Annotated in this window: 57 protein-coding genes and 2 tRNA genes (2 of these 59 only partly in view); 49 read left to right on the forward strand and 10 right to left on the reverse strand. The window is 40.0% G+C overall.

Going from position 1 to position 57,671, the window contains the following annotated elements; all coding sequences use genetic code 11:
* The 3 genes in view from FAY33_RS00760 to FAY33_RS00770 are tightly spaced (at most 59 nt apart) and all read left to right on the forward strand, a layout consistent with a single transcriptional unit that may run on beyond the window.
* Positions 1–691, forward strand: partial view of a glycoside hydrolase family 1 protein gene (locus FAY33_RS00760; RefSeq protein WP_347562652.1) — the 3' portion only. The gene continues 725 nt to the left of window position 1, outside the view; the window shows 691 of its 1,416 coding nt (coding positions 726–1,416); its start codon lies beyond the left edge, outside the window; its stop codon occupies positions 689–691.
* Positions 692–713: 22 nt separating this feature from the next.
* The gene (locus tag FAY33_RS00765) at positions 714–1,571 is read left to right on the forward strand and encodes a PRD domain-containing protein (protein WP_143318857.1); all 858 of its coding nucleotides are present in this window, start codon (positions 714–716) and stop codon (positions 1,569–1,571) included.
* Positions 1,572–1,630: 59 nt separating this feature from the next.
* The gene (locus FAY33_RS00770) at positions 1,631–2,761 is read left to right on the forward strand and encodes an MFS transporter (RefSeq protein ID WP_243126511.1); all 1,131 of its coding nucleotides are present in this window, start codon (positions 1,631–1,633) and stop codon (positions 2,759–2,761) included.
* 170 nt (positions 2,762–2,931) lie between these two features.
* Here the strand turns inward: FAY33_RS00770 and FAY33_RS00775 are convergent, their stop codons facing one another.
* The 3 genes from FAY33_RS00775 to FAY33_RS00785 all read right to left on the reverse strand — a co-directional run bounded on the left by FAY33_RS00775 (position 2,932) and on the right by FAY33_RS00785 (position 7,828).
* Positions 2,932–4,602 carry a S8 family peptidase gene (locus tag FAY33_RS00775; RefSeq protein WP_143318859.1) on the reverse strand — a complete coding sequence of 557 codons (1,671 nt, stop codon included), beginning with the start codon at positions 4,600–4,602 and terminating at the stop codon, positions 2,932–2,934.
* Positions 4,603–4,750: 148 nt separating this feature from the next.
* Complete coding sequence (locus tag FAY33_RS00780; protein ID WP_143318860.1) at positions 4,751–5,305, reverse strand: nitroreductase family protein; 555 nt, start codon at positions 5,303–5,305, stop codon at positions 4,751–4,753.
* Positions 5,306–5,395: 90 nt separating this feature from the next.
* Positions 5,396–7,828 (reverse strand): glycosyl transferase, encoded by a 2,433-nt coding sequence (locus FAY33_RS00785; RefSeq protein WP_143318861.1) that lies wholly within the window; start codon positions 7,826–7,828, stop codon positions 5,396–5,398.
* Between the two features lie 299 nt (positions 7,829–8,127).
* Here FAY33_RS00785 and FAY33_RS00790 point away from each other — a divergent pair, with 299 nt between their 5' ends.
* The 29 genes from FAY33_RS00790 to FAY33_RS00930 all read left to right on the forward strand — a co-directional run bounded on the left by FAY33_RS00790 (position 8,128) and on the right by FAY33_RS00930 (position 41,852).
* Positions 8,128–9,147, forward strand: a complete 1,020-nt coding sequence (locus tag FAY33_RS00790) for a LacI family DNA-binding transcriptional regulator (protein WP_143318862.1) — start codon at positions 8,128–8,130, stop codon at positions 9,145–9,147.
* A gap of 23 nt (positions 9,148–9,170) precedes the next feature.
* Positions 9,171–10,568, forward strand: a complete 1,398-nt coding sequence (locus FAY33_RS00795) for an ABC transporter substrate-binding protein (protein WP_143318863.1) — start codon at positions 9,171–9,173, stop codon at positions 10,566–10,568.
* Between the two features lie 54 nt (positions 10,569–10,622).
* Entirely contained in the window at positions 10,623–11,555 is a 933-nt protein-coding gene (locus FAY33_RS00800; RefSeq protein ID WP_143318864.1) for a sugar ABC transporter permease, read from the forward strand.
* A 2-nt stretch (positions 11,556–11,557) separates the two neighbouring features.
* A complete protein-coding gene (locus FAY33_RS00805; protein WP_143318865.1) occupies positions 11,558–12,397 on the forward strand; it encodes a carbohydrate ABC transporter permease in 840 nt (279 codons plus the stop codon).
* Positions 12,398–12,498: 101 nt separating this feature from the next.
* Positions 12,499–13,518 (forward strand): UDP-glucose 4-epimerase GalE, encoded by a 1,020-nt coding sequence (gene galE, locus FAY33_RS00810; protein WP_143318866.1) that lies wholly within the window; start codon positions 12,499–12,501, stop codon positions 13,516–13,518.
* A gap of 263 nt (positions 13,519–13,781) precedes the next feature.
* A complete protein-coding gene (locus tag FAY33_RS00815) occupies positions 13,782–15,104 on the forward strand; it encodes a putative DNA modification/repair radical SAM protein (protein WP_143318867.1) in 1,323 nt (440 codons plus the stop codon).
* Positions 15,104–15,886, forward strand: a complete 783-nt coding sequence (locus FAY33_RS00820) for a TIGR03915 family putative DNA repair protein (RefSeq protein WP_347562637.1) — start codon at positions 15,104–15,106, stop codon at positions 15,884–15,886. The genes FAY33_RS00815 and FAY33_RS00820 overlap by 1 nt, the downstream gene beginning before the upstream one ends.
* A 131-nt stretch (positions 15,887–16,017) precedes the next feature.
* Entirely contained in the window at positions 16,018–17,571 is a 1,554-nt protein-coding gene (locus tag FAY33_RS00825; protein ID WP_347562638.1) for a YifB family Mg chelatase-like AAA ATPase, read from the forward strand.
* Entirely contained in the window at positions 17,558–18,658 is a 1,101-nt protein-coding gene (gene dprA / locus FAY33_RS00830) for a DNA-processing protein DprA (RefSeq protein WP_143318868.1), read from the forward strand. Before FAY33_RS00825 ends, dprA begins: the two co-directional genes overlap by 14 nt.
* Positions 18,659–18,672: 14 nt before the next feature.
* The gene (topA, locus tag FAY33_RS00835) at positions 18,673–20,742 is read left to right on the forward strand and encodes a type I DNA topoisomerase (protein ID WP_143318869.1); all 2,070 of its coding nucleotides are present in this window, start codon (positions 18,673–18,675) and stop codon (positions 20,740–20,742) included.
* A gap of 133 nt (positions 20,743–20,875) precedes the next feature.
* Positions 20,876–21,691 (forward strand): GTP-sensing pleiotropic transcriptional regulator CodY, encoded by an 816-nt coding sequence (codY, locus tag FAY33_RS00840; protein ID WP_143318870.1) that lies wholly within the window; start codon positions 20,876–20,878, stop codon positions 21,689–21,691.
* A 231-nt stretch (positions 21,692–21,922) separates the two neighbouring features.
* Complete coding sequence (rpsB, locus tag FAY33_RS00845; protein WP_143318871.1) at positions 21,923–22,663, forward strand: 30S ribosomal protein S2; 741 nt, start codon at positions 21,923–21,925, stop codon at positions 22,661–22,663.
* Between the two features lie 121 nt (positions 22,664–22,784).
* Entirely contained in the window at positions 22,785–23,708 is a 924-nt protein-coding gene (gene tsf / locus FAY33_RS00850) for a translation elongation factor Ts (RefSeq protein ID WP_143318872.1), read from the forward strand.
* A gap of 127 nt (positions 23,709–23,835) precedes the next feature.
* Positions 23,836–24,753, forward strand: coding sequence for an ABC transporter permease (locus FAY33_RS00855; protein WP_143318873.1), 918 nt, complete (start codon positions 23,836–23,838; stop codon positions 24,751–24,753).
* A 17-nt stretch (positions 24,754–24,770) separates the two neighbouring features.
* Complete coding sequence (locus FAY33_RS00860) at positions 24,771–25,811, forward strand: ABC transporter permease (protein ID WP_143318874.1); 1,041 nt, start codon at positions 24,771–24,773, stop codon at positions 25,809–25,811.
* A 15-nt stretch (positions 25,812–25,826) separates the two neighbouring features.
* Positions 25,827–26,837 carry an ABC transporter ATP-binding protein gene (locus FAY33_RS00865; protein ID WP_143318875.1) on the forward strand — a complete coding sequence of 337 codons (1,011 nt, stop codon included), beginning with the start codon at positions 25,827–25,829 and terminating at the stop codon, positions 26,835–26,837.
* On the forward strand, positions 26,834–27,814 hold the full coding sequence (locus FAY33_RS00870; RefSeq protein WP_143318876.1) for an ABC transporter ATP-binding protein: 981 nt from the start codon (positions 26,834–26,836) through the stop codon (positions 27,812–27,814). Before FAY33_RS00865 ends, FAY33_RS00870 begins: the two co-directional genes overlap by 4 nt.
* 110 nt (positions 27,815–27,924) lie before the next feature.
* Complete coding sequence (locus FAY33_RS00875) at positions 27,925–29,610, forward strand: peptide ABC transporter substrate-binding protein (RefSeq protein ID WP_185967448.1); 1,686 nt, start codon at positions 27,925–27,927, stop codon at positions 29,608–29,610.
* Between the two features lie 155 nt (positions 29,611–29,765).
* On the forward strand, positions 29,766–30,467 hold the full coding sequence (gene pyrH / locus FAY33_RS00880) for a UMP kinase (RefSeq protein WP_143318878.1): 702 nt from the start codon (positions 29,766–29,768) through the stop codon (positions 30,465–30,467).
* A 15-nt stretch (positions 30,468–30,482) separates the two neighbouring features.
* Complete coding sequence (gene frr / locus FAY33_RS00885; RefSeq protein WP_143318879.1) at positions 30,483–31,037, forward strand: ribosome recycling factor; 555 nt, start codon at positions 30,483–30,485, stop codon at positions 31,035–31,037.
* 66 nt (positions 31,038–31,103) lie between these two features.
* Positions 31,104–31,826, forward strand: a complete 723-nt coding sequence (locus tag FAY33_RS00890) for an isoprenyl transferase (protein ID WP_143318880.1) — start codon at positions 31,104–31,106, stop codon at positions 31,824–31,826.
* A gap of 19 nt (positions 31,827–31,845) precedes the next feature.
* Positions 31,846–32,646, forward strand: a complete 801-nt coding sequence (locus FAY33_RS00895) for a phosphatidate cytidylyltransferase (RefSeq protein WP_143318881.1) — start codon at positions 31,846–31,848, stop codon at positions 32,644–32,646.
* A gap of 51 nt (positions 32,647–32,697) precedes the next feature.
* Positions 32,698–33,840 carry a 1-deoxy-D-xylulose-5-phosphate reductoisomerase gene (locus tag FAY33_RS00900; RefSeq protein WP_143318882.1) on the forward strand — a complete coding sequence of 381 codons (1,143 nt, stop codon included), beginning with the start codon at positions 32,698–32,700 and terminating at the stop codon, positions 33,838–33,840.
* A gap of 1 nt (position 33,841) precedes the next feature.
* Positions 33,842–34,900 (forward strand): RIP metalloprotease RseP, encoded by a 1,059-nt coding sequence (rseP, locus tag FAY33_RS00905; protein WP_143318883.1) that lies wholly within the window; start codon positions 33,842–33,844, stop codon positions 34,898–34,900.
* Between the two features lie 28 nt (positions 34,901–34,928).
* The gene (ispG, locus tag FAY33_RS00910) at positions 34,929–35,981 is read left to right on the forward strand and encodes a flavodoxin-dependent (E)-4-hydroxy-3-methylbut-2-enyl-diphosphate synthase (protein ID WP_143318884.1); all 1,053 of its coding nucleotides are present in this window, start codon (positions 34,929–34,931) and stop codon (positions 35,979–35,981) included.
* Between the two features lie 11 nt (positions 35,982–35,992).
* On the forward strand, positions 35,993–40,537 hold the full coding sequence (locus tag FAY33_RS00915; RefSeq protein ID WP_143318885.1) for a PolC-type DNA polymerase III: 4,545 nt from the start codon (positions 35,993–35,995) through the stop codon (positions 40,535–40,537).
* A gap of 106 nt (positions 40,538–40,643) precedes the next feature.
* Positions 40,644–40,717, forward strand: a tRNA-Pro gene (locus tag FAY33_RS00920).
* Positions 40,718–40,742: 25 nt separating this feature from the next.
* Positions 40,743–40,814: transfer RNA gene (locus tag FAY33_RS00925), tRNA-Glu, on the forward strand.
* A gap of 153 nt (positions 40,815–40,967) precedes the next feature.
* On the forward strand, positions 40,968–41,852 hold the full coding sequence (locus tag FAY33_RS00930) for a GGDEF domain-containing protein (RefSeq protein WP_143318886.1): 885 nt from the start codon (positions 40,968–40,970) through the stop codon (positions 41,850–41,852).
* Positions 41,853–41,964: 112 nt separating this feature from the next.
* Here the strand turns inward: FAY33_RS00930 and FAY33_RS00935 are convergent, their stop codons facing one another.
* From FAY33_RS00935 to FAY33_RS00950, 4 genes are all read right to left on the reverse strand, one after another.
* Entirely contained in the window at positions 41,965–42,837 is an 873-nt protein-coding gene (locus tag FAY33_RS00935) for a hypothetical protein (RefSeq protein ID WP_143318887.1), read from the reverse strand.
* A 17-nt stretch (positions 42,838–42,854) separates the two neighbouring features.
* Entirely contained in the window at positions 42,855–43,562 is a 708-nt protein-coding gene (locus FAY33_RS00940) for an ABC transporter ATP-binding protein (protein WP_143318888.1), read from the reverse strand.
* The gene (locus FAY33_RS00945) at positions 43,559–43,936 is read right to left on the reverse strand and encodes a GntR family transcriptional regulator (RefSeq protein ID WP_143318889.1); all 378 of its coding nucleotides are present in this window, start codon (positions 43,934–43,936) and stop codon (positions 43,559–43,561) included. Before FAY33_RS00945 ends, FAY33_RS00940 begins: the two co-directional genes overlap by 4 nt.
* A gap of 344 nt (positions 43,937–44,280) precedes the next feature.
* The gene (locus FAY33_RS00950) at positions 44,281–45,027 is read right to left on the reverse strand and encodes an SDR family NAD(P)-dependent oxidoreductase (RefSeq protein ID WP_143318890.1); all 747 of its coding nucleotides are present in this window, start codon (positions 45,025–45,027) and stop codon (positions 44,281–44,283) included.
* 171 nt (positions 45,028–45,198) lie between these two features.
* Here FAY33_RS00950 and FAY33_RS00955 point away from each other — a divergent pair, with 171 nt between their 5' ends.
* From FAY33_RS00955 to FAY33_RS00965, 3 genes are all read left to right on the forward strand, one after another.
* A complete protein-coding gene (locus FAY33_RS00955; protein ID WP_143318891.1) occupies positions 45,199–45,750 on the forward strand; it encodes a GNAT family N-acetyltransferase in 552 nt (183 codons plus the stop codon).
* Positions 45,751–45,884: 134 nt separating this feature from the next.
* Positions 45,885–46,541 (forward strand): helix-turn-helix transcriptional regulator, encoded by a 657-nt coding sequence (locus FAY33_RS00960; RefSeq protein ID WP_143318892.1) that lies wholly within the window; start codon positions 45,885–45,887, stop codon positions 46,539–46,541.
* 546 nt (positions 46,542–47,087) lie between these two features.
* Entirely contained in the window at positions 47,088–47,306 is a 219-nt protein-coding gene (locus FAY33_RS00965) for a hypothetical protein (protein WP_143318893.1), read from the forward strand.
* Between the two features lie 316 nt (positions 47,307–47,622).
* On the opposite strand, the gene FAY33_RS00970 is transcribed toward FAY33_RS00965, so the two are convergent.
* The 3 genes from FAY33_RS00970 to FAY33_RS00980 all read right to left on the reverse strand — a co-directional run bounded on the left by FAY33_RS00970 (position 47,623) and on the right by FAY33_RS00980 (position 50,894).
* Entirely contained in the window at positions 47,623–48,972 is a 1,350-nt protein-coding gene (locus FAY33_RS00970) for a site-specific integrase (RefSeq protein ID WP_143318894.1), read from the reverse strand.
* A gap of 171 nt (positions 48,973–49,143) precedes the next feature.
* Positions 49,144–50,118, reverse strand: coding sequence for a DUF4352 domain-containing protein (locus tag FAY33_RS00975; RefSeq protein ID WP_143318895.1), 975 nt, complete (start codon positions 50,116–50,118; stop codon positions 49,144–49,146).
* A gap of 314 nt (positions 50,119–50,432) precedes the next feature.
* Positions 50,433–50,894: a helix-turn-helix transcriptional regulator gene (locus FAY33_RS00980; protein WP_143318896.1), complete on the reverse strand. Its 462-nt coding sequence runs from the start codon at positions 50,892–50,894 to the stop codon at positions 50,433–50,435.
* A 139-nt stretch (positions 50,895–51,033) separates the two neighbouring features.
* Here FAY33_RS00980 and FAY33_RS19215 point away from each other — a divergent pair, with 139 nt between their 5' ends.
* The 14 genes from FAY33_RS19215 to FAY33_RS01040 all read left to right on the forward strand — a co-directional run.
* Positions 51,034–51,207, forward strand: a complete 174-nt coding sequence (locus tag FAY33_RS19215) for a hypothetical protein (RefSeq protein WP_185967449.1) — start codon at positions 51,034–51,036, stop codon at positions 51,205–51,207.
* Positions 51,208–51,221: 14 nt separating this feature from the next.
* Positions 51,222–51,488: a hypothetical protein gene (locus tag FAY33_RS00985; RefSeq protein WP_185967450.1), complete on the forward strand. Its 267-nt coding sequence runs from the start codon at positions 51,222–51,224 to the stop codon at positions 51,486–51,488.
* Between the two features lie 28 nt (positions 51,489–51,516).
* A complete protein-coding gene (locus FAY33_RS19220; protein WP_185967451.1) occupies positions 51,517–51,678 on the forward strand; it encodes a hypothetical protein in 162 nt (53 codons plus the stop codon).
* Positions 51,679–51,953: 275 nt separating this feature from the next.
* Entirely contained in the window at positions 51,954–52,736 is a 783-nt protein-coding gene (locus FAY33_RS00990; protein ID WP_143318897.1) for a hypothetical protein, read from the forward strand.
* Between the two features lie 9 nt (positions 52,737–52,745).
* Positions 52,746–52,985: a hypothetical protein gene (locus FAY33_RS00995; protein ID WP_143318898.1), complete on the forward strand. Its 240-nt coding sequence runs from the start codon at positions 52,746–52,748 to the stop codon at positions 52,983–52,985.
* A complete protein-coding gene (locus FAY33_RS01000) occupies positions 52,954–53,274 on the forward strand; it encodes a hypothetical protein (RefSeq protein ID WP_143318899.1) in 321 nt (106 codons plus the stop codon). Before FAY33_RS00995 ends, FAY33_RS01000 begins: the two co-directional genes overlap by 32 nt.
* Complete coding sequence (locus tag FAY33_RS01005; RefSeq protein WP_143318900.1) at positions 53,267–53,638, forward strand: RNase H family protein; 372 nt, start codon at positions 53,267–53,269, stop codon at positions 53,636–53,638. Before FAY33_RS01000 ends, FAY33_RS01005 begins: the two co-directional genes overlap by 8 nt.
* Positions 53,639–54,004 (forward strand): hypothetical protein, encoded by a 366-nt coding sequence (locus tag FAY33_RS01010; protein ID WP_243126512.1) that lies wholly within the window; start codon positions 53,639–53,641, stop codon positions 54,002–54,004.
* Positions 54,001–54,777 (forward strand): ParA family protein, encoded by a 777-nt coding sequence (locus FAY33_RS01015; protein ID WP_143318901.1) that lies wholly within the window; start codon positions 54,001–54,003, stop codon positions 54,775–54,777. Before FAY33_RS01010 ends, FAY33_RS01015 begins: the two co-directional genes overlap by 4 nt.
* A complete protein-coding gene (locus FAY33_RS01020) occupies positions 54,777–55,829 on the forward strand; it encodes a ParB N-terminal domain-containing protein (protein WP_143318902.1) in 1,053 nt (350 codons plus the stop codon). Before FAY33_RS01015 ends, FAY33_RS01020 begins: the two co-directional genes overlap by 1 nt.
* A 124-nt stretch (positions 55,830–55,953) precedes the next feature.
* Entirely contained in the window at positions 55,954–56,961 is a 1,008-nt protein-coding gene (locus tag FAY33_RS01025; RefSeq protein ID WP_143318903.1) for a tyrosine-type recombinase/integrase, read from the forward strand.
* A 42-nt stretch (positions 56,962–57,003) separates the two neighbouring features.
* Positions 57,004–57,186 carry a hypothetical protein gene (locus FAY33_RS01030; RefSeq protein WP_143318904.1) on the forward strand — a complete coding sequence of 61 codons (183 nt, stop codon included), beginning with the start codon at positions 57,004–57,006 and terminating at the stop codon, positions 57,184–57,186.
* Positions 57,149–57,589 carry a single-stranded DNA-binding protein gene (locus FAY33_RS01035; RefSeq protein WP_143318905.1) on the forward strand — a complete coding sequence of 147 codons (441 nt, stop codon included), beginning with the start codon at positions 57,149–57,151 and terminating at the stop codon, positions 57,587–57,589. Before FAY33_RS01030 ends, FAY33_RS01035 begins: the two co-directional genes overlap by 38 nt.
* 51 nt (positions 57,590–57,640) lie before the next feature.
* Positions 57,641–57,671, forward strand: partial view of a hypothetical protein gene (locus FAY33_RS01040; protein WP_143318906.1) — the 5' portion only. Its footprint extends 221 nt past the window's final position; the window shows 31 of its 252 coding nt (coding positions 1–31); it begins with the start codon at positions 57,641–57,643; the stop codon falls past the right edge of the window.

The raw sequence follows: 57,671 nt of genomic DNA on the forward strand, positions 1-57,671 counted from the left end.
CTGGTTTAAAACAGACTACTGTCTGGATATGCACTATTATGGACGGTATCCGGGATATTACATGCGATATCTGGAGGAAAGAAAGATTGTCCCCATTATGTTCGATGGAGATGAGGAGATCTTAAAAGATGCAAAAATGGATTTTATTGCATTAAACTATTATCGGACTCTTTGTGTCAGCTATTTACCGGCAGATGAATCTCATCCAAGAGGGGAGAGAACATTTCCCACGAATGAGGTGGATTTCGACCAGTATGGCTATTTCCATCATATAAAAAATGAACATCTGGCTTCCAGTGAGTATGGAGCACAGATTGATCCATTAGGGCTTCGAACGGTACTGAATAATTACTATCAGAAGTACCACCTTCCTCTTATTGTTACGGAAAATGGTCTTGGTACGGCTGACACCTTAACAGAAGATGAACAGGTTCATGACGATTACAGGATTGAATACTTAAAAGCACATATTCTTGCATGCAGCCAGGCAATAGAAGATGGAGTTGAAATGCTTGGGTATGCCCCATGGTCTTTCATGGACTTACTCAGTTCCCATGAAGGATTTAAAAAACGTTATGGGTTTGTTTATATCAATCGGGATGATCATGATTTGAAAGATATGCGCCGAATTAAAAAAGACAGCTACCATTGGTATCGGCGCGTCATTGAAACCAATGGAGAGGATCTCTAAACAACAGAAATGGGGTTGGATTATGAGAGTTATTAAAGTAATGAATAATTCACTGCTGCTGGCACTTGATGACAGTGGCAGGGAAGTGATCCTGATGGGAAAAGGCATTGGCTTTCATAAATCCATTGGTCATCATTTAAAAAGTGAAGACATTGAAAAAGTGTTCGTGTTAAAAGACCGGTCTATTTCAAAGAACATTATACGGCTTGCTTCTGAAATAGACAGTACTTATTTTGAACTGGCAAAACAGGTGATTGACTATGCCATTGAGGCTTTTTCGATGGAACTGATGGAACATATCTATCTGGGACTTACCGATCACCTTTCTTTTGCTGTAAAAAGATATCACCAGGGGATTTTTATACAGAATTTTTATACGCAGACATTAAAGCGTTTTAATCCGGAGGAATATGAAGTAGGGCTATACGCATTACGGCTTATAAAGGAGCGGCTTGATGTAGATTTACCAATTGGTGAGGCGGGTAATATTGCATTTCATTTTATCAATGCCCAGACAAATAATTCGAATGAAACGGACAACCAGATTATATTTGAGACGGTCAAAGGGATTCTTGATATTGTCAAATACAATTTCTCTATCATTTATAATGAAGAAGGAATGGGCTATAACCGATTCCTCACTCATTTAAGGCTTTTTGCCCAAAGACTGGTTAAGGGAAGCCAGGATTTGTATGATTATGAGGATGCTTTTTACGACCATGTGATTGAGAGCTGTCCAAGTGAATATGAATGTGTGAAGAAGATTGGAATCTATATCCAGGAAAAGTTTACCACCCGGTTGTCCAGGCAGGAAGAAATATATCTGACTGTTCATATTCATCGTATACGAGAAGAATATTCTCAACAGAAAAAGAAATGAAGGAACATAAATTGAAGAAACAAACATTTACGCGCAGGCAAGAGATAAGCTACCTCATTATGGTTTCTTTGTTTTGGTTTGCGCAGTATATTTATATCCCCTTTCAAACCACTTATTTGACTTTTTTAGGAGTAAGCAGTACTTTTATAGGAATTGTGGTTGGTGGATATGGAATTACTCAGTTGATTTTCCGTTTTCCCCTTGGAATCTGTGCTGATTCCCTGGGCAGACATAAATGTTTCATCATGGCAGGAGCTCTTTTTTCCGGGCTGGCATCACTTTTCCGGATATTTTGGGATTGTGGACTGGGATTTCTGGTTGCAAATCTTTTCTCTGGACTTGCATCTGCCATGTGGATTTCATTTATGGTGTTTTATACCAATCACTTTTCAGCAAAAAGCCAGCAGTGTGCCACCAGTAAAATTGTGATGTTTAATAACTTTGGTATGCTTTTGGGGTTCCTTTTCAGTACGGTCAGTTATAGAATCATAGGCATGAAAGGCATTTGCATATTAAGCGTGATGGCGGGAATTGCAGCTTTTTTCGTGTCTTTTCAGATTAAGGAATCCTGCAGCAGAAACAATACTGTTAATTTAAAAGTTTTATTTTCTGTTTGTAAACGAAAGAGATTATGGCTGTTCTCCATCCTTGCCTTAATACAGCAAGGAATTCAGCTTACAACCGCCATGTCATTTACTAATCAGATATTAAAAGATCTTGGTGCATCCAATGAACTTATTGGAATATCTTCTATTATATATATGATTTCTGCTGTATGTTTTGCCGCATTTGCTTCTACATTTTTATGCTGCCGCAAAGGACCCAGGTTCTGGATTCCCTTTGTATTTGGAATCGTAGCGGTATACTGCATTCTGGTACCATCAGCAGATACGGTTCAGGAACTTTTGCTGCTTCAGATTCTTCCTGGCATGTCTACCGGGATTTTGTTTTCTTATCTGACATCGGAAGCGATGTGTGGTATTCCCTCTGACAGACGTTCCACAGCTATGGGGCTTTTTCAGGCAGTTTATGCAATTGGTATGACCACATTTCCTGTTTTTACAGGTTTTCTGGCTTCGTCTTTCAGTATGAGGACCGGATATCTGACTCTTGCCGGAATTGCTTTGTCGGGCATGGTAATATCATCTCTGTATTATGTAAAAAAACACAGAAGTAACATGAAAATTTAAACAAGAATAAAATATTGTTACGATAGCAGCTTTAATGGAACACAATGCACAAAATACGCCTTGGTATGGGTTTAATCCAGACCAAAGCGTATTTTTATGTGATTAAGATGTTTTTTATACAAAATGTCATTACAGATTCATGTTTCAACTTCCCGTTGTTTGGAATTATTCTAAAAGGCTGAAATACGTTCAAATAAGTGAAATGCGTCAATTTTTCCATATCCCCATATGTTGTTTGGATAAGAATTGGAATCGCTTCGCCTTGCGCCGCGAACAATCATACGATTGATCGTATGACCTGTGATTGAGGTCTGGTTTCCCTGGCAGACCCCCCAGTCCATGACAAGAGATGCTATTCCGGCAGCGTGGGCAGCAGCGGCACCTGTGCCTGTAAGAGTCCCATAACTGTTTCCGGGAATGGCACAGGGGATTTTGTAACCTGGTGCGGCAACATCAGGAGTGATTGCTCCAAAACGGCTGTATCCTCTGCCTGATTCTTCCAGAATGTGGTTGGTAAACTGGTTATAAGCGGTGACAGTAAGCGGATTTCTTGCATTGGCAGGAGATGTAATTGTAGTTGAAGATGTGTAATCATAAAAATAAGTTTCTGAAGAGATTAAATTGCTGGAAGGAAGCCAGGCGTGTAAATTAAAAGGCTCATTTTCCATGTTACAGACTTTTAAGATCCAGGATCCCGGCAGAGGATCTTTAAAACGTACCAGAATAAGCTGATCTCCCGATTCCCCCTCCATAGTAATGTTGTTAACCCATATTTTACTGTCACCATGGAGCATCTCATAGTTTTTACAGCCACTGTGGATAGGAGGCTGGCTGGTAAGATATGCTCCATCAGGAGAGACAATTTCCAGTGAGATTCTTCCAGGTGGAAACGGCCATATTTCCAGAGATAGGGATTCTTTATTCCCAACGTTCAGACAAAAACTATTTTCATATGGGGGTGAGGTTACATCATAATAATAGTGCCTTTTTTTATTTCCTTCATTGCCAACTGCAATGGTAACGTCAGTTTTTGGCAGATTGACAATTTGGTCTAAGTAGGAGCTGAGAGCACCTCTGCCGCTGTGTCCGCCCTGGCTGCTCCCCAGAGCAATACATAGAATCAGTGGCCGGTTCAGCCGTTGGGATAAAGATAACAAAAAGCGGATTCCAAGAAGAATGTCAGATTCCTGATAGCAAAGTGAATCATCAGACACAAGAAAAATATTTTTCAGGCTGCTTTTTGCTTCCTTTAGTTTGACAACAGCCAGTTTTGTTTGTGGTGCAATGCCTGTAAAAGATTCCTCTTCGTCAGGAGTGCCGGAGATAATACTGGCAATTGCGGTTCCATGCCCATTCATATCGGTTGTGGGAACTATATGTAAAGGATTATTTGATTTTAATGCAGTATTAATATGTTTGTTGCTGTATTCTGAACCGTAATGAAATCCTTCCGGAGGCTTTCCGCTTTGATCTGTCTGATCCCATATACTCAGAATCCTGGTGGAACCATCATGGTTACGAAAGGCAGGGTGTTGGTAATCAATTCCAGTATCAATGACCCCTACAATGACTCCTAACCCATTGAGATTTAGCTGGGCTCGCTTTTTTATATCTTCAACCCCGGATTTTTCCATACTCACTTTTGAGCAAAGGGTAAAAAGTGAGGGAAAACTATCGTAAGAATAAAATCCCAGATCGCAGAGATCCATATTGTTTTTATGCAGGTGAAGCAAGGAATACTTTTCGTTAAGTCTGGTTGCGGTTTGTTCAAAATGCGAACTGGGAATCAGAGAGTTGCTTATAATTAGGTCATAATATTCGTTGTCCAGAATTTTTTCCATGAAAAGCCTCCTAGCATTAATGTGCATAGTATATATAGAGTATATGCAGATGAATGCGTTGGCTTGCATGAAAGAATTCAATAAAACAGCCTCATCCTGCCTTTACTCCTGTTTGGGAGATCGGACCAGGGTGAGGCTTATTGCCCTTTTATGATTCTGGATCAGATTTGCCTTTTTCAATTCCATCAAAGGAATCAAAGAAAACCTCATGTTCTATATCAAACCGTTTCCCATGGAGTGGGTGAGGGCGGCAGTCTTCTCTTGGATATCCAAGGGGGAGAAGTGCGACAGGAGTCAGAAAATCAGGAATCTGAAATGCAGTGCGGATAGCTTCCGGGTCGAAGTGTCCAACCCAGGTAGTGCCAAGACCTAAGTCAGCTGCCTGAAGCATCATATGTGTGGTTACAATGCTGGCATCAACCATTCCCATATCTTTCTGGTCGTAAGATCTTTTCCAACTGGCGGTGGAGTCATAGCATACCAGCAGTGCCATGGGAGCATGGAAATGATAGACGGTACAGGATTTTAGTTTTTCCAGATTCTCCGGACTTTCAATTACCAGAATTCTTTGCGGCTGGTAGTTGACTGCAGTAGGGGAAACTCTGCCCGCCTCTAAAATCATGTCAAGTTTATCCCGCTCTACTTTGCGGTCACTGAATTTACGAACGGAGTATCGTTCTTTTGCTAATTGCAAGAAATTCATATAGTAATCTCCTTATCCATTTTTGTTTTGTATTATAACATAGAAGGAGAAAAAAGGCAAAGCCATACTATGGGCTCTGCCTTTTCGTTCTTAGATCATAAGGGTAATGTGATATTCTTTTTTTCCATCAATGAAAGGAATTTCATTTCCTTCTATAGGACTTCCGTCAACGTAAATCAAGGAGGATGTTTTAGTATCGGATTGATTCCGTCTTACATTAATATAGTAGTCCGCTCCCCGGAATTTTCGTACTGCTGAAAATTCTTTTATAAAATCAGGAAGACAGGGATCTAGAATCAGTCCGTGAAAGCCGGGACGAATTCCGAGAATGTACTGGGATATATTGACAAAGGACCATGCGGCAGTTCCCGTAAGCCAACTGTTTTTTGCTTCACCAAAATTTTTCGCATCTTTACCTGCAATCATCTGGGAATAGACGTATGGTTCTGTTTTATGAATCTCACTGATTTCTTCCAGGTAAGCAGGACAGGTTCTTTGATATACTTCAAAAGCCCGGTTTCCTCTGCCCACCATGGTTTCTGCAATGGAAATCCAGGGATTATTATGACAGAAGATTCCTGCGTTTTCTTTATATCCGGGTGGATAGGAGGTGATTTCACCCAGATGTTTCTGATAACCGGAGTAAGCTGGCTGGAGAATCACAATGCCATAAGGAGTGTCTAAATATTCCTTTACGCTGTCCAGAGCCTGTATGGCAAGCCCGTCTTTTATACCAATGCCTCCCATAACACAAAAGCCCTGGGGTTCAATAAAGATCTTCCCTTCCTCGCAGTCTTTGGAGCCCACTTTTTCTCCAAACGCGTCATATGCTCTGAGAAACCAGTTTCCATCCCAACCTGATTGATTAACAGCATCAATCATATCTTTGACCGATTGTTCTGCCAAAAGGGCCTCCTCGGTCAATCCTTTTATCTGGCAGATTTTTGCATACTCCATTCCGTATTTTGCATACATGCCTGCAATCATCACCGATTCAGCGACAGGACCTTCCGAAGGACCGGAAGTCTGAAAAGATTCTCCAGGTTCGGTTGAAAAGCAGTTGAGATTCAGACAGTCATTCCAATCGGCACGGCCAATCAAAGGGAGACCATGGGGACCTAAATGAGACTTGGTGAACAAAAAGGACCGTCTTAAATGTTCCATAAGAGGCTGGCTTTTTGATTCATCATTATCAAAAGGAACGGACTCTTCCAGGATATCCCAATCCCCGGTTTCACGGATGTAAGCAGATACGCCTGCGATTAGCCATAGTGGATCATCATTAAATCCGCTTCCGATATCAGAGTTTCCCTTTTTGGTAAGGGGCTGATACTGATGGTAGGCACTTCCATCTTCAAATTGAGTGGCGGCAATGTCAAGGATTCGTTCCCTTGCTCTTTTGGGAACCATATGTACGAATCCTAAAAGATCCTGGCAGGAATCCCTAAATCCCATTCCTCTGCCTGCTCCGGATTCATAGTAAGAAGCGGAACGGGACATGTTAAAGGTAACCATACACTGATACTGGTTCCAGATATTTACCATTCTGGCTGTTTTTTTATCCTCCATGGAAACCGAGTAAGAGGAAAGAAGCTGATTCCAGTATTCCTTTAAAGACAAAAGTGCTTCATCAACCTGGAGGGCGGTATGGTATCTGGCAAGAAGAGAAGCAGCAGATTGTTTGTTGATAATATTTTGACCTTCCCACTTCTGGTCGGCAGGATTTTCACCATAGCCTAAAATAAAGATAAGTTCTTTTTTCTCTCCAGCTTCAAGATGAATGTTGAGACAGTGGGAACCAATGGGAGACCAGCCGCTTGCCATGGAATTGGTGGAGTGGCATTTTTGTACCATATCGGGTTCTTTATTGGAGCCGTATGTACCAAGAAAAGCATTCCGGTCTGTTTCGAATCCGTCAATCTCTGAATTGACAGAATAATAAGCGTAATGGTTTCGGCGTTCTCTGTATTCTGTTTTGTGATAGATGACGGATCCTTCCACCTCCACTTCCCCTATGCTTAGGTTTCTCTGATAATTTGTCATGTCATCCACCGCATTCCACAGGCAGAATTCCACATAGGAAAACAGGGTAAAATCTTTTGGCAGATCTGTTTTATTCATCACGGTTATTTTGTTGATTTCACATGGATCTTTTAATGGTACAAAGGCTGTAACCTCCGCCGTCAATCCCTGCTTGCTCCCTGTATATTTCGTATAACCCAGCCCATGACGGCATTCATAGAAATCGAGAGGGGTCTGTGAGGGCTGCCAGCCTGGATTCCAGATGGTCCCGCTTTCGTTAATATAGTAGTAATGACCATTGCTGTCTAAGGGAACGTTATTATAGCGATACCGGGTCAGCCTCAAGAGCTTTGCATCTTTATAGAAGCTGTAGCCTCCGCCAGTGTTGGAGATCAGGGAAAAGAAATCTTCGCTGCCCAGATAATTAATCCAGGGAAGCGGAGTGTCCGGAGCAGTAATGATATATTCTTTTTCCTGATCATCGAAATAACCATATTTCATAATTGGAAACTCCTTTCGGCTGAAGTTATAAACACAAAAAACGACATTTTACGAAAACGTTTAAGTAAGATAAAAGAAAGATATAAAGCAATAATAGACTATTTATCAAAAAAAAACAAGAGAAAAATATTCTTTTTAATAGAAATACTGTGGCCTATCGTTGTTTACATGTAATAATGCCTAAATTATAAACGTATAATCTATATAAGTTGGATAAAATAATAAAAAAGTATTGATTTTTTTCTGTAAAGGGGGTATAGTGAAGATACGAAAACGATTAAGTGAAAAAGGTGAGACATATGATTTCTATGAAAGAACTGGCGCAGTACTGCGGAGTATCCGTTGCCACAGTAAGTAAGGCACTCAATGATCAGAGTGATATTGGTGAGACAACAAAACAGAGAATTAAAAAGGCAGCAGAAACATTAGGATATTATCCAAATGCTGCCGCAAGATCTCTAAAAACAAACAAAAGTTATAATATTGGAGTTTTGTTTGTAGATGAAGCCAACAGCGGTCTTACTCATGAATATTTCGCAGCCGTACTGGAAGGATTCAAGGTGGAAGCGGAGAAGCAGGGATATGATATCACCTTTATAAACAGTCAGATTGGCAGGAAAAAGGTGTCCTACTACGATCATTGCAGATATCGCAATGTAGATGGAGTTGTGATCGCATGTGTGAATTTTGACAATCCAGAGGTGAACGAACTGCTTTCCAGTGACATTCCCGTAGTTACAGTGGATCATATTCATGAAAATTGTTCCTCTGTTTTATCTGATAATGCAAAAGGCATTGAAGTTCTTCTGAATTATATTTATGAAAAAGGGCATAGAAAGATTGCTTATATACACGGACAGAATACGGCTGTTACCAAATCAAGGCTTACTAGCTTTTACCGGTTTGTTGAAAATCATAACATTGAGATACCGGACAGTTATACCGTGGAAGCAGATTACTTAAATGTTAGTCAGGCAGCTCTTTGCACCAGTAAGTTGCTGGAGCAAAAAGACCCGCCTACCTGTATTTTATATCCGGATGATACGGCGCTGATTGGCGGTCTTAACGAAATAAGGGCAAGAAACTTAAAGGTACCGGAAGACATTTCTGTTGCAGGATACGATGGAAGCAGGATTTCCCAGCTTTTAAATCCCAGGCTTACAACGATTCGGCAGAATACAGCAGCCATAGGCAGTCAGGCTGCTAAAAAATTAATAAGTACGATCGAAACCCCCAAAACTACATTTACAGAGCAGATTATTGTGGAAGGAGAACTGCTTATGGGGGAATCGGTTGGGACTGTAGATGTATCACAATAGTTTTTTAGAAAAGGAGAGGTAATATGAAGAAGAAGGTATTAAGTGGATTCTTATGCGCAGCAATGGTAGTGTCTCTGGCTGCCGGCTGTGGAGCGAAGGATGTAGAAAGCCAGAGTACTGGCAGCAAAGATCCAGCGCAGACGACGGAAAAGGAAGCAAAAAAAGGGGAAGAGTCAGAAGGAAAAGTTATTAATATATATGTTTGGAATGACGAGTTCAAAGAGCGTTTTGATGCTTACTACGCATCAAAGCTGCCTAAGGATTATACGGTGAATTTCGTAACCACACCCAGCGAGAACAATGCGTACCAGAATGCTCTTGATGAAGCCTTGCTAAACCAGGAAAATGCAAAAGCGGATGATAAGGTGGATATGTTTCTTGTAGAGGCAGATTATATTTTAAAATATGTGAATTCTGACAGTACCATGGATTTAAAAGAACTTGGTATTACGGATGAAGATATGTCAAAACAGTATGATTATACCAAAGTAATTGCACAGGATTCCAATGGAGCACAGAAGGGGATATCCTGGCAGGGGTGTCCAGGACTTTACATTTACCGTCGTTCCATTGCAAAAGAAGTGCTTGGTACAGATGATCCTGCAGAAGTTCAAAAGGCAATCAACGACTGGGATTCCTTTGACAAGACAGCAGGAATGATGAAAGACAAAGGATACTATATGGTATCTGGTTTTGATGATACATACCGTACGTTCTCCAATAACGTATCAGCACCATGGGTTGATGGGGATAAAGTAGTCATTGATCCCAATATGGAGAAATGGATTGAACAGACAAAGAATTATACAGATCAGGGATATAATGAGAAAACTGTTTTATGGGCAGCAGAATGGGCATCCGGACAGGGTCCGGAAGGAAAAGTATTCGGCTATTTTATGCCCGCATGGGGAGTTGATTTTGTTATGGCGAAAAACTCTCTTGCGGTTGCAGAAGCAGAGGGCGGCAAACAGGAAGCTGGAAATGGCTCTTATGGAGACTGGGCAGCAACCATTGGTCCTGAATCCTACAACTGGGGAGGAACCTGGCTTTGTGCAGCGGCAGGAAGTGACAATAAAGAGATTGTAGCAGACATTATGAAGACCATCTGCACGGATGACGCAACCATGAAAAAGATTGTTGAAGAAAAGAATGACTTTGTAAATAACAAGACCGTTATGGAAGCTCTTGCAAAGAGCGATTATAAATCGGAATTTCTCGGCGGACAGAATCCTTTGCAGATGTATTGTGATGCAGCAGAAAAGATTGATATGAGCATGATTTCTCCATATGATCAGGGAATTAATGAGAGCTTACAGATTTCCATGCACGATTATTTTAATGGAACTGTTGATAAAGAAACAGCACTGAAGAATTTTTATACTTCAATTAAGGAAAAGTACCCGGATTTAAAGACCGAGTAGCTGAACACTGCAGGGCGGCTGATCCCGCCCTGCATAAAAGCAGGAGGTTTTGCTATGGTAAAAGTAAAAAAGGAAAAGGTCACCAAAAAAGTCAGTTACGCCAAGTGGGGCTATATCTTCCTCATACCGTTTTTTACAATTTATTTGGTGTTTTCTTTTATTCCTTTAATTAATACATTTTATAACAGTCTGTTTGAGAATTACCGTTCCGGTCTTACCCAGATCGGTCCGACTTTTGTGGGATTTGAAAATTACAGTTCTATATTTGAAAGTGATTTGCTTAAATATCTTGGCAATACAATGATATTATGGATTATTGGTTTTGTACCTCAGATCATTATATCCCTCCTTTTGGCAGTCTGGTTTGCGGATATGCGTTTGAGACTGAGAGGCAGTTCATTCTTTAAAACGGTCATTTATCTTCCAAATGTGATTATGGCAGCGTCTTTTGCCATGCTGATATTTGCACTTTTTTCTGATGATGGTCCAATGAATCATTTACTAATTAATATAGGAATATCAAAAGAGCCGGTTCGTTTTTTGACTACCGTATGGGGAACCAGAGGACTGATTGGCCTTATGAATTTTATGATGTGGTTTGGCAACACCACAATTTTACTTATGGCTGCCATTATGGGAGTAGACGGAACTTTGTTTGAAGCAGCGTCAATTGATGGAGCAAAGTCTTTCCAGATCTTTACGAAGATTACCATGCCTGTTATTAAGCCTATTTTTATTTATGTTTTAATTACTTCTTTGATTGGCGGACTTCAGATGTTTGATGTTCCCCAGGTTCTGACCAACGGAAAAGGAAGTCCTGACCGAACCAGCATGACCTTAATTATGTTTTTAAATAATCATCTCTACAGCAAGAATTATGGAATGGCAGGAGCTCTGTCCGTGATCTTGTTTATCATCACAGCACTGCTGAGTCTTGTGGTATTTTTTGTATTAACAGGTTCTGATAAAAAGAAAGGGGGCCGTTAGGAATGAGCAGTTTAAAGAAGATAAAGAAAGTATTTGTTTATGCTGTTTTGTTGATTTTGGTTTTTTTGTGCCTCTTCTTTTTTTACTGTCTTGTAATCAATGCTTCCAGATCCCATCCTGAGATTTCAAAGGGATTCTCCTTTATTCCCGGCAAATCTTTTGGAACGAATCTGTCTCATGTATTAAAGAATAATAATCTTCCTGTTTTACGGGGAGTTTTAAACAGTCTGATTATTGCAGGAAGCTGTTCCGTTCTGTCAGTGTATGTTTCTGCAATGACCGCATATGCAATTCATGCTTATGAATTTCGGTTTCGGAGAGCAGTATATTTATTCATCATTCTAATTATGATGATTCCAACCCAGGTAACGACTCTTGGTTTTTTAAGATTAATTGGTGCAATGGGGTTAATGGATAGCTTTATTCCATTGATTTTGCCATCAATGGCAGCCCCGGTGGTATTTTATTTCATGGTTTCTTATTATGAAAGCAATCTTCCGCTTGAGATTATTGAGTCTGCAAGAATTGATGGTTCTAATGAATTTAATACCTTTCATGTTATTGTCCTTCCGATTGTAAAACCAGCGTTGGCTGTGCAGGGCATCTTTGCGTTTGTTGCTTCCTGGAATAACTATTTTGTTCCTTCACTTGTCTTGAAATCCAACGGAAAGAAAACACTTCCTATTTTGATTGCTCAACTCCGAAGTGCTGATTTTCTGAAATTTGATATGGGGCAGGTGTATATGCTCATAACAATTGCGATCATTCCTGTTGCAATTATTTATCTATGTCTGTCAAAATTCATCATTGGCGGAGTGACGGCTGGAAGCGTGAAGGGATAATACTAAGAAAACTGTAGGTTTTTCTTAGAATTCTGCATTGTCATTTTCTTGAATTCTGCTTATAATGTTCTTAGACATACATATTTAAAGGAGGAAATAAGATGGCAATTTTGGTTACTGGAGGAGCTGGCTACATAGGAAGCCATACCTGTATTGAATTATTACATGCAGGTTATGAAGTGGTAGTAGTGGATAATCTGTGTAATTCCAGCAAAGAGTCTGTAGAGCGTGTCATGGAGATAACAGGAAAAAAGCTGGCATTTTATGAGGCGGATTTACTGAACCGGGAAGCACTTGACCACATATTTGAAAAAGAAAACATAGACGGCGTCATTCACTTTGCCGGCTTAAAAGCAGTAGGTGAGTCCGTAGGAAAACCTCTTGAATATTATCACAATAATATTACTGGAACCCTTATTCTCTGTGATGTGATGAGGAATCATGGGGTGAAGAATATTGTATTCAGTTCTTCTGCAACCGTATATGGCGATCCTGCTTTTGTTCCGATTACTGAGGAGTGTCCAAAAGGAGATATTACCAATCCTTATGGTCAGACAAAAGGGATGCTGGAGCAGATATTAAGTGATTTGAATACGGCAGATCCCGAGTGGAATGTTATGCTTTTACGGTATTTTAACCCTATTGGAGCCCACGAATCCGGACGTATCGGTGAGAATCCAAAAGGAATTCCCAATAACCTTCTTCCCTATATCACCCAGGTAGCGGTTGGTAAATTAGAATGTCTTGGTGTATTTGGAGGGGATTATGATACACCTGACGGAACTTGCGTAAGAGACTACATTCACGTTGTTGATCTGGCAGATGGTCATGTAAAGGCTTTAAAGAAGTTTGAAGGCGCAAAAGGCGGTGTGTGGATCTATAATCTGGGAACTGGTATTGGCTATAGTGTTCTTGATGTGATTCATGCTTTTGAAGAAGCCAACAATTTAAAGATTCCTTATGTTATGAAGGACCGAAGACCTGGAGATGTTCCAAGATGCTATGCAGATCCATCAAAAGCGGAGAGGGAATTAGGCTGGAAGGCAAAACACAGTTTAAAGGATATGTGCTGTGATTCATGGAATTGGCAGAAGAATAATCCGGAAGGATATGCCAGATAACGGTTAGACACTGCAAAATAAATTCCTGTAACAGACACGCGGTTCCAAAAGGGACCGCGCTCTTTTTGTGTGCTTTTTTCTGCGTTTATTGATTTTTGGGGCCTGTTTCTTCTATATATAATACTTTTTCTGTTCTTTGGTTTCATAGTGTGGATTTTAAGTGGTAATTTAACCCAATTGCGAACATACATTCGAAAATGCTTGTAATTTATTATTTGCTATGGTATTATAAAAGAAAATGAACGTGTGTTCGAGGTGGAGATATGTTAATACAGGAAGAGTTGAGCGTACAGGAAAAGTTGGAGATTTTATCAGATGCGGCAAAATATGATGTGGCATGTACTTCCAGTGGAACCGACCGAAAAGGTAAAGCTGGAGCATTGGGGAATACAACAAAGGCAGGAATCTGCCACAGTTTTTCAGCGGATGGCAGATGTATTTCTTTGCTGAAAATATTATTTACCAATCAATGTGTTTATGATTGCAAGTATTGTATCAACAGATGTTCCAATGATGTGCCCCGCACTGCATTTACACCGGAAGAGGTATGCCAGTTAACCATACAGTTTTATCGCAGAAATTATATTGAAGGGCTTTTTTTAAGCTCTGGAATTCTGCACAGCCCCGATTATACCATGGATCTCATTTATCAGACACTTAAAAAGCTGAGAGAGGAATATCACTTTCATGGTTATATTCATGTAAAAGCCATACCAGGAGCTGATCCGGTTCTCATTGAGAAGACAGGTTTTCTTGCAGATCGGATGAGTATTAATCTGGAATTGCCTACTGCAGACGGACTGAAGAAGCTGGCCCCTGGAAAAAGCAGGAGCAAGATCCTGACTCCCATGAAGCAGATTCAGACAGGGATTACAGCCAATCGTTATGAGTTGATGGAATATAAGAAAGCTCCGACTTTTGTACCGGCAGGTCAGAGCACACAGATGATTGTAGGAGCGACTCCGGAGAACGATTTTCAGATGATGATGGTTGCTGAGGCTCTTTATCAGAAGTATGATTTGAAAAGAGTGTTTTATTCTGCATTTGTTCCGGTCAATCAAGACAGCAGTCTGCCTTCCCTCCCGGGAGGTCCTCCCCTTTTAAGAGAACACCGGCTCTATCAGGCAGACTGGCTTATGCGTTTTTATGGATTTCAGGCAGGAGAACTGCTTTCTGAAAGCCGGCCCAACTTTAACGTATTGCTGGACCCTAAGTGTGACTGGGCGCTTCGCCATCTTGAATTATTTCCGATTGAGATTAACACGGCAGATTATTTTTCGCTGCTTCGTATTCCGGGGGTTGGCGTAAAATCAGCTAAGAGAATAATTGCTGCCAGGAAGAATGGCCCCCTGGATTTTTGTGCTTTGAAAAAGATTGGAGTTGTCCTGAAAAGAGCTGTGTATTTTATTACCTGTTCCGGCAGAACCATGTATCCGGTAAAGATTGAGGAAGATTATATTTCCGCACATTTAATCGGTGATGAGCAGAAGAAAGTATGGGATATAGGCAATCATCTTACTTATCGACAGCTTTCCCTTTTTGACGATATGAATGTTCCAGTACTTGCAGGAAATGGAGGAGCCTGATGATGAAGACGGTTTATCTGTGTGAAGACAGTGTAGAAGGAATTTTAAGCGGTATTTATAGTGCGGGAACCAGTGGGAAGAAACATAGCGATATCAAACTTGAAGTTATGGGGGGGACTGACACGATGGAACTGTTCTGCTGTTATGAACAGGTGGATACCAGCCGGGAAAAGGCAGAAAAGGTCATACAGGCAATTAAAAAGAAGATTTCAAGAGACACCTATGCTGCTGTTTACAAAGCCGCATTAAGCGTTGACCGGGACAGGGCAGATAAGATTTACCGGTTTCTCATCTACGGCTTTCGCATTGGAGCGTCTATTAACAGTATGCTGCAGCAAAAAGAGGTGTATGATATCTTTCAGATGTGTCGTTTTGTGGACCATGAGACTCATAACCTTACAGGATTTGTGCGTTTTATGGAGATGGAAAAAGATCTCCTCGTAAGCCGGATAGGGCCTAAGAATGATGTTCTTGTGCTTTTAGCACCTCATTTTGCAGACCGGATGCCAGGGGAAAACTGGGTGATTTATGATGGAAACAGAAAAAAAGCAGCCCTTCATCCGGCAAACCGATCATGGTTTCTTGCAGATATGACTTCTTCCCAGTGGGAGACAAGATTAAAAAAAGCAGCAGAAGAAGATGTTTATGAAGACCTTTTTAAGCGCTTTCGCAAAAGTGTGACCATTAAGGAGAGGAAAAATCCGATTTGCCAGCAAAATCATATGCCTTTGCGATATCGTCCATATATGCCGGAGTTTTCAGACGGTTTAAAAGATACTTAAATTAAAGCCTTGCCTTTTTCCTTTTTTTCAGTTATGATGGAATAAGATTTCAGATCTGAGATCGTTCATGTGCATTTCTGCACTTGTTTTTCCCAAAGAAAGAATTGATAATTGAATAAGGAAAGGGTGAATTGACTTTGTATAGCAAAGTTCATAGTATAGGCATTACAGGCGTGGAGGGAGTACCAATACTTGTTGAAGCGGATGTCAGTGATGGATTGCCAGGCTTTTCTATGGTTGGCTATCTTTCCTCTCAGGTAAAAGAAGCCCAGGACAGGGTTCGTACTGCGCTCAGGAATTCTGGTTTCCGGCTTCCTGCAAGAAAGGTCACAATTAATCTTTCTCCTGCGGATATCAGAAAGGAAGGAACGGCATTTGATCTTCCCATTGCCATTGCTGTTTTGGCTGCCTCCGGGTTGGTATCGTCTGCTCTGTTAAGAAATTGTGTGATTTCGGGTGAACTGGGACTTGATGGGAGAATTAAGCCGGTTCATGGCGCGCTTTCCATAACTGCCGCTGCAAAAAAAGACGGAAAACCCCTTTGTTTCCTCCCTCAGGGAAATATAAAAGAAGGGTTGATTATAGAGGGAATTGATATTATGGGAGTGGAACATTTAACTGATTTGACATCAGAACTGAATTCTCCCAAAAGGACTGGAAGAGTTTCCCGAAGAAAGGAGATAAATGTCAGTGCGACAGAATCTTATGATGTCGATTTCTCAGAAGTAGGAGGACAGCCCTTTCTCAGAAGAGCTACAGAAGTGGCGGTTGCAGGAATGCACAATATTCTCTATATCGGACCGGCTGGCACCGGAAAGTCAATGATTGCCAGAAGAATTCCCACTATAATGCCATCGTTGTCCAAGGATGAGATCATAGAAATTTCCAAGATTTACAGCGTCAGCGGATTGCTTAATTCAGAGATGCCATTGATGGCAAAGCGTCCATTTCGGAGTCCTCATCATACGGTCAGTCCACAGGCACTTGCAGGGGGAGGGCGAATACCAAAACCAGGTGAGATTTCTCTTGCGTCCGGTGGCGTTCTTTTTTTAGATGAGTTTCCGGAATTTCAAAAAAGTACCATAGAGATTTTGCGCCAGCCTTTGGAGGAGGGAAAGATTACCATTTCAAGAGTACATGGAGCATATGATTTTCCTGCTGAATTCATGCTGGTTGCAGCTCAGAATCCATGCCCCTGCGGTTGGTATCCGGATCGAGGAAGATGCCGGTGTTCTGAACAGCAGGTATACAAATATTTGAGCAGAATATCAAAACCTTTGTTAGATAGAATTGATATATGTGCAGAGTCCAGACTGGTTACATATGAAGAACTGGAACAGAAGACAGGAGGAGAGTCTTCTGCTTCTATACGCAGACGAATAGAAGCAGCAAGAAAGGTACAGGAGGAACGCTTTAAGGGGCAGAAAATCCATTTTAACAGTTTTATGAAGAAGAGTGAACTGGAAAAATTTTGCGTTCTGGGATCGGAAGAAAGGGAACTTTTGAGAAAAATATATGAAACAAAGGACCTGAGTGCACGAGGATATGAGAGACTTTTGAAGGTTTCAAGAACGATTGCAGATCTGGAAGGATCAGAGAAAATTAAAAGAAATCATCTGGCGGAAGCGGCAGGGCTTCGAAGTCTGGAGGGAAAGTACTGGGGAGGGATTTATGGTCAGCGATGATGAAAAGAAATATTTATATTGGCTTTGTCATGTTCCTTTCCTCGGGGCAGTAAGTATTAAAAAACTCTTTGATTGTATTGGCAGTTATAAAAGGATATATAATATAGAAGGAAAAGAACTGGAGCATTTGGGTCTTTTAAAACATAGGGATATTGCAGCCTTTGATCAAAGCAAAATTAGAATAGATTTCTTTAATGAGGAACTTATGAATCTTGAACAATCCGGTGGAGGCTTTATCACTCCCCATGAAGCTGAATATCCCAGACGGCTTCTGGATATTTACGCATATCCCATGGGGATATTTTATAAAGGCAGACTGCCATTTGAGGAGAAACCAACAGCGGCGATCATTGGAGCAAGAAACTGTACCAATTACGGAATTCAGATGGCTTCTTATTTTGCCAGAGAACTGTCTGCCATGGGAATCCAGATTGTTAGTGGACTTGCCAGCGGCATTGATGGCGCTGGACATAAAGGAGCATTAGAAGCAGGAGGAGAGACATATGGAGTCTTAGGTTGTGGAATCAATATTTGCTATCCCAAGGAAAATTATGGATTGTTTGAGCGGTTGAAAAAATGCGGAGGAGTGATTACCGAGTTTGTTCCTGATGAATCACCAAAACCTCGTAATTTCCCCATGAGAAATCGGATCATCAGCGGTCTGTCTGATGTGATACTTGTCATGGAAGCGAGAGAAAAGAGCGGTTCTTTAATCACAGCCAATTTAGGCCTTGAGCAGGGAAAAGAAATTTTCGCTCTTCCGGGAAGAACAAGCGACCCCTTAAGTGCCGGCTGCAACCAGCTTATTTCAGACGGAGCGGTGCCATTATTAAGTCCTGATTCTGTTCTGGAATATTTTGATTTAAGAAAAGGTAAAATGTTAAGAGTTCATGAAAAAAATGAGAACGGGCTTGCCAAAAAAGAAAAAATGGTGTATAGTTGCCTAGATTTACAACCAAAAAATTTAGAAGAGATCATTTCTATAAGCGGATTGTCTGTGAATGAGTGTATGGAGGTCCTTTTGAATCTGGAATTTAAAGGACTTATTCTGCAGACATCCCATCAATATTATGGTAAGAAACTATAGGCGAGGAGTTTGGTATGGCGAACTGTTTAGTAATTGTGGAGTCACCGGCAAAGGTAAAAACGATAAAGAAGTTCTTGGGGACGAACTATGAAGTGGACGCCTCTAACGGTCATGTAAGAGACCTCCCGAAGAGTCAGATGGGAATTGATGTGGATCATGATTTTGATCCTAAATATATAACGATCAGAGGAAAAGGAGATATTCTGGCAAAGCTTAGAAAAGAAGTGAAAAAAGCCGATAAGATTTATCTCGCAACGGACCCTGACCGTGAGGGAGAGGCTATTTCCTGGCATCTGATGAAAGCGTTAAAACTAGATGAAGTAAAAGAAAAGCAAGTATATCGTATCAGCTTTAACGAAATTACAAAGAATGCGGTAAAGACATCTTTAAAGACTCCCAGAGTCATTGACATGGATCTGGTAGATGCCCAGCAGGCAAGGAGAGTTCTTGACCGTATGGTGGGATATATGATCAGCCCTTTGCTGTGGGCAAAAGTAAAAAGGGGATTGAGTGCGGGACGTGTTCAGTCTGTAGCCTTGAGACTTATTTGTGACAGGGAAGAAGAGATTAATGCTTTTATTCCGGAAGAGTATTGGAATTTGGATGCAGTCCTTAGACAGGAAGGAAGTAAAAAGCCTTTGACTGCTAAGTTTTATGGGGATAAGAACGGAAAAATTGCCATTCACACCAAAGATGAATTGGATCAGATACTTAGTGGATTGAAAGATAAAACCTATCAGGTGGAAGAAGTTAAGAACGGGGAGAGAGTGAAAAAGGCTCCTATTCCATTTACCACCAGTACACTTCAGCAGGAGGCATCCAAAGTGCTTAATTATTCTACGCAGAAGACGATGCGCCTTGCTCAGCAGCTATATGAAGGCGTGGAGGTTGCCGGACATGGAACTGTAGGTCTTATTACTTATCTGCGTACAGATTCCACCAGAATCGCAGAAGAAGCAGATGTTGCTGCAAGAGAGTTTATTACGGAGCAGTACGGCAGCCAGTATGTGGCAAAGGGCGAGCAGAATAAGAAAAGTAATGTGAAAATTCAGGATGCGCATGAGGCGATTCGTCCTACTGACATAGCTCTTACACCAGTAAAGGTGAAAGAATCCTTACAAAGAGATTTGTTCAGGCTCTATCAATTGATCTGGAAGCGATTCGCTGCCAGCCGGATGCAGCCTGCTGTTTATCAGACGACATCTGTTAAAGTTGGGGCAGGCTCTTATTTATTTACACTTTCTGCTTCCAAGTTATCTTTTGATGGTTTTATGTCTGTCTATGTTCAGGATGAAGATAAAGAAGATACCAATATGTTGTTAGGGAAATTGGAAAAGGGAAGTATATTAAAACTGGAACAATTGGATAATAGTCAGCATTTCACCCAGCCGCCGGCTCATTTTACGGAAGCCTCACTTGTTAAAGCAATGGAGGAACAGGGAATTGGTCGTCCTAGTACTTATGCCCCTACGATTACAACAATCATTGCCAGACGGTATGTTGCCAAAGAGAATAAAAATCTTTATGTGACAGAGCTTGGAGAAGTTGTTAACCGTATTATGAAGCAGAGTTTTCCAAGCATTGTGGATGTTACATTCACTGCTAATCTGGAATATCTTTTAGATAAAGTGGGGGACGGATCTGTTCAGTGGAAGACTGTGGTAAAGAATTTTTACCCTGACTTAAAGGAGGCAGTAGATAAAGCCCTTGTGGAATTAGAATCTGTGACAATTGCTGATGAAGTTACCGATGAGATCTGCGAACTTTGCGGAAAGAATATGGTAATTAAATACGGTCCTCATGGTAAGTTCCTGGCGTGCCCGGGATTTCCGGATTGTAAGAACACAAAACCATATTTGGAGAAGATCGGTGTACCTTGTCCCAAATGCGGAAAAGAAGTTGTGCTTAAAAAGACAAAAAAAGGAAGATTGTATTACGGATGTGAAGCAAATCCAGAATGTGAATTTATGTCATGGCAGAAGCCATCCACACAAAAATGTCCAAAATGCGGTGCTTATATGGTAGAAAAGGGTAATAAACTGCTATGTTCCAACGAGCAATGTGGCTATAGTGCTGATAAATAAGGAAAAAGAATAATTATTAAGAAAATCGAAAATCTTCAAAAAACTATTGTTATTTGAAAATAATAGTGTTAATATTTATATATTAAAGGTCTATTTTGGATTTTCAAACAAATTCATAAGGAGGTTTTCGGATATGAGCGTACAATTGTTGGACAAAACTAGGAAAATAAACAAATTATTGCATAATAACAATTCCCATAAGGTTGTATTCAATGATATCTGTGAAGTGCTGACCGAGATCCTGAATTCGAATATTCTTGTAATCAGCAAGAAGGGCAAGGTGCTTGGCGTTGGGCTGACACCTGATATTGATGAGATTCAGGAACTGATTGCCGATCAGGTCGGAGGTTATGTTGATACAATGTTGAATGAGCGTCTGCTCAGCATTTTATCAACTAAAGAGAATGTTAATTTAGAAACGTTAGGTTTTACTGGTGATGACATCAGAAGATATCAGGCGATAATCACACCGATTGATATTGCAGGAGAGCGTTTGGGTACGCTGTTTATTTACAAGTCTGATTCCCAGTATGACATTGATGATATTATTTTAAGTGAATATGGAACCACAGTGGTGGGACTTGAGATGATGCGCTCTGTCAACGAGGAAAATGCAGAAGAAACCAGAAAGGTGCAGATTGTAAAGTCTGCAATCAGTACTCTTTCATTTTCTGAACTGGAAGCAATTACTCATATTTTTGAGGAATTAGATGGAAATGAAGGAATTTTGGTGGCAAGTAAGATTGCAGACCGGGTGGGGATTACCCGTTCTGTAATTGTCAATGCGCTTCGTAAGTTTGAGAGTGCGGGAGTCATTGAATCCAGGTCTTCTGGTATGAAAGGTACTTATATTAAAGTGCTGAATGATGTAGTGTTTGATGAATTAAAAGTTATTAAAGCCGGGACGGCCAAAAGCATGGCTGAACGCAGAGAAATGAAGGATCTTTAAAATAGAAAGAATAATAAAAAGAGTAGATGAGAATCTGCTCTTTTTATTATAATCCATAAGTTTTCTTTTTTGTGGTATAAGTACAAATAATACTTGCAACGGTTAAAAAATTATGTTATACTAGCTAAGCTTGTAAAAAAACACGTCTGTGGATTTCTGCGGAGGGTGCCGGAAGGTCTCCCAGGGAGCATAAGAAACGGACGGAAGTAAAAACCAAATGGAGGTAATAACATGAGCGTTATTTCAATGAAGCAGCTTTTAGAAGCTGGCGTACATTTTGGTCATCAGACCAGAAGATGGAACCCTAAGATGGCTCCTTATATCTACACAGAAAGAAATGGTATTTACATCATTGACTTACAGAAGTCTGTTGTAAAAGTAGATGAGGCATACAAAGCAATATCTGATATTGCTGCAGACGGTGGAAGCATTCTTTTCGTAGGTACAAAAAAGCAGGCTCAGGATGCAATTAAGTCTGAAGCAGAGCGTTGCGGCATGTATTTTGTAAATGAAAGATGGCTTGGTGGTATGCTTACAAACTTTAAGACAATTCAGTCCAGAATTGCCAGATTAAAGAAGATCGAAGCAATGTCCCAGGATGGCACTTTCGAAGTTCTTCCTAAGAAAGAAGTTATTGCTCTTAAAAAAGAGTGGGATAAGTTAGAGAGAAACTTAGGTGGAATCAAAGAAATGAAAAAGATTCCGGATGCAATTTTCATTGTTGATCCTAAGAAAGAAAGAATCTGCGTTCAGGAAGCTCATAATTTAGGAATTCCTTTAATCGGTATCGCTGATACCAACTGTGATCCTGAGGAATTAGATTTTGTAATCCCAGGTAACGATGATGCGATCAGAGCCGTTAAGTTGATTGTATCCAAGATGGCAGACGCAGTAATCGAAGCAAACCAGGGCGAGGCAGTAGCTGAGGAAGCAGAAGCAGCTCAGGAAACAGAAGAGACTGTAGAGGCTTAATCATTCAGACATTTGAATGCTTCGACCTGCTTTGAGGAGCGGGTCGAAGCATTTTTTATGGAAATTTGTTCCTTAATAAACTTGAATTTAAATCAATGAACCATAGATGGAGGGAAAATACATGGCAGCAGTTACAGCTGGAATGGTAAAAGAATTAAGAGAGATGACCGGTGCAGGCATGATGGATTGCAAGAAAGCTCTTGCACAGACCGATGGTGATATGGACAAGGCAGTTGAGTTTTTAAGAGAAAAAGGACTTGCCGCTGCATCTAAAAAAGCTGGTAGAATTGCAGCAGAAGGTATTGTTGCTGCAGTGATAAGCGAAGACGGAAAGTCTGGAGCAATTGTAGAAGTAAACAGCGAGACAGACTTTGTGGCAAAGAATGCTCAGTTCCAGGAATATGTTGCAGATGTTGCTGCACAGGCACTGGCTTCTGAATCAAAAGATGTGGAAGAATTTCTTACAGAAAGCTGGGCTAAGGACACCTCTTTAACCGTAGCACAGGTTTTATCAAGCCAGATTTCTGTAATCGGCGAGAATATGAGCATCAGAAGATTTGAGAAGATTGTTACTGATGGCGTTGTTGTTGATTATATTCATGGTGGCGGAAGAATTGGTGTTTTGATTGAAGCCAGCGCAGAAGTGGTAAATGATACAGTAAAAGAAGCATTGAAGAATATTGCAATGCAGATTGCAGCTCTGACACCAAAGTATGTGAAGAGAGATGAGATTCCACAGGAATTCATTGATCACGAGACTGAAATCTTAAAATTGCAGGCTAAGAATGAAAATCCGGATAAGCCAGATAATATTATTGAAAAAATGATTGTTGGTCGTCTGAATAAAGAATTAAAAGAATTCTGTCTTGTAGATCAGGCATATGTAAAAGATGGCGATTTAACCGTAGCAAAATATTTAGAGCAGGTTTCTAAAGAAGTTGGCGGCAAGGTAGATGTGAAGAGGTTCGTACGTTTTGAAACTGGTGAAGGTCTTGAGAAGAAAGAAGAGAACTTCGCAGAGGAAGTTGCAAGACAGATGCAGTAATCTTAATAGGATTCTGGGGGAATCCCATGGGTATCCATGGGATTTTTCTATTCAATTAGTGTCCGTTTACCATTAACAAATGTTTCCATATTGTACGGACACCACAATACCAAAGGAGTTGACGAAAGTGGCTAAGTATATTATTAAGCGAATCGCTATGGCGGTTATAACAATTTTCGCTGTTGCAACGATTACATTTTTTGTCATGAACATGGTGCCAGGTGGTCCTTTCATGTCGGAAAAAGCAATCAGCCCACAGGCACAGGCAGCTTTGAATGAAAAGTATGGACTGGACAAGCCGTTGGGAGAACAGTATGTAACTTACATGAAGGACTTACTTCATGGTGATTTAGGGTTGAGCGTAAAACAGCGCGGACGTACTGTTAATATGATTGTTGCTGCCAAGTTTCCTGTTTCTGCAAAAATTGGTGGAATCGCAATTTTAACAGCGGTTATTATAGGCGTTCCTTTAGGAAGTGTAGCAGCTTTTAAGAGGGGGACTGTAGTAGATAATATTATTATTGTGTTCAGCACATGCGGAATTGCTGTTCCGAGCTTTGTAGTCTGTACAATTTTGATGTATGTTTTAAGTTTAAAGATGGGGCTGCTGCCCACCTATGGTTTGGCCTCGTGGAAAAACTATATTATGCCAGTACTTGCTCTTGCCCTTTACCCTTCTTCCTATATAGCACGTTTGATGCGGTCATCCATGCTTGACGTTATGGGACAGGATTATATGAGAACGGCAAAAGCAAAGGGACTTTCCCAATTGGTGAGCATTTTTAAACATGCGCTTCGTAATGCGATTCTTCCGGTAGTTACATACTTAGGACCGCTTTTAGCCTATACTGTAACAGGAAGTTTTATTGTGGAGAAGATATTTACAATTCCAGGACTGGGATCTGAATTCATTGGGTCAATTACAGGACGGGATTACCCTCTTATTATGGGTACCACTATTTTCCTTGCTACTTTGATGGTTATCATGAACGTGTTGGTCGATGTCGCTTATAAGCTTATTGATCCGCGAATTAATCTGAAATAAGAGAAAGGAGAAAGAGGATGCCAAAGAATAAATTATCATTACAGGTTAATGTGGAAGACTTTCTCCCGGCAACTGATGCGGAAAAAGAAAGCTTAACTGTTATGCGTAAAAGTGTCGGATTCTGGAAGGATGGTTTCAGACGTCTGAAGAAAAATAAGATTGCCATGGTAAGTCTTTTTGTAATCCTACTGGTATTAATTTTTTCATTTATTGTACCTCAGTTTTATCCGTACAGTTATGAACAGCAGATTAGGGGAAGTGAAAATCTTGCTCCAATGCAGTACTCTGAGAAAGAATTGAAATCTATGGAGGAGGGCGAAAGCGTTTTCCCTCATGTATTGGGTACAGATAACCTGGGACGTGACTATGCGGTTCGAGTTATGATGGGAAGCCGGGTTTCTTTAATTGTAGGCCTGGTGGCTTCAGCCATTATTTTGCTCATAGGTTCACTTTATGGTTCTGTTGCAGGCTTTTTTGGCGGCTGGGTTGATATGATTATGATGCGGATTGTTGATATGATTTATACAGTACCTGATATTTTGATTATCGTACTGTTATCCGTTGCATTTGATCAGCCTCTTAAAGCTTTGGCTCAGAGACCAGGATTTCAGTGGATTCAGGTTATTGGTGTCAATCTTATTAGTATTTTTGTTGTATTTGCCCTTCTTTATTGGGTAGGTATGGCGCGTATTGTGCGAAGTCAGATTCTTATTTTAAAGGAACAGGAATATGTTACGGCAGCCAGAGCTCTTGGAGCCTCCAGCGCCCATATTATTAAAAAACATCTTCTGACGAACTGTATTGGTACATTAATTGTCACAACAACTTTACAGATTCCTTCCTCAATATTTACGGAGAGTTTCTTGAGCTTTTTAGGACTTGGAGTGGCTGCGCCCATGCCTTCCCTGGGAAGCCTTGCCAGTGCAGCGTTAAATGGTCTGCAGAGTTATCCTCACCGTCTGTTTGCACCTGCGCTTGCTATTTCCGTTATTATATTAAGCTTTAACTTACTGGGCGATGGTCTTCGTGATGCGTTTGACCCGAAACTGAAAGATTAAAGGAGGAGAGAATCAATGAGTGAATATTTAGTAAATATTGAAAATGAACGTCTTTCTTTCTTTACTCCGGCAGGGGAAGTAAAGGCTTTGAATAATGTTTCCCTTCATTTAAAAGAAGGGGAAGTCTTGGGAATTGTAGGTGAGTCAGGTTCTGGAAAATCTGTTACCGCTTATAGTCTTATGGGACTTACCGCTTATCCTGGACGTCTGCTTGGAGGCTCTTTGATGTTTAATAATCATCAGATTGACAAGATGACAGAAAAAGAGATGAGAAAAATCAGAGGAAACGAGATTTCCATTATTTTTCAGGATCCAATGACAAGTTTGAATCCAGTGTATACAATTGGTAACCAGATTTGTGAAGTGGTTATGCTTCATACAAAAAAGGATAAGAAACAGGCAATAGAGAGGGCGAAAGAACTGCTCACTCTGGTAGGAATTAACGAACCGGAGAAACGTTTGAGACAATATCCCCATGAATTATCCGGTGGTATGCGCCAACGTGTTATGATCGCGATTGCACTTGCATGTGAACCAAAACTTTTAATTGCGGATGAGCCAACAACAGCTCTGGATGTAACGATTCAAGCTCAGATTCTTGAACTTATGATGGATTTAAAAGAGAAACTTGGTATGGCAATTATTATGATTACCCATGACCTTGGAGTTGTTGCCAATATGTGTGACAGAATAGCGGTAATGTATGCAGGTCAAGTCATTGAGTATGGCAATACGGATGATATTTTCTATGAGCCAAGTCATGAATATACGAAGGGTTTGATCCGAAGTATTCCAAAACTTACGGAAAAAGAGCATAACAAGCTGATTCCCATTGAGGGAAGCCCCATTGATATGTTAAATCCGCCTGCAGGCTGTCCTTTTGCGCCAAGATGCAGAGCATGCATGAAGATATGCCTTCGTGAAATGCCTCCATATACAGATGTGTCAGAGATTCATTACAGTGCCTGCTGGCTGCTGCAGAAGCAGGAATTTGAAAAGCAACAGGCGCAGAAAGGAGAGGCATGATGGAAGATAAATATCTTGTAGAAGTGCAGAATTTACAGCAGTATTTCCCTGTTTCTGGTAATAAGTTATTTCAGAAAAAGGTGGTTAAAGCTGTTGATAATGTATCTTTTGGAATAAAAAAAGGTGAAACACTTGGACTTGTAGGCGAATCTGGCTGTGGAAAAACGACTACGGGACGTACCTTACTCCGGCTTCACGAGCCGACGGCAGGAAAGATCTTTTTTGAAGGGAAGGATATTACAAAAGTAAATATGCTTCCTTACCGCCGCAAGATGCAGATTGTATTTCAGGACCCTTATGCCAGCCTTGATCCAAGAATGACGGTTGGTGATATTATTGGAGAAGCCATCGACATTCATCATATGGCTTCGAATAAAAAGGAGCGTCAGGAACAGATTATTTCAGTTCTGTCTACGGTAGGACTGAATTCAGAACATGCAAACCGCTATCCTCATGAATTTTCAGGCGGTCAGCGTCAGCGTGTGGGAATTGCAAGGGCATTGGCAGTTGACCCTCAGTTTATCGTTTGCGATGAACCGGTTTCGGCGCTTGATGTTTCCATACAGGCTCAGGTTGTTAATATGTTTGAACAGCTTCAGGAAGAACGTGGTCTTACTTATCTGTTCATTGCTCATGACCTTTCTATCGTTAAACATATATCAAACAGGATTGGAGTTATGTATCTGGGCAAGCTGGTAGAACTTGCAGACAGCTATGAATTGACATTTCACAGCCTTCACCCCTATACAAAGAGCCTTATTTCTGCAATACCAATTGCAGATCCCAAGTTAAGCCGTGAATCCAAGAGAATTGTTTTAGAAGGAGATGTTCCAAGTCCGGTCAATCCTCCTTCCGGATGTCACTTCCGTACCCGGTGCCCTTATGCAGATCAGCTTTGTGCGGAGAAGGAACCGGAGTGGAAAGAAGTTGCAAGCAATCATTACGCAGCATGTCATCATCTTGATAAAGTGAACTAAAATGTAATTGCTATTTTGTACTTTTTATGGTATAGTGAAGTTTGAATCAGCGTAGTAGCTAAGTAAAGTGTTACTACGCTGAAAAAAATTACATTTATAGGAGGAAAATTATGAAAAAGATATCACTTTTGTTAGCTGCTGTTATGGCTTCAAGTATGATTCTTTCAGCTTGCGGCGGAAATAAGTCAACTGGTTCCAATGACACTACAGCGGCTGCAAATGGAGAGACGACAGCCCAGACAGGCGGAGCTGCCGGAGCACTTGATCTTGCGGTTAGAATAGGACCTGATCCAGAGACCATTGATCCTGCATTAAATAGTGCAGTCGATGGTGGTAATATGATTGTTCAGGCTTTTGAAACACTTCTTATTGTGGATTCAGAAAGCAAGATTGTACCTGGACAGGCAGAATCATTTAAAGTATCAGAAGACGGGCTGACTTATACCTTTAAACTCCGTAAGGATTTAAAATGGAGTGATGGAACACCATTAACTGCAGAAGATTTTGTATATTCATGGAAGAGGCTGGCTGATCCGAATACAGCAGCACCTTATTCTGCGGATATGCTTGGATATATAAAGGGATTTGAGGAAGCATCAAAAGGTGATACAGATGCACTTGCAGTTTCTGCACCAGATGAGACTACGTTTGTTGTTGAATTATCCGCACCGTGTGTGTATTTTGAAAAGTTGGTAACTCATGCATCCATGGTACCGGTTGAGAAAGCAACAATTGAAGCCAACGGCGATCAGTGGACATTAAAACCGGAAACCTATGTTTCCAACGGTCCTTTAAAGATGATTGAGTGGGTACCAGGTTCCCATATAACCTTTGCTAAGAATGAAAACTACTGGAATGCAGATAAAGTAACATTGAATACTTTGAAATTCGTGCTTATGGAAGATACGAATGCAGCATACAGTGCTTATCAGACTGGTGAGATTTCTATGGTTAAAGAGCCTCCTACAGAAGAGGTTCCAAATCTTAAAGGAAAAGAAGATTTTCATATAGAACCAATTATGGGTACTTATTACCTGGATTTTCAGAATCAGAAGGAACCATTTAACAATGTTGATGTCCGCAGAGCATTAAGTCTTGTTATTGACCGGAATTATGTTGCCAACACTGTTATGCAGGGAACTTATTCACCAGCAACCAACTTTGTGGGACCTGGAATTAGTGATGCAGAAGCAGGTAAATTTTTCGAGGATATAACAAGGGAAAAGAATGGCAAGGATTTCTTTGATCCGGATGAATATGAGGCTAATGTAGAAAAGGCAAAGGAACTTCTTGCAAAAGCCGGATATCCTAACGGCGAAGGCTTCCCTACCATTGAGTATATGACCAATGATGCTGGTTACCATAAGCCGCTTGCTGAGTATTTACAGAGCTGCTGGAAAGAAACTCTTGGCATTAACACCGATATTAAGGTTGTTGAGTGGGCTACCTTTACCCCAACCCGTCGTGCCGGAGATTATCAGATGGCTCGTGATGGCTGGGTATATGACTACGATGATCCTTCTAACATGTTAAACTTAATGTTAACATCAAGCGGTAATAACAATGCCAAATACAGCAACCCAGAACTTGACAAACTTCTTGATGAGGCGAACACAACGGCTGACGTTGCAGAGCATTATGAAAAACTTCATGAAGCAGAGAATATGATTCTTGAGGATGCAGCAATTGCACCGATTGCATATTACAACGACTTCTGGTTACAGGATACTAAGTTAAAAGGGACATGGCATTCCCCATATGGCTACTGGTTCTTCCAGTATGCTACCATGGAATAATGGCAGTTCTCTGATAGAAAATACCCGGAATGATGTTCCGGGTATTTTTATGCGTGCAGAGACTTAACTAAGCGGAGAAACTTCCTCTTTCCAACCATCCAAAAGTGTGCTATAATCGATTGAGACAATAGAAGAGTACAGGAGAATTTAAGGTTATGAATCCAAGACGTGTATTATTAAAACTCAGTGGTGAAGCGCTTGCGGGCTCAGGGAAGACAGGCTATGAAGAAGCCACTGTTAAGGAGGTTGCACGGCAGGTTAAGATATCCGTTGATGCAGGTGTTGAGGTAGGAATTGTAATCGGCGGAGGCAATTTCTGGAGAGGACGAACCAGCAATGCCATTGATCGTACAAAAGCAGACCAGATTGGTATGCTGGCTACTGTCATGAACTGCATTTATGTTTCGGAGATTTTTCGCAACGGAGGAATGAAAACAGGGATTCTTACTCCATTTCAATGTGGTTCCATGACAGAACTTTTTTCAAAGGACAAGGCAAGTGAATATTTTGCAGAAGGCAAAGTAGTGTTTTTTGCCGGTGGAACTGGTCATCCTTATTTCTCTACGGATACAGGGGTTGCACTTAGGGCGATTGAGATGGATGCAGACTGTATTCTCTTAGCCAAAGCCATTGACGGTGTATATGACAGCGATCCAAAGGTCAATCCCGATGCAGTAAAGTATGATAAGATTTCCATTCAGGAAGTGATTGACAAGCAGTTGTGTGTTATTGACTTAACGGCATCTATTATGTGCATGGAGAATAAGATGCCCCTTGCAGTATTTAGTTTGAATGAAAAAGATGGCATTGCCAATGCAATGCAGGGAAAAATAAACGGTACCATTGTGACCGCATAAAACCAGGAGGACAATATGCAGGAGAGTTTACAAGTTTACGAAGACAAAATGAATAAAACATTAAAATCGTTGGAGAATGATTTTATGACCATTCGTGCAGGACGTGCCAACCCTCATGTATTGGATAAAATCAGAGTTGACTATTACGGAACACCAACTCCGCTTCAGCAGGTGGGAAACGTTACCATTCCGGAAGCTCGCATGATCGTAATTCAGCCTTGGGAAAAGACATTGTTAAAGGCAATTGAGAAAGCGATTCTTACTTCTGATCTCGGAATTAATCCAACCAATGACGGCAATGTAATACGTCTTGTTTTTCCGGAACTTACGGAAGAACGCAGAAAAGAACTGGTAAAAGACGTTAAGAAAAAAGGGGAAGCTGCAAAAGTGGCGATCCGCAATATTCGCCGTGATGCCAATGACTCTTTTAAAAAGCAGTTAAAGGCTGAGGAGATTTCTGAAGACGAGCAGGCTGATGCAGAAGATAAGATTCAGAAATTGACGGATAAGATGATTGCAAAGGTAGAAAAAGCAATTGAAGAGAAGTCAAAGGATCTTCTTACGGTATAATATTTTAAACAGGGGGGCAGGCATTTTGCCTGTCCTGTTTTGTGTTTTTTTAAGGAGTGAAAAAGTATGGACGATAAGGTACAGGATCTGGTAATACCGGAACACATTGCTATTATATTAGACGGTAATGGCCGCTGGGCGAAAAAGAGAGGACTTCCAAGAAGTCTGGGTCATAAAGAGGGCTGCGTTACCGTGGAAAAGACTGTTGAGAATGCGGCAAGACTGGGAATAAAATATTTGACCGTGTATGGATTTTCTACAGAAAACTGGAAGCGGTCCGCAGAAGAAGTAGGGGCACTGATGCAGTTATTCCGCTATTATATGGTCCGGTTATTAAAAGTTTCAAAGGCGAATAATGTAAGAGTTAAGATGATTGGAGATATAGAGCGGTTTGACAGGGACATTGTTGAAGGTGTTGGAAGACTGGTAGAAGAGACGAAGGATAATACTGGTCTTACTTTTGTGATTGCAGTTAATTACGGTGGACGTGATGAGATCGTGCGGGCAGTTAAAAAAGTCATAAAAGATGTGAAAATAGGAACTGTTGAAGAGGATGAGATGAACGAGAGAGTATTTACTTCCTATCTTGATACAGCAGATATTCCGGATCCGGAGCTTTTAATTCGTACCAGCGGAGAACTAAGGCTTTCGAATTATTTATTATGGCAGCTTGCTTACACGGAATTTTATGTGACTGACTGCTATTGGCCTGACTTTAATATGGAAGAATTGAAAAAAGCGATTGAAGCATACAATCGCAGGGATCGAAGATTTGGGGGAGTGAAGTAACTGGGAGGGAGGAAGCTCAATGTTTACAATCAGGCTGATAAGCGGTATCATTCTTATATTGATTGCGCTTTTTACGGTAGGAACCGGAGGCTGGGTGCTTTTTGCCACTACGATCTCCATTTCCATAATCGGGTTGTTTGAACTGTATCGTGTAATGAAGATACAAGGAAGTCTGTTAGGAGTTGTGGGCTACATTACTGTTTTAACCTCCTATTGCCTTTTGTGGTTTCACCGGGAAGACCTTATGCTTCTCCTGTCCACAGGCTTTCTTATGCTTCTTATGGGAATCTATGTTTTCACCTTTCCCAAATACCGGTTGGAAGAAGTGGCTGTTGCATTCTTTGGCGTGTTTTATGTGGCAGTAATGTTATCCTACCTGTATCAGGTAAGGGTAATGGTTGATGGGAAGTATATGGTCTGGCTTGTGTTTTTAAGCTCCTGGGGAAGCGATACCTGTGCGTATTGTGTGGGAATGCTTTTTGGAAAGCATAAGCTTGCCCCGGTTCTCAGTCCGAAAAAATCTGTGGAGGGAGCTGTCGGAGGTGTGGTGGGAGCTGCTTTATTGGGCTTTTTGTATGGAACTTTTTTGGGGATATTCATGACGGAGATTCGTAATCCGCAGTTGGTATGTGCTCTTTCATGCGCGATTGCAGCAATGATTTCCCAGGTTGGAGATCTGGCTGCTTCGGCAATAAAACGGAACCATCAGGTAAAAGATTATGGAAAACTCATTCCGGGTCATGGCGGTATTCTTGATCGTTTTGACAGCATGCTTTTTACAGCTCCTGCAATTTTTTTTGCAGTAACTTTTTTACGCTAGAGATAAATACTGTCTGTATTATTGGAAAAGAAAAGGAGTTATCAGCATAAGATGAAGAAAATAGCAATTCTCGGTTCCACAGGATCAATCGGAACTCAGACCCTGGAGGTGGTTGAAAACCAAGGGGATATAGAGGTAACTGCTTTGGCGGCAGGCAGTAACATTGATCTGCTGGAAACTCAGATCAGAAAATTCAGACCAAAGCTTGTATGTGTGTGGGATGAGAAGAAATCCAGAGAGCTGGCTCTATTGGTAAAAGATTTACCTGTGAAGATTGTATCTGGCATGGATGGTCTTGTGGAAGTGGCTACAGAAGTTTCTGCTGAGATCGTTGTTACGGCAGTTGTAGGCATGATCGGAATACGCCCGACAATCGCAGCAATGAAAGCGGGTAAAGACATCGCTTTGGCGAACAAAGAGACACTGGTTACAGCAGGTCATATAATTATGCCTCTTGCCAGAGAGTGCGGCGTTAAGATCTTTCCGGTGGATAGTGAGCATAGTGCGATTTTTCAGTGCTTAAATGGGGAACATACAAATAAAATACATAAAATTCTTCTCACTGCATCGGGTGGGCCTTTTCGTGGAAAAACGCGAGAACAGCTTAAATCCGTACAGGTAGAGGATGCATTAAATCATCCAAACTGGTCCATGGGAAGAAAGATTACCATTGATTCTTCCACTATGGTCAACAAGGGACTTGAAGTAATGGAAGCAAAATGGCTGTTTGGTGTTGAGATGGATCAGGTGCAGGTGGTGATACAGCCCAAAAGCGTGATTCATTCTATGGTTGAATTTGAAGATGGAGCGGTGATGGCTCAACTCGGAACACCGGATATGAAACTGCCGATCCAGTATGCACTTTACTATCCTAAGAGAAGATTCCTTTCCGGGGATCGTCTTGATTTCTGGGCTTTGAATCAGATTGCCTTTGAAAAACCGGATATGGTTAATTTTCCGGGATTATCCCTGGCATATAAGGCGGGAAAGACAGGTGGTACACTTCCAACGGTGTTTAATGCGGCCAATGAACGTGCAGTTGCCAAATTTTTAGATAGAAAAATATCATATCTTTCCATAACAGATATGATAGAGGGAGCAATGAACGGGCATACTGTGAAGGAGAATCCCACAGTGGAAGAGATTCTTGAAGCGGAAGCTGCAGCTTATGACTATATAGAAAGCAGGTGGTAGATTGTCCAGTATTATTGTAGCAATTCTTGTATTTGGATTAATTGTATTAATTCATGAATTAGGGCATTTTTTGTTTGCAAAAAAGAACGGAATCACTGTTGTAGAGTTTTCCATTGGTATGGGACCAAGACTGGTACATTTAAAAAAGGGTGAGACTGTTTATTCCATTAAGTTGCTGCCTTTGGGCGGCTCCTGTATGATGCTGGGAGAAGACGAGGAAAACGCGGATCAGGGAGCGTTTCAGAATAAATCAATTTTGGCACGGATGTCAGTGATTGTGGCAGGACCTGTGTTTAACTTCATTCTTGCGTTTCTTCTTTCCCTAATTCTTGTTGGAATGAGCGGATATGATATGACATATGTGAAAGAAGTGGCAAAGGATTCACCGGCATATGGAGCTGGAATGCAGCCAGGAGATAAGCTTTTAAAGATAAATGGAGAAAAGGTTTCCATGTATCGGGAGTATATTCTCTATAAGGTTTTAAAACCCGATGAATTGATGAATACAGTGGAATTTCTAAGAGTTGATTCATCTACTGGGGAAAGTACTGTTAAAACCGCATCTGTAACTCCCAAATATTCAGAAGAAAGTGGAAAATATCTGATTGGAATTACCATTGCGCCCCAGAATGCGAAAGTTTCTTCTGTTGGTCAACTGATCCAGTATGGATACAAGGAAATGGAATATGATGTAAAACTGACAGTTAAGAGCCTTGGTATGCTTCTTTCTGGAAAAGCAGGTATGAAAGATTTAAGCGGTCCGGTAGGGATTGTGGTAATGATTGATGATTCAGTGAAGGCAGGTCTTTCCGTCAGCATTAAGGCGGCATTCATTAATGTAATCAGTATGTGTATTCTTTTAAGTGCGAACTTGGGTGTTATGAATCTTCTGCCTATACCGGCTTTGGATGGAGGACGTCTGCTGTTTCTGATTATTGAGGCAATCAGAGGAAAGCGTATGGATCCTAATAAAGAAGGCATTGTTAATATGATCAGTATGGCGGCTTTGATGGCGCTTATGATCTTTGTGGTATTTAATGATATTAGCAGGTTTACCTGACAGGATGTGAATACAGAATGGAGGAACTATGAACCGAGAACATACAAGAGTGATCAGAATCGGTGGCAGGCTGATAGGAGGTGGCAATCCGGTTCTGATCCAGTCTATGTGCAATACAAAGACTCAGGATGTGGAAGGAACGGTGAAGCAGATTCAGTCTCTTACAAAAGCTGGTTGCGATATTATCCGGGTGGCTGTACCTGATATGGAAGCGGCAAAAGCAATAAGTGAGATAAAAAAAGAAATTACCATTCCTTTGGTAGCAGATATTCATTTTGATTATCGTCTGGCAATTGCAGCCATTGAATCAGGTGCTGATAAGATTCGGATTAATCCTGGCAATATTGGATCTGCGGATCGTGTGAAGGCAGTTGTTGAAAAGGCAAAAGAATTTAATATTCCTATTCGGGTGGGAGTAAACAGCGGTTCCCTTGAGAAAAATCTGATTGAAAAGTACGGTGGAGTAACTGCAGAAGGAATTGTGGAAAGTGCTCTTGATAAAGTTCGTGTAATTGAAGAACTGGGTTATGAAAACCTTGTAATAAGCATTAAGTCTTCTGATGTTTTAATGTGCGTTAAGGCCCATGAGCTGATTGCAAAACGGACTGATTACCCTCTTCATGTAGGAATTACGGAATCAGGAACAATATCATCAGGAACCGTAAAATCATCAGTTGGTCTTGGAATTATTCTTTACGAGGGAATTGGTGATACCATACGTGTTTCGCTCACCGGCGATCCCATAGAAGAGGTGAAGACAGCCAGACTTGTTTTAAAATCACTAGGATTAAGAAAAGGTGGAGTAGAGGTAGTGTCCTGCCCTACCTGCGGAAGAACTAGAATTGATTTAATCTCTTTAGCAAACCAGGTAGAAGAAATGGTTGCCAGATTTGATCATCTGGATGTGAAGGTTGCTGTTATGGGCTGCGTTGTAAACGGTCCGGGAGAAGCAAAAGAGGCTGATATTGGTATTGCAGGAGGAATCGGCGAAGGGCTTCTTATAAAAAAGGGAGAAGTGGTCCGAAGAGTTCCGGAAGATCAACTGCTCCAGGCACTGCAGGAAGAACTTATGAGCATGTAATAGGTGATAGAATGAAAAAAAGATTTTTGGAAGTTTTTCCAAATTTACATATTACAGATGAACTGCGGGAGCTTTTAAATCTGGTGGAGGTGGAGAAGATCACTTCTACCAGGGATAGAAGCTCTATTCGTATTTATCTTTTGAGTCCAAGACTGATTCATAAACAAAATATTTATGGACTGGAGAGGGGAATTAAGGATCAGTTATTTCCTTCCAAGCAGTTAAGTATAAAAATTATAGAAAAGTTCCGGCTTTCCGAACAGTATACTCCTCAGAAGCTTCTAAAGGCTTATCGGGACAGCCTGTTGCTGGAACTTAAAAATTACAGTATTATTGAATATAATATGTTCCGGAAAGCTAAGTATCAGTTCCCAGAACGTGATTTATTAAAAATGACAGTGGAAGACACCATTGTTACTCATGAAAAAGCTGGAGAGCTGAAACGGGTTTTAGAAAAGATTTTCTTTGAACGGTGCGGCCTTTCGCTGGAAGTGCAGTATGAGTATGTAGAACCAAAAGCCAATGAACTGGCGAAGCAAAAGGAGCTGCAGATGCAGCGGGAAATAGAAGAAATTGTCAGCCGTACATCTCTTGGAGCCAGTTTTACAGGAGATGGGGAAATCCAGACACCTCCTTCCTTGGGTGATGGTCAGAATCTGGAAGAGATGGCGGCAGGTTATAGCCCGGAAGTTCCATTTCAGCCTAACGAATCAGCCCCTGGACTTCGGATGGGAGGAAAAAAAGAGAATAAAAAAACCGGAGAGCAGGAAACTGGAAAGCGGGAGTTTGGAAAGAGGGAGTGGAAAGACTATAAAAAGGGAGGAGGCTCCTACACAAGGCGTTCTGATAATCCAGATGTATTATATGGCAGAGATTTTGATGGAGAGATTATTGAGATAGAGAAGATCGACGGAGAGATCGGAGAAGTGGCTGTCAGAGGAAAGATTCTGACCGTGGACAGCAGAGAATTAAGAAGCGGCAAGACAATTATGATCTTTGATGTGACTGATTTTACAGACACTATTACCGTGAAGATATTTGCAAAGGAAGAACAGCTTGATGATCTGAAAGCTGCGGTAGTTCAAGGCAGTTTTATACGCATCAAAGGTGTTACAACCATTGACAAATTTGACGGGGAGCTTACACTTGGATCTGTAGTTGGAATCAAGAAGTCTGAAGATTTTACTGGTAAACGCAAAGATAACAGCCTGGAAAAAAGAGTAGAGCTGCATTGCCATACAAAGATGAGTGATATGGATGGGGTTTCAGAGGTCAAGGATATCGTAAAAAGAGCGAAAAAATGGGGGATGCCGGCTATTGCCATAACCGATCATGGCTGTGTACAGGCATTTCCGGATGCCAACCATGCCCTGGATAAAGATGATTCATTTAAAATTATTTATGGAGTGGAGGGTTATCTGGTTGATGACCTGAAACAGTTGGTGGAGAATTCAAGAAATCAGAGCCTGTCTGATATTTATGTGGTATTTGATATTGAGACCACAGGCTTTAGTTCTTCAAAAAACAGAATTATTGAGATTGGTGCAGTAAAAGTGAAGGATGGAGTGGTCATTGACCGCTACAGCAGTTTTGTAAACCCGGATGTGCCAATTCCTTTTGAAATTGAAAAATTAACAGGCATTAATGATAATATGGTGCTTCCTTATCCGAGAATCAAAGAGATTCTTCCTGAATTTCTGGAATTCTGTTCTGACGCAGTATTAGTGGCTCATAATGCGTCTTTTGATATTAGTTTTATTGCTTATAATGCAGCCCAGCTTGGTCTTGAATTTAATCCCACGGTGATGGATACGGTATCTTTGGCAAGACTTCTTCTGCCGAATCTGAACCGTTATAAACTGGATACTGTTGCAAAAGCTTTGAATATTTCCCTGGAAAATCATCACAGGGCTGTGGATGATGCTGGCTGCACAGCTCTTATTTTCGTTGCATTTGTAAAAATGATCCGGGACAGAGGAGTGGAGACATTGGATCAGCTAAATGAACTGAGTTCCATGTCTGCCAGTGTGATTAAGAAACTTCCGACTCACCATGTAATTATATTGGCTGCCAATGATGTAGGAAGGGTGAATCTTTACCGCCTTATATCCTGCTCCCATATTGATTACTATGCAAGACGGCCCAGAATTCCAAAGAGCATTCTCAATGAGAACAGGGAAGGCTTGATTATTGGTTCGGCCTGTGAGGCGGGAGAATTATATCAGGCTCTTTTAAGGGGAATACCAGATGCGGAGATTGCAAAATTGGTTAATTTCTATGATTATCTGGAGATTCAGCCGTTGGGAAATAATGGTTTTATGCTGCGGGATGAAAAAAGTGTTGTAAAATCAGAACAGGATTTGATTGATATAAATAAAAAAATCGTATCTCTTGGTGAACAATTTGGAAAACCAGTGTGCGCCACTTGCGATGTTCATTTTTTAGATCCGGAAGATGAGGTATACCGGAGAATTATTATGGCTGGACAGGGCTTTAAAGATTCTGACGACCAGGCACCTCTTTACCTTAGAACTACAGAAGAGATGCTAAAGGAATTTGAATATTTAGGACCAAATAAAGCAGAAGAAGTTGTCATAAAGAACACAAGAAAGATCTCAGATATGTGTGAGAAGATATCTCCGGTACGTCCGGATAAATGTCCTCCTATTATCGAAAACTCCGATGAAGATTTAAGAAGTATCTGTTATGATAAGGCACATGCTGTTTATGGCGAAGATCTCCCCTTAATTGTAACAGAACGTCTGGAGAGAGAACTGAATTCCATCATATCCAATGGATTTGCGGTTATGTATATCATTGCACAAAAGCTGGTTTGGAAGTCCAATGAGGATGGTTATCTGGTAGGTTCCAGAGGATCAGTAGGGTCGTCTTTCGTAGCTTATATGTCTGGTATTACAGAGGTTAATTCCTTAAGTCCTCATTATTATTGTCCATCCTGTCATTATAATGATTTCGATTCCGATGAGGTAAAGAAGTTTTCGGGTATGGCAGGCTGCGATATGCCGGATAAAAACTGTCCGGTATGTGGTCATCCTCTGGAAAAAGACGGATTTGACATTCCTTTTGAAACATTTTTAGGTTTCAAAGGCGATAAAGAGCCTGATATTGATTTAAACTTCTCCGGAGAGTATCAGAGTAAAGCCCACGACTATACAGAAGTGATCTTTGGAAAGGGGCAGACATTCCGTGCGGGTACCATTGGTACTTTGGCTGATAAGACCGCATTTGGTTATGTGAAGAATTATTATGAAGAACATGGAGTGAGAAAACGCAATTGTGAGATTAACCGGATTGTTCAGGGGTGTGTAGGTGTAAGGAGAACGACTGGACAGCATCCAGGTGGAATTATTGTACTTCCCCATGGAGAAGAGATCTATTCCTTTACTCCTGTCCAGCGTCCCGCCAATGATATGACTACAATGACAGTGACGACTCATTTTGACTATCATTCCATTGACCATAACCTGCTGAAACTTGATATTCTGGGACACGATGATCCTACGATGATCCGTATGCTGCAGGATTTGATTGGATTTGATCCCGTAAAAGATATTCCATTAGACAGCCGGGAGGTAATGTCTCTTTTTCAGGATACCTCGGCTCTTGGAATCAGCCCGGAGGACATTGGAGGCTGTAAGCTTGGGGCTCTTGGAGTTCCGGAGTTCGGTACTGATTTTGCCATGCAGATGTTAATTGACACTCAGCCCAAATATTTTTCCGATCTGGTGCGGATTGCTGGTCTTGCCCATGGTACAGATGTGTGGCTTGGCAATGCCCAGACATTGATTCAGGAGGGAAAGGCAACCATCCAGACTGCAATTTGTACTCGTGATGATATCATGGTTTATCTGATATCAAAGGGATTAGAGGAAGGGCTTTCTTTTTCCATTATGGAAAGTGTGCGAAAGGGGAAAGGTCTGAAAGATGAGTGGGAGACAGAAATGACTGCTCACGGAGTTCCAGACTGGTACATCTGGTCCTGTAAAAAGATTAAATACATGTTCCCGAAAGCCCATGCTGCCGCTTACGTTATGATGGCATGGCGTATTGCATATTGTAAGGTGTTTTATCCTCTTGCATATTATGCGGCGTTTTTTAGCATTCGTGCCAGCGGATTCAGTTATGAACTGATGTGTCAGGGAAGAGAAAAACTGGAGCACTATCTGGCGGATTACAAAAAGAGAGCAGATACGCTTTCCAAAAAAGAACTGGATACACTTCGTGACATGAGAATCGTCCAGGAAATGTACGCAAGAGGATTTGAATTTATGCCTGTTGATATTTATAGAGCGAAAGCAAGACATTTTCAGATTATTGATGGGAAGCTGATGCCTTCTTTAAGCAGCATTGACGGATTAGGTGAAAAGGCTGCGGATGCAGTGGTTGATGCAGTAAAAGATGGAATATTTCTTTCCAGAGAAGATTTCCGAAATCGTTCTAAAGTGAGTAAAACTGTATGTGATCTTATGGGAGATTTAGGGCTTCTGGGCAGTCTGCCGGAATCCAATCAGTTGTCTCTCTTTGATCTTGGCTAATACACAGGAAAATTAATCCCTTTTTTCCAGTAATTGAAAATAAATAAAATATTTTGAAAATAAGGTTGACATGCGTTAGATTTCATATTATACTATCTAACGTAATCGAGGCGTGGCTCAGTTTGGTAGAGCGCTGCGTTCGGGACGCAGAGGTCGCAAGTTCGAATCTTGTCGCCTCGATTTTGTACGGTTTAATTACAGTACTGGCCTATTGGTCAAGCGGTTAAGACGCCGCCCTCTCACGGCGGAAACCCGAGTTCGATTCTCGGATAGGTCATGTAAAGCTTTCAGGATGTTTCCTGGAGGCTTTTTGTTTTTCGGAAAAGGAAAAATTTATTGTTAATGTAGGAAAAAATATGGTAAGATATAAAAGGTAAAAAAGAGAAATTTCTTTTAATTTAACAAATGAGAACAGATTCTTGGAGGAGAAATGGATCATATTACAATTGATGAAATAATAGATAAACTGGATTTCTTTCATAAGATGTATGATGCAGTTCGCTTGATTGATCCTCTTCACAAAAGAGTAATTGATTTTCGGGATTCATCAGTTGTGCGTACAAAGCAGATTTGCTATCAATACTGGGGAAATAATAAAATTTGCGATAATTGTATTTCCACCAGATCATATAAAGAAAATAAAAGTCTGGTAAAAATGGAGAGTAAGTCAGATACTGTTATATTAGTGACTGCAATTCCAATTGAGAATGTGGGATTTCCTGCCGTATTGGAGCTATTTAAGAACGTAACAGACACCATGTTTATTGGAGAGGGAGATTACAACAAAGGACAGATGCTTACCCTATATGTCAGTAAAATTACGGATGCCATTGTGAAAGATCCTTTGACATCGCTGTATAACCGACGGTATATTGAGGAACGTCTACCAGCAGATGTGGTGGAATCTTCGTTATCTCATAAGCCATTAACCGTCTGTTTTATAGATCTGGATAATTTTAAAGCCATCAATGACACTTATGGTCATGAAGCAGGAGATGATGCCATTAAAAAAGTTGGTAATGTGATTATTCATAATGTTGGTGAGAGAAAAGGGTGGACAGCCAGGTACGGAGGCGATGAGTTTCTGATATGTCTTTATAATGCAAGGGAAGAAGAAGCTGTTCACATCATGGAGGGTATACAAAAGGAGGTAGAAAACATATCTGTGGATCTGGAGGGGCAGGATGTAAGATTGTCTCTCTCTTTTGGAATCAATACAATGGAAGATGTATCCGTCACAGCAAAGGATCTGATCCGGGCTGCTGATAAAAAGATGTATTTATCGAAGAAACATAAAATTAAGTATGGTACATAACAAAAGGAAAATGATATAACAGAAAGGCGGGATTCCGGTATTCTGCCACAGGCAAAAAGCATAAGGCACCTTCAAACAATATATGTGTTTGAAAGTGCCTTATTAAATGTTTTTATTCCAGATTAAGATTCTTGGAAAGAATCCGGTTTGTGCCAAAGAAGAAAATTGCCAGTTGGGTTGCGGTTATAACAATGGAAGTCATAAATACCATATTAATTACGATCGGAATTGATTTAGAATCAGGCAATGTTTCGATCATACGTCCAAGGGAATCCAGTATAGGGCTGTTGCCTAGTATAATCATGGCAAAACCGCTGATAAAGTTAATAATCATTGTGACTGCAATATAGGCAACTACAGACATCATAATCCGGTGTTTATTGGAAAGGTGACCAAGTGCCATGGAGAAATATATATGATATAGTCTTGTAAGGCCTGCAAGGATTACCAAAATAATAAATTCAAATGCCAGCAAAGGCCAGGAAGGAATCAGGGAAGATATTTCATGAACGCCTCTCCAGAATTGAGGACTGGTAACGGCATTAATAAAACCGGCAGGGCCGAATGCTCCGATACAAAGCAGAAAAATGGAGATAATAGCGGTCAGAGCGCTTGCCAATGACATAACAAAACCAGTGGTTCCTTTTGCTGCAATCAACATCCATGGTTTTACTGGTAGAGTGAACATCAGATACCCTTCATCACAAAGTAGTCCTTTATAAAATCTTTGAATAATTACAATCAAAGTCAGCACTGTTAAAGCAACCAGTACAACAAAATAGGCAATTGCGGAAAGAGACTCGATCAGATTAAAAATACTTTTACCAAAACCAATGCCAGCTAATAGACTGTCATAATAATCATTTCCTAGTGATCCTACCCCCATAAACATATTAATAATTGAAATTGCGATTACTGCCAGATAAATTGGCACCAAAGTTCGTGCAATAGATTTAAATTCATATTTACAAAGTTTTCTAAACATCTTATTTCCCCTTTCTGCTAGTTACTGTATGTGAAGATTTCACGGAAAAGCTGATCTACGGATTTGCCTTCCTGTTCTCTGATGTTGTCTACGGTATCGTGACGAACTACTTTGCCGTTTTGAAGGAAGATAACTTCGTCAAGTATTCGTTCAATATCAGAGATTAAATGGGTGGATAATAATACCGTTCCATCTTCATTATAATTAGTAAGAATGGTATTGAGTATAAAATCTCTGGCAGCCGGATCAACGCCCCCAATTGGTTCATCAAGGAGATAAAGCTGTGCTTTACGGCTCATGATCAGTGCAAGCTGTACTTTTTCTTTTGTTCCCTTTGACATGGTTTTTATTCGTTCATTTGACTGAATTCCAAGTGCGGAAATCATTTCTCTTGCCTTTGTACGGTCAAAGTCCGCATAAAAATCAGCAAAAAAATCTGTTAAATCAGCCACCTTCATCCAGTCGGCAAAATACATCCGGTCTGGAAGATAGGAGATCAGGGATTTCGTCTTGATACCCGGTTCATGTCCTTGTATTTGCAAGGTTCCTGCAGTTGGACTTAGAAGACCGCATAAGAGTTTGATAAATGTAGTTTTCCCCGACCCATTAGGTCCTAAAAGTCCTACAATCCGTCCATAACCAACGGAAAGATCCATCTGGCTGAGAGCTGGCTTGGCACCATAGAGTTTTGTTAAGCCCTGTGCCATAATGAGTTCTTGATTCATACTGTTATATCCTCCTTTTTATTCCAATCTGCAATAAATTTACGTGTTTGCTCAACGGTGTATCCAAGTGCCTCCATGGCTGTAAAAAACTCTTCCACACGTTGGTCGGCGAATGTCTGGCGGACATTCTGAATAAGTGCTAGATCTTCTGTAACAATCCTGCCTGAAGTACGCTTTGTTTCCACAAGCTTTTGCGCCTCCAGTTCAGCAAGTGCCCGCTGCATGGTATTGGGATTAACTCCTGCATGGCTGGCAAGTGCTCTTACAGTTGGCATTGGTGATCCTGGTTCATATACACCGGATACGATGAGCATGGTAAGTTGTTCGACAAGTTGTATCCAGATAGGTCGGTCTTCTGTCAGTTTCCAGTTCATTGGGCAACCTCCTTTTATATCGTTGTATTAGTGGATTAATACAATGATACAATTTGATGTTAAATTTGTCAAGATAAAATTATAATTACCTTAACGTACATATAAAACAAATGCACGTTTTAGAAGTTAAAAAATGTAAGAACGTATGAAATAAAGATATGAAATGTGACATATATAAGCACATATTTATAATAGAGGTGGTGAGGAGAAGATCTGATTTTCCTTTGGATATAATAAAAGGCCTCCTTATGATTTTGTTTTATCATAGGAGACCTTTAAAAACAGTATTAATAGAGTGTTTTTACAAACTCTATTAAATTGTCCTGAATAATTGTTTGCAGAAATTATGGCATGATAACTCCACCATTTGGTGAAATAACCTGTCCAGTAAGGTAGGAAGCATTAATAATATATTCCATACAACCTGAAATATCAGAAACATCACCGATATAGCCCATTGGAATTGTACCGGCAAGTGCTTTAAGTTCCTCCTGATTTACTCCACGAAGCATATCAGTCATAATCATGCCAGGAGCAATGGCATTTACTTTAACTTTCCGGGAAGCATATTCTAATGCCAGTGCGCGAGTAAGACCAATAACACCTGCTTTTGCAGCACAATAGTCTCCTTGATTTGCAACACCCATTAGTCCTCCAATAGAAGAAGTATTAATAATGCTGGAACCCTCTTCAAGGTCAACCATATATGGAAGAGCTAAGTGGCACATGTGTAGAAAACTCATAAGATTGACATTAATGACATTGGTATAAGCTTCTTCTGTTAAATCAATAAAATTGGAATTATTCGTAATACCAGCGTTATTAACAAGAACATTAATTTTACTTCCAAACTTATCAACGGAGGCTTTCACAAGTTTCTGACAATCAGCATATTTGGAAACATCAGCTTTTACAATAATGGATTCTACCCCATAATTTTTTGCCAATTTTTCAGATAATTCGTCGCTTAGTTTTTTACTGCTTTCACTACGATAATTAATAACAACATTAAATCCCATTTCCCCAAGTTTAAGGGTCATGGCTTCCCCAATACCTCTTGAACCACCAGTGATAATCGCAACTTTATTCATAATAAAAATCTCCTTTAATTAAGATTTTACAACTTTAGTATTATGCTATCATTTCGTTAATGTTTTGTCAATAATTTATAAAACGAGTTTTATTACTGTTGCCATTGGTTTGGCTTGTAAAAAGCTTTTGTTGACCCTATAATGAAGGTAAAAATATGAATGGGGTGGAGTATGTTGGAAGATAAAAATCATGGAAGTAAATCAAGATTGTATTTAGTACAGCCGACCGAAGAATATAAGGATAAAATTTTGAATTTTAAAAAAGAGTTTTTTGAAAGTGGTGATACTTTGTATGGGACAGAGAATTTACAACATATGAGTAGTTTCGAAGAATGGCTTTTAAAAGTATACAATAACCGGTATGAAGAAACGGTAGAACCAGGTAAGGCACCCTCTTATGAGTTTATGGCAATTAGGGAATGGGATAGAACGTTAATTGGGATGATAAATTTAAGGTATAATCTTAAAAAAGAGATGTATCTGTATTATGGAAATATTGGATACTGTGTAAGAAAAACAGAACGGAGGAAGGGGTACGCTGCTGAAATGTTAAGACTAACATTGTTGGAAGCTAAAACAATAGGATTAAATCAGGTTCTATTGACAGTTGATAATGATAATCAGGCATCAATTTCTACGATGAAAAAGAATGGCGCAATTTTAGAAAATGAAGTACCTTATAACGGCAAGATTACTCAACGTTACTGGATTAAGTGTGAATAAGAGCCAAATGTTAAAAGAATTACCATTTATGACAATGTTACGATAAGTAACGTTACAGTTACGGCACGTATATGGACTATTTAAGACCTTCCCCGTATAATTTTATACATAATTAAGAAAAAGAGGAGGTACGCATGACGATAGGAGAAAAAATAAAATCATTAAGAACTGAAAAAGGAATCACACAGGAAGTACTGGCAGAAAATTTAAATGTCTCTCGTTCTGCAATTGCAAAATGGGAAACCAATAGTGGAGTTCCAGAAGTGAGTAATCTTATCATGATTTCAAAGCTTTTTGATATAAGCGTTGATGAACTGTTAGACGATAAAAAAAAGAGAACGATAACCGGGATGAAAGTGGATAAAAAAATTGATTCTGGCGAATACGCAGGAAAATATTATGATATTGAACTAAATGGCTGGAATGATGGGGTATTTGATGTATTTATCCTTGGAGAAGATGAAGAATTCCTTTTTTATCAAAAGCCAAATCAAAATAGATCTGTGTATGGAATGATTGGGAAAAAATATATTTTGTCAGTGAAAGTATCAAAACGATCTAAACGTTCCCATGATAAAAGCGGTTCAGTAAATAGAAATTATTTTTGCGGAAAGAGTGTGCGCATGGAATTAGCTTCTAAAGAAGGATTTATAAAAGGATTTTTCGATTTTCGCAATGATGATTATCTTGCTGTTGTCATCAATTCTTTTTCGGAATCAAAAATTCTATTAAAGTATGGTAAGGAAGTAAATATCAGTGATGTTTCAAAAATAGAAGAATTAATCTTATGAAATAAAAAATTTAGTTTCTTTTTAAGATTATGAATATAACGAGAAATGTATAAAATCCATTTGATTAATGCAGTTTTTTAGCGCAGAAATTCCTGTGCCTATAGTCTGATAAGAGCCAAAAGGCTCTTATTTTTATACCGTAAGTGTGTACGAAGGAACTTATATGAATCAAATCAAAAACCTATCAATTATGCCTATACCAGGTGTCAATCTGGTATAGGGGTGGCCCTCTGCTGCGGGTTTTCTGTTTTGAGCATTTCTCTAATAATAGAAGGTATGATGGAAGATTGGTTTTTTGATCATCATTGCGGTAACAAATATTGAAAATATTGTAAAAATATGGTATATTATGTAATGAATCATATAAAAGGGGGAAAGAGTAATGGTAGATATTATATTTTATGTAATAGTAGCTCTTACAATAGGTGGAGTAGTAATAAAAAAGTTAAAGAAATAACATAGGTTGAAAGAGACACTGACCCGGTGTCTCTTTTCATTTGGGAAGATATAGTGTATGCTAAAAGAAAAAAATCAAGGGGGAGAGACATGGATTTACTTGGGATAATTATACTGGCTTTGGCATGTGTTGTATTTTATATTGTTATATTTAAATGGAATTGGCTATTGAGATTAAGATATAGGAAGTCTTTATATGATTTGATTATTTTTAAGTGGGGAGAAAAAGGTGTAAGAATAACAACTGGAGTGATAGCAATCCTTATAATATGGAGTGGTATAGTAAATATCATAAAAAATGGATTTTAGAAGATGGGGATAAACGAAAGATCATTTATAAAAGTTAGACTTTGGAATGAAATCTATTAGAGAATTTAATTATATCTTCGTAAATAAGAAAAAACCCGTAAAAACCAGGTTTTTAATAAGCTTTCGGGGGGACTCGAACCCCCGACCCACGCATTACGAAAATTACTTTTACACATAGCACAGCATTGGATTGTTGATAAAAGCTTGATTTTATAAGGGATTTTACAAAATAATATTGTTGCTGTTTGGTACAAAATTGAATCGTTTTGCAATGTATAGTCGGAAAGTGGTCGGAAAACGACTGCTTTCCGACCACTTACATAACCTGTTCATTTTCTTTGGAAGAGGGTCTAAGGGCTTTTTCCATAATATTTGCGGCTTCCTGGTTTTTGCTTTTGAAAAAATAAGAATAGATATTTAGTGTTGTTGTAGGATCAGCGTGTCCCAGAATTCCAGCAACGGATTGTACATCCATATTATTGGATATTAATATAGCGGCAGCTGTATGTCTTAGATCATGGAGCGTTACGGTCTCAGGTAGCTTTTCTTCTTCTTTAGTTGCAACATTGTCATTATATATTCTAATCAGCCGTTTAAATTCGTGTCGTGGACTGCCTAAGTCCATTTGCGCACCGTTAAATTGAGTGAAAACAAAGTTCTTGTTGAATTTGGCACCACGTTTTCCAACCCATTGATCGCCCATGCTAAGTGCTGTCTTTTTTTGCTCACTTAAAAGCTCAGCAGCAATATCCATAACAAAACGAGGGACAACGGGGGTACGTGAAGAATGTGTTTTGGTATCTTTGATATATACTTCCCCGTCAGCACTTGCAGTGGACTTGTCTATATTAACAGTACAGTTTACAAAATCTAAGTCCTCCCAGGTGAGAGAGACTGTCTCCCCCCTCCGATTACCTGTAAACAATGATAGGACAAAGAATAACCGCCATTTTAGTGGCAACTTCCATTTCTGGCTATATTCACGAACTTTATATGTAGTCCCATCTTTCCTTTTGCAGTCATGTGCTTTGCGTTTAATATCTATTTCATGCTCTAATGCCCACAGGAACCATTGTGTCTGTTCAATGGTAAAATAGTCTACCCTATATTCTTTGGCGGTTTTTTGACGGCTTCTACGCTTTCCAGAGTAGATAAGAGGATTGATGGTAAGCATACCTTCAAAAACAGCATAGGAGAGCATGGCACTAATAACTGCCTTATCTTTTGTGATAGTGCCTTCCGATAATCCTCCTGGCTTATTATCCAGCCGAATACCGTCCTCCCGGAGAATTTTTGCATACTCTTTCATGGTATGTCCGTTAATTGAGGTAATACGTTCTCTGCCTAATATGGGTATAATTCTCATTTCGATTCTTCTTTTATAATCATAATAGGTTGTCTTTTCAATCTCTGGAGGTTGCATATCCTCCAGAAAGAGTTTAGACAGCTTTTCTAAAGTCACATTGTCAGCCTTTACATTAAAACCGGATTTTACCTTTTCTTCTAACCTTGCGGCAAACTTATGGACCTCTTTTTCAATTCTATCATCGCTCCAACTATCTTTTGGGGTAAAAATACGGCATACTCTAATTTTTTTTCCGTTTGAATCATAACCATTGCTGACTGTTATTTCATAGCCATTTCCTTTTTTTCTTATGGATGCCATGTTTATACACCTTTCTTATTACCTATTTTTTCTATTTTTGAGTATAAAAAACACACCTATACAGGTGCGTGAGAAAATGATATAATATGTTTGAGACGTTATTATATCGGGCAAACCGCCTGCATAGTAATGAGTGGCCTTTGCGTATCCAGCGCAAGGGCTTTTTAATATCTATTTGTAATTAAAATAAATTTTGTCTTGTGTAATAATATCTGTTTCGAATTCAAATTCTATTTTTTCGGCATTTACAGGAACTTCATAAAATATCTTCCCTTTAGCATTTCTTCCTGATGATAGTTCGGAAAACACAGTCATTTCTCCATCAGCAGCTAACACTTTTTGGGGGCATTCAGTATCATCAGAAAAGCAGTGAAATGAGGTGGAACTGGCGTAATAGTCAGAATCACCTATATTCTCAATAGAAAACTCAGCATAAATGTATTTGTTACCTGATTCCGGTTGCATAAATTCATTTTCGATTGTAAACTCACCACTGTCAAGATACATAATTGTCACCACATCAGACTCATAAACATCACCAACATTAAAGACGGTTTTAGGCTGACTTTCGTCAAACTCTGTTGTTGGCTCTGGTGAGGCTTCGTCTATAGAAGAGTCCGAGGTATTATATGAGACATCTTGTATTGATCGCCTTAGTTCATTTGCGCTATTCATTATTTTCACGTACTCAGTGTAGATATTATGTATGTAAATTGATCCAAGCGAAACAAATATTACGGTTATTATAATACGGGTAATATATAAGAACTTCTTATAATACCACATGAGGAAAAGCCCTAACGGGAAACAACAACAAAACATCATTAGAATAGTAAACCAAGCACGTTGATAAAAACGTAAATTCTCAGTGTGTTTTTCTTCTATCCAAATATCTTCATTATTTTCACGGATTAAATCTATAGTGCGTGATATCTTATCATTTGCTTTTTTAGTAAAGCAGAATCTTTTTGTTTTCTTATTTGGATAAATAAAGTCAATATAACCTCCATCACCAAAATTTGGAAAACAATATTCAATACTTTTTAAGTCGGCGTAAGTTATTTTGATTCTTCTTCCTGTTATTGTAAATAAATTTGAATCTTTTTTCCCGACATATAATTCCATAAAACCACTTTTTATGCTCATATTGTACCCCTCTTGACATTGACAAAAAATAATGACAATATCCTATTTTTGTCTGCACATCCAAATTTTTCCAAATAATACCCAAAGAATTACTTATATAATAATAACGCACCCGGCCTTAGTAAAAAAGAAAGGCGTGGGGGAATGAGTAAAAAGCGATACATAAGATATAAGCGAAAACTGGTGTTTGCAATATATTTTAGACGTACTGAAACAATTTACTATAATGTAGACTTCGTAGGTAATACACAATTATTCATAATAATCTAATGTAAAAAAATTAAAAACTATTGAGGTCGGGTGTTTCCCCACACCTAAATAACTTTACTATCTTCCGGATCAATTGGCTTAAATTCTTTTTCAAATTCTTCTTGATCTTTTGTAACTTCGTTATAATAATCTATTGGTTTGTCTTTTTTCCATTCCTCACTCAAAAAAACTCTTTCAAGCATATTGTATACAGCATCTTTTGCACTTGATTCAAGTGCCATGAATTCACGGATTATAACACGATCTCTTTCAGTTAATCCGTGAATTTTTGCGTATTCATCAAGTGAAAAGGTATCGGGTTGGACAAACATTTTTCCCGCACCATTCCTAAGCCAATCTTCATTAACATTAAATGTATTACAAATTTGCGCAATGTGTATATCTTTTGGTGCACGATCACCAGTTTCAAACATGGCTAATGTAGACTGCCCAACCTGCACTTTTTGACTAAACTCTTTTTGGCTAAGACCTAAATAATTCCTCAATTCTTTAATTCGTTCGTTCACATCAATTCCTCCTTGATAAAATTACTATAACACATATTTAATCACAATGCAATTGAAAAGGTGAGAAAACTATTGACTTCTCAATCGCTATGTGATAGTATTCAATTACAGAGAGATTATATGGAAAGGAGAAATAACAATGGCGGATACAATTTACAACATTGAAGCATTACCGGAAGTAAATAAAATTGCGGCTTTGCTCAAGAATACTGATGATACTCAGCGTGATCTAATGCAGTTAATGATCCAAAGTGTAAATTTGGGAATTGCAATTGGAAAGAAAAATGCAGAAAGCAACGAGCCAAAACAGTGAGAGGAGAAAAGTAAATGGGTGAACAATCAGTACCAAGAATGCGAACAATTCAACAGGCTGCGGATTATTTTAAGGAGCAGGACCCAGAAACACAGGTTACGTTTTGGAAACTTAGGGGGCTTGTATTAAAAGGAGAGCTTCCGTATATATGCTCTGGAAAAGCAGGGAAAACAAAGTATATCAATTTGGATGTTGTGATTAATTATTTCAACGGTAGCAGCCTAAATAGGGAAACTAAAAAAGTCGTAAAGTTTGATGGGAAGATCAGAAAAACTGTTTAGTTTAACATGAAAGTAAAGGAGAAAAGAAATGGATAAAGACAGACTGATAGTGGAGTACACACGGCTGTGCCTACAATTTGTGGCATTTGCAGGACCCGATCCGGTTAATGAGGAAGAGAGAAACCATGTAATCAACCGTATCAAGCAAATTCGGGAATTGCTTGGAATGGAACCTATTAATCTTGAGTAGGGCAGCAGGATGCACATTGAAAAGCTAGTAGGACAACACAATATATTATGTAAACTAAAGATGATATATTGCAAAATAAATGAAAAATGCACCTGTCGTTACGGTAATAACGATAGGTGCAAAGCTTTAATGCACAGCTGTAAAAAACTTACATTTTTATTATATGCTGTGCGTGTGAAAAAGTCAATAAAAACAAGGGTTTGAGCCCCTTTTTCTAAACCGATAAAAGGATTAAACTTAGCTGGTTTTTATTGGTAGTAAATTAGGAGAAGCATATGCACAGACATAAACACGTTGAGTATAAAGCTGGTGCGACTATTGAGGTGATAAATTGTATACCAAAGGGGTGTAGGGTAGGGGAGAGAAAAAGTACACCGGAAGAGATTGCAGAATCCAATATGAGGCAGGCGGCTAGGAAATTAGCCAGAAAGATAAATGCAAACTTTAAACCCGGAGATTGGCATGTGGTGCTCATGTACAAAAAAGACAGGAGGCCAGATCAGAAACAGGCACAGAAGATTATTAGAAAGATGCTTGAAGGGTTAAGAGAGTTTTTCAAGAAAAGTGGTTTTACTTTGAAATACATTCTTGCAACGGAATACTTAAACAAGGCTGTTCATCATCATCTGATTATTAATAACGTGAATGATGGAAAGCGAACCACAACGGATTACATAAGGGAACTTTGGAAAGGTGATGAAAAAGGAAGCAAACATTTTATTCCGCTTTATGAAAATGGCGAGTACAAGAGACTTGCAGAATATATCATCAAGGAAACCGAAAAAACATTCCGGTCACAGGATAGTCCGGTACGGCAAAGATATTCCTGTTCCCGTAATTTAATAAACCCTAAACCACAAATCAGAATGCGAGAAACTAAAACAGGGTGGAAAAAAGAACCGAAACCAAGGCCCGGATATTACATAGATCAAGATAGCCTTTACAACGGCACAGATAAATTGGGTTATCCATACCAGCGGTATGTAATGATCAAGTTAAATCCAACGGATGAAGATTGGGAACCTTGTCAAACGTCCCCTTATGACTCAGATGATTAAGGAGAAAAGATGCTGGAGCAAACCCAAAGAACACCGGAATTAATGGAAGCACTAGGAAACGCATGGTCATGCAGTGATAGGCCTCCTGGAAAATACATAGGGAGTATGGTGCGTGGAGGGAAAAACTATTATTACTACAAGAACGGTCTGGAATATTATTACGAAACAGACTTTGACCGTGAAATGAGGCAGAAAGCAAAAGAAAGGAGGTGGAACCGTGAACAACGCATGGGTAAAACCAATTATTAGCATAAAAGATGTGGAAAACCTAAAAAAGGCCTTAAAGGTTGGGGACCGTCTTATTTATAGATCAATGATAAAAGAAGAAACCGATGAAAGAATTGTAATACCAAAATCGGAAAAAGTGGTTGTAGTTAGAAAATATCCTCACTTGGTTCAAGTGGAAAATCCACAAAGACCAGGAAAAGGGATAAAGACAATGACATACACGGAAATTTTGTTCCAAAGAAGAGAAATCCCATGGATTGGATATGGAAAGGAATACCAGATCAAGAACGGAGTGAATCATCGTGTATAAAGTTATGATTGAAATACATGCAACACCAAGTAATTACTGGGGAAAAATGCAATTCGTTGACAAGACCGGGAACCTCCATGAAAAAAGCTTTCAAGGAGGACAAAAGGCAACAGCAAATAGCAATGCTTTACAATCTGCCATACATGCGGTTGGAAGCCTTAACCGGGCCTGTGTACTGGATATTCATACGGACAGTGATTATTTAATTGGAGCAATTAGACAAAAATGGGTGAATGACTGGCAGCAGAACGGCTGGAAAACTGCCAAGGGAACCCCTGTGAAGAATGTGGAGCAGTGGCAGAAGCTTATGAAACTACTGGCGAAACACTCCTATCGTTTTGAAAAAATACAGGGAGGTGAGTAATTGCGAAGTATCCTTGAACCCAAAGGGGAAAAATCCTGTTTTGTATGCGGTTACAACTGGGGAATAGAAGAACATCACATTTTTTTCGGGAACCCCAATCGGAGCCTATCAGAAAAAAACGGTTTAAAGGTGCACTTGTGCTACAGGCATCACAGAGATTCAAAAACCGGAGTCCATTTTAACACGGAGCTGAGGGAAGAACTACATAGAATCGGTCAAAGAGCCTTTGAACAAAAACATACCAGGGAAGAATTTATGAAAATCTTTGGAAAAAATTATTTAGATGAACCAGAGGGCGCAGAACAGGCAGAACAGAAAAACGGCTTTATCTGGTTAGATGAAAGCAGGGAGGGAATGGAACCATGAGAGTAATTAGTATTATCAACCTAAAAGGCGGCGTAGGAAAGAGTTTTACCGCTGCGCAAATGGGATATCTATTAAGCCAGAAATATGATGCTAGGGTTCTTATGCTGGATAATGATAAGCAAGGTAATCTTTCAAAACTTTTCGGAGCCTATGACAGGAATGGTATGTGCCCGGCGGCGCAGTTGCTTATGGGAAGGGAAAAGGCCTGGGATGTGATCCAGGAAACAGAATACCACAATCTTGACATTATTAGTGCAAATATGAATCTCCTTACCGCTACCACGCAGTTGCAGCAGGACGGATCAGAAGACCAGTGCGGAAGATTTGAAAGTATCAAGTATGCGCCAAACCGTGAGGGATACGCCTACGATTATGTAATTATAGACAATCCGCCGGATATCGGTCTAAACGTCATTAACGCCCTTGCAATCACTCATGATGTGATAGTCCCTATAAAAATAGATCAGTGTGCACTGGAAGGTATGGATATCATGACCGGGCAGATAGAGCAAATGAAGTCTATGAACCAAAAGATCAGTTTTATGGGCGCACTGGTAACAATGTATAAGAACAATGTCACCAATGCAGCAGGTCTGGAATGGCTGGGTAAACACAATGTGAAATTATTTGACACACGGATTCGGTATAGTGATAAGGCAGCAGAAAGCACACTCTATCAAAAACCGATTCAGGAATACAGCCCAAGAAGCGGAACCGCAAGAAGTTACAGGCAGTTTGTGCAGGAGTATATCACCAGATCGGGGGCGAAGTAATGGGACTTGAAGGAGAGTTTTCATTTCTGGACATTGTAAACAGTGCCACAAGAAGCAGAACGGCAGCAGAAGTAAAGGATTACACAGAAATATGGTTAAGCCCTTATGAAATAAAGGACGCACCACAGAACACACGCCAGGAGTACAAAAACATTGATGCCTTAGCGGATGCATTCCTGCTTGTAGGCCAGGAGCAACCAACCGTGTTAGCCAAAGTAAACGGTGAATACCGGATTGTGGACGGTCATAGGCGAAACCGGGCAAATATCATGCTCATAGAAAGAGGATATGAACAATTTAAAAAAGTACGTTTCTTTTACAAAGACATGACAGAAAATATGTATGAATTATCATTACTGGCAGGAAACGGATTTACCCAGGACTTGACACCGTATGAGAAAGCAGAACTGGCAGGAAGATTAAAAAAAGTTCTGGAAAAAATGAGAGACAACGGAGAAATTGAGTTAAAGGGTAAGCTTCGGGATATTATAGGGCAATACCTTGGGGAAAGTTCCGGGCAAATGGGAAGATATGAAAAAATAAATAATAGCCTAACGGAAGAAGCGAAAGAACAGTTTAAAAACGGGAATTTGGGATCAGTAGCAGCTTATGAAATTGCAAGGCTTCCTGCTGCGGAACAAAAGATCATTGCAAACCTGGCTGCAGAGCAGGGAGGCATTGAAGGGAAAGAGATTGCCGCCATTGTGCAGGAAAAAAAAGAACTGGAAAAGCAGACTAAAAAAGCGGAGGAAGCAGCAAGAGAAGCAAAGAAAGCCGCAAAGGCCGCACAAAATGCACAGATCGGAGCAACACAAGCCAGTTTGCAAGCGGAGCGGTCAGCGGAAAACGCCGATCAGAGCGCAGGAGTTGTAATTGGCATGAATCCACCTATGGTGTCCATTATGGACACCGAGAATGATATATCATCACCAGAAGAAATAAAGCAGGAAGCAATTATTATCTTGCAGCAGCTTTTGCACATACCGGAAAAACTTACATATGAGGATGTTATTTCCTTGCAGGGAATCTTTATTGAACGTAACAGAGAATAAGCCGGAAATGGCAGCAGGATAGGGGGATAAGGGGGGAATGCCATTGAGATAGTGCAGCAATCAGCCTATCCGTAAAAATTGAATTGATAATGTCGACAATCGTATTTACAAAGGAGAAGGACATATGAAGGAAAAGATTATCAATGAAATTTTGATGCAGATGGAACCGCATATCAGCACCGAAACATTAAGGATATTGGAAACAATTATCATAAAAGCTTTGTATTATGTGGAGGTCATGAAGAAAGAAACCGAACTTTCCACAGAAATGGACGATAACATGTATTTGCTCCAAGCCTATGAGATGAATGTCAGAAAAGACGGATTAAGTGATAAGACCATTAAAGCCTATATGGGGGCAATGCGAAACATGCTTTGTGTGACTGATAAAAATATCCGGCATATTACATCTGTAGATATAAAGTATTACCTGGATACATACGCCGGGAAGGGCAATAACACCAGGACCGTAAACAACGAACGCCGCTTTCTTTCAGCAGTTTTTACATGGTTTCGGAAACATGGGATCATCAATGCGAACCCGGTTGAAGCCGTTCCGATCAAAAAGGAACGGCACCCACCGATTGACTACTTAAAAGGAATGGAAGTCGAGCGGTTAAGGGTTGCTTGCACAAACCCAAGAGAACGTGCTTTGATGGAATTTCTTCTAAGCACCGGAGCCAGGGTTGGGGAAGTGCCACAAATAAGAAAACAGGATATTGATTGGGGAACCGGGGAAATTGTGATATATGCACGAAAAACGTCTGAATACAGAACGGTATATCTAAGTGATGTTGCAATGGTTCACATAGAAAAATATCTAAAATCAAGGAATGATAATAGTGACGCTTTATTTGCAGGAGTGCGAGAGCCTCACAATGCAGTAAAGGAAGATGGATTAAGGCTGATAGTAAAAAACATTAAGGAAAAAGCTAAGGTTGATCGCCGGGTATATCCGCATTTATTCAGAAAGACTTTGGCTACAACTTTGAGGATAAAAGATTGTGCTATTGAGGATATACAACAGATTTTAGGCCATAAGAGTCCGTCCACGACGTTAGGATTTTATGCAGCGGTAAATCAAGTACATTTAAGACAGGTGCATAATAAATGCGTAAGCGTCGGGGCTTAGTTTAACAGATGTTTAATGGAGCAGCGGAAAGGAGATTTAAGCATGACAAAGTGGTTAGCGCAGCAGACACTTGCAAAAATGAGGCTTGATTTATCTATATCTAGGCCAGGAGTGGCAATAAATGAAAAAATGGCCTTAGAAATGGCAATAGACGCTTTAGGGGTGCAGCAGGAAGGAGAAAAGCAGAATGAACAAAGTAATATTAATGGGCCGATTAACCCGTGATCCTGCTGTTAGATACTCCCAGGGAGATAAAGCCATTGCGATAGCAAGATATTCCATTGCGGTAGATCGGAGAGGACGCAGGAGCCAGGACAGCGAGCAGACAGCCGACTTCATTAACTGCGTGGCCTTTGATAAAGCAGGGGAGTTTGCAGAGAAGTATTTCCGCCAGGGTATGAGAGTACTGGTCAGCGGAAGGATACAGACCGGAAGTTATACCAACAGAGACGGCATTAAAGTTTATACAACAGATATCGTTGTAGAAGATCAAGAGTTTGCAGACAGTAAGGGAGCGGCGGCAGCAGGAAACAACCAGGAAAGTAACAAAAGTCAGTATATCGATGCCGGGGACGGGTTCATGAATATCCCGGACGGTGTGGAAGATGAAGGGCTACCTTTTAACTAAATGCAGTTCTATCCAGTGCTGGTAATTATAAAAAAACAGGAGGATTCAAATATGTATATTAGAAAACAAAACATTGCAGGTG

Origin of the sequence: Clostridium sp. HBUAS56010, assembly GCF_007115105.1 — a bacterium.
Taxonomy (GTDB): Bacteria; Bacillota; Clostridia; order Lachnospirales; family Lachnospiraceae; genus Lacrimispora.

What these genes read in the sequence shown, in the direction of transcription:
- FAY33_RS00940 (WP_143318888.1), bottom strand. Translation starts at nt 43,562, where the DNA reads ATGAATCAAGAACTCATTATGGCACAGGGCTTAACAAAACTCTATGGT.
- FAY33_RS01035 (WP_143318905.1), top strand. Translation starts at nt 57,149, where the DNA reads ATGAACAAAGTAATATTAATGGGCCGATTAACCCGTGATCCTGCTGTT.
- FAY33_RS00805 (WP_143318865.1), top strand. Translation starts at nt 11,558, where the DNA reads ATGAGCAGTTTAAAGAAGATAAAGAAAGTATTTGTTTATGCTGTTTTG.
- ispG (WP_143318884.1), top strand. Translation starts at nt 34,929, where the DNA reads ATGAACCGAGAACATACAAGAGTGATCAGAATCGGTGGCAGGCTGATA.
- FAY33_RS19215 (WP_185967449.1), top strand. Translation starts at nt 51,034, where the DNA reads ATGGCGGATACAATTTACAACATTGAAGCATTACCGGAAGTAAATAAA.
- FAY33_RS00820 (WP_347562637.1), top strand. Translation starts at nt 15,104, where the DNA reads ATGATGAAGACGGTTTATCTGTGTGAAGACAGTGTAGAAGGAATTTTA.
- frr (WP_143318879.1), top strand. Translation starts at nt 30,483, where the DNA reads ATGCAGGAGAGTTTACAAGTTTACGAAGACAAAATGAATAAAACATTA.
- FAY33_RS00930 (WP_143318886.1), top strand. Translation starts at nt 40,968, where the DNA reads ATGGATCATATTACAATTGATGAAATAATAGATAAACTGGATTTCTTT.
- FAY33_RS00975 (WP_143318895.1), bottom strand. Translation starts at nt 50,118, where the DNA reads ATGAGCATAAAAAGTGGTTTTATGGAATTATATGTCGGGAAAAAAGAT.
- FAY33_RS00790 (WP_143318862.1), top strand. Translation starts at nt 8,128, where the DNA reads ATGATTTCTATGAAAGAACTGGCGCAGTACTGCGGAGTATCCGTTGCC.
- FAY33_RS01020 (WP_143318902.1), top strand. Translation starts at nt 54,777, where the DNA reads ATGGGACTTGAAGGAGAGTTTTCATTTCTGGACATTGTAAACAGTGCC.
- FAY33_RS00950 (WP_143318890.1), bottom strand. Translation starts at nt 45,027, where the DNA reads ATGAATAAAGTTGCGATTATCACTGGTGGTTCAAGAGGTATTGGGGAA.
- FAY33_RS00815 (WP_143318867.1), top strand. Translation starts at nt 13,782, where the DNA reads ATGTTAATACAGGAAGAGTTGAGCGTACAGGAAAAGTTGGAGATTTTA.
- FAY33_RS00860 (WP_143318874.1), top strand. Translation starts at nt 24,771, where the DNA reads ATGCCAAAGAATAAATTATCATTACAGGTTAATGTGGAAGACTTTCTC.
- codY (WP_143318870.1), top strand. Translation starts at nt 20,876, where the DNA reads ATGAGCGTACAATTGTTGGACAAAACTAGGAAAATAAACAAATTATTG.
- FAY33_RS00890 (WP_143318880.1), top strand. Translation starts at nt 31,104, where the DNA reads ATGGACGATAAGGTACAGGATCTGGTAATACCGGAACACATTGCTATT.
- FAY33_RS00995 (WP_143318898.1), top strand. Translation starts at nt 52,746, where the DNA reads ATGCTGGAGCAAACCCAAAGAACACCGGAATTAATGGAAGCACTAGGA.
- galE (WP_143318866.1), top strand. Translation starts at nt 12,499, where the DNA reads ATGGCAATTTTGGTTACTGGAGGAGCTGGCTACATAGGAAGCCATACC.
- FAY33_RS00770 (WP_243126511.1), top strand. Translation starts at nt 1,631, where the DNA reads ATGGTTTCTTTGTTTTGGTTTGCGCAGTATATTTATATCCCCTTTCAA.
- FAY33_RS00935 (WP_143318887.1), bottom strand. Translation starts at nt 42,837, where the DNA reads ATGTTTAGAAAACTTTGTAAATATGAATTTAAATCTATTGCACGAACT.
- FAY33_RS00965 (WP_143318893.1), top strand. Translation starts at nt 47,088, where the DNA reads ATGGATTTACTTGGGATAATTATACTGGCTTTGGCATGTGTTGTATTT.
- tsf (WP_143318872.1), top strand. Translation starts at nt 22,785, where the DNA reads ATGGCAGCAGTTACAGCTGGAATGGTAAAAGAATTAAGAGAGATGACC.
- FAY33_RS00785 (WP_143318861.1), bottom strand. Translation starts at nt 7,828, where the DNA reads ATGAAATATGGTTATTTCGATGATCAGGAAAAAGAATATATCATTACT.
- FAY33_RS00775 (WP_143318859.1), bottom strand. Translation starts at nt 4,602, where the DNA reads ATGGAAAAAATTCTGGACAACGAATATTATGACCTAATTATAAGCAAC.
- FAY33_RS00765 (WP_143318857.1), top strand. Translation starts at nt 714, where the DNA reads ATGAGAGTTATTAAAGTAATGAATAATTCACTGCTGCTGGCACTTGAT.
- topA (WP_143318869.1), top strand. Translation starts at nt 18,673, where the DNA reads ATGGCGAACTGTTTAGTAATTGTGGAGTCACCGGCAAAGGTAAAAACG.
- FAY33_RS00900 (WP_143318882.1), top strand. Translation starts at nt 32,698, where the DNA reads ATGAAGAAAATAGCAATTCTCGGTTCCACAGGATCAATCGGAACTCAG.
- FAY33_RS00945 (WP_143318889.1), bottom strand. Translation starts at nt 43,936, where the DNA reads ATGAACTGGAAACTGACAGAAGACCGACCTATCTGGATACAACTTGTC.
- FAY33_RS00915 (WP_143318885.1), top strand. Translation starts at nt 35,993, where the DNA reads ATGAAAAAAAGATTTTTGGAAGTTTTTCCAAATTTACATATTACAGAT.
- FAY33_RS00955 (WP_143318891.1), top strand. Translation starts at nt 45,199, where the DNA reads ATGTTGGAAGATAAAAATCATGGAAGTAAATCAAGATTGTATTTAGTA.
- FAY33_RS00985 (WP_185967450.1), top strand. Translation starts at nt 51,222, where the DNA reads ATGGGTGAACAATCAGTACCAAGAATGCGAACAATTCAACAGGCTGCG.
- FAY33_RS00990 (WP_143318897.1), top strand. Translation starts at nt 51,954, where the DNA reads ATGCACAGACATAAACACGTTGAGTATAAAGCTGGTGCGACTATTGAG.
- FAY33_RS00780 (WP_143318860.1), bottom strand. Translation starts at nt 5,305, where the DNA reads ATGAATTTCTTGCAATTAGCAAAAGAACGATACTCCGTTCGTAAATTC.
- FAY33_RS01025 (WP_143318903.1), top strand. Translation starts at nt 55,954, where the DNA reads ATGAAGGAAAAGATTATCAATGAAATTTTGATGCAGATGGAACCGCAT.
- FAY33_RS01015 (WP_143318901.1), top strand. Translation starts at nt 54,001, where the DNA reads ATGAGAGTAATTAGTATTATCAACCTAAAAGGCGGCGTAGGAAAGAGT.
- FAY33_RS00870 (WP_143318876.1), top strand. Translation starts at nt 26,834, where the DNA reads ATGATGGAAGATAAATATCTTGTAGAAGTGCAGAATTTACAGCAGTAT.
- FAY33_RS00800 (WP_143318864.1), top strand. Translation starts at nt 10,623, where the DNA reads ATGGTAAAAGTAAAAAAGGAAAAGGTCACCAAAAAAGTCAGTTACGCC.
- FAY33_RS00795 (WP_143318863.1), top strand. Translation starts at nt 9,171, where the DNA reads ATGAAGAAGAAGGTATTAAGTGGATTCTTATGCGCAGCAATGGTAGTG.
- FAY33_RS00865 (WP_143318875.1), top strand. Translation starts at nt 25,827, where the DNA reads ATGAGTGAATATTTAGTAAATATTGAAAATGAACGTCTTTCTTTCTTT.
- FAY33_RS19220 (WP_185967451.1), top strand. Translation starts at nt 51,517, where the DNA reads ATGGATAAAGACAGACTGATAGTGGAGTACACACGGCTGTGCCTACAA.
- FAY33_RS00970 (WP_143318894.1), bottom strand. Translation starts at nt 48,972, where the DNA reads ATGGCATCCATAAGAAAAAAAGGAAATGGCTATGAAATAACAGTCAGC.
- dprA (WP_143318868.1), top strand. Translation starts at nt 17,558, where the DNA reads ATGGTCAGCGATGATGAAAAGAAATATTTATATTGGCTTTGTCATGTT.
- rpsB (WP_143318871.1), top strand. Translation starts at nt 21,923, where the DNA reads ATGAGCGTTATTTCAATGAAGCAGCTTTTAGAAGCTGGCGTACATTTT.
- pyrH (WP_143318878.1), top strand. Translation starts at nt 29,766, where the DNA reads ATGAATCCAAGACGTGTATTATTAAAACTCAGTGGTGAAGCGCTTGCG.
- FAY33_RS00960 (WP_143318892.1), top strand. Translation starts at nt 45,885, where the DNA reads ATGACGATAGGAGAAAAAATAAAATCATTAAGAACTGAAAAAGGAATC.
- FAY33_RS00875 (WP_185967448.1), top strand. Translation starts at nt 27,925, where the DNA reads ATGAAAAAGATATCACTTTTGTTAGCTGCTGTTATGGCTTCAAGTATG.
- FAY33_RS00895 (WP_143318881.1), top strand. Translation starts at nt 31,846, where the DNA reads ATGTTTACAATCAGGCTGATAAGCGGTATCATTCTTATATTGATTGCG.
- FAY33_RS01030 (WP_143318904.1), top strand. Translation starts at nt 57,004, where the DNA reads ATGACAAAGTGGTTAGCGCAGCAGACACTTGCAAAAATGAGGCTTGAT.